General features: G+C 70.4%; 51 protein-coding genes and 1 tRNA gene (2 of these 52 cut by a window edge). 29 read left to right on the plus strand and 23 right to left on the minus strand.

The features are described 5' to 3' along the window. The 6 genes from OG407_RS19965 to OG407_RS19990 form a co-directional block, all read left to right on the plus strand. Positions 1 to 912, plus strand: partial view of an ABC transporter substrate-binding protein gene (locus OG407_RS19965; RefSeq protein ID WP_405859824.1) — the 3' portion only. Its footprint begins 138 nt before the window's first position; only the last 912 of its 1,050 coding nucleotides appear in the window; the start codon falls outside the window, past its left edge; its stop codon occupies positions 910 to 912. 111 nt (positions 913 to 1,023) lie between these two features. Continuing rightward, positions 1,024 to 1,857, plus strand: coding sequence for a siderophore-interacting protein (locus OG407_RS19970; protein WP_405859826.1), 834 nt, complete (start codon positions 1,024 to 1,026; stop codon positions 1,855 to 1,857). A 152-nt stretch (positions 1,858 to 2,009) separates the two neighbouring features. Continuing rightward, a complete protein-coding gene (gene desA / locus OG407_RS19975) occupies positions 2,010 to 3,452 on the plus strand; it encodes a lysine decarboxylase DesA (protein WP_405859828.1) in 1,443 nt (480 codons plus the stop codon). Continuing rightward, positions 3,436 to 4,719 carry a lysine N(6)-hydroxylase/L-ornithine N(5)-oxygenase family protein gene (locus OG407_RS19980; RefSeq protein ID WP_405859830.1) on the plus strand — a complete coding sequence of 428 codons (1,284 nt, stop codon included), beginning with the start codon at positions 3,436 to 3,438 and terminating at the stop codon, positions 4,717 to 4,719. The genes desA and OG407_RS19980 overlap by 17 nt, the downstream gene beginning before the upstream one ends. Then, positions 4,716 to 5,282, plus strand: a complete 567-nt coding sequence (locus tag OG407_RS19985; protein WP_405859832.1) for a GNAT family N-acetyltransferase — start codon at positions 4,716 to 4,718, stop codon at positions 5,280 to 5,282. The genes OG407_RS19980 and OG407_RS19985 overlap by 4 nt, the downstream gene beginning before the upstream one ends. Next, complete coding sequence (locus OG407_RS19990) at positions 5,279 to 7,057, plus strand: IucA/IucC family protein (RefSeq protein WP_405859834.1); 1,779 nt, start codon at positions 5,279 to 5,281, stop codon at positions 7,055 to 7,057. The genes OG407_RS19985 and OG407_RS19990 overlap by 4 nt, the downstream gene beginning before the upstream one ends. Before the next feature lie 83 nt (positions 7,058 to 7,140). On the opposite strand, the gene OG407_RS19995 is transcribed toward OG407_RS19990, so the two are convergent. Next, positions 7,141 to 8,730, minus strand: coding sequence for a beta-N-acetylhexosaminidase (locus tag OG407_RS19995; protein WP_405868507.1), 1,590 nt, complete (start codon positions 8,728 to 8,730; stop codon positions 7,141 to 7,143). A 95-nt stretch (positions 8,731 to 8,825) separates the two neighbouring features. On the opposite strand from OG407_RS19995, the gene OG407_RS20000 reads away from it, so the two are divergent. After that, positions 8,826 to 9,704: a DUF4429 domain-containing protein gene (locus OG407_RS20000; RefSeq protein WP_405859836.1), complete on the plus strand. Its 879-nt coding sequence runs from the start codon at positions 8,826 to 8,828 to the stop codon at positions 9,702 to 9,704. A 71-nt stretch (positions 9,705 to 9,775) separates the two neighbouring features. Here the strand turns inward: OG407_RS20000 and OG407_RS20005 are convergent, their stop codons facing one another. Continuing rightward, positions 9,776 to 11,353 carry a purple acid phosphatase family protein gene (locus OG407_RS20005; protein WP_405859838.1) on the minus strand — a complete coding sequence of 526 codons (1,578 nt, stop codon included), beginning with the start codon at positions 11,351 to 11,353 and terminating at the stop codon, positions 9,776 to 9,778. 165 nt (positions 11,354 to 11,518) lie between these two features. Between OG407_RS20005 and OG407_RS20010 the strand changes: the two genes are divergently transcribed. Both OG407_RS20010 and glmS read left to right on the plus strand, forming a co-directional pair. Beyond that, complete coding sequence (locus OG407_RS20010) at positions 11,519 to 11,776, plus strand: hypothetical protein (protein WP_328683182.1); 258 nt, start codon at positions 11,519 to 11,521, stop codon at positions 11,774 to 11,776. Between the two features lie 12 nt (positions 11,777 to 11,788). Beyond that, complete coding sequence (gene glmS, locus OG407_RS20015) at positions 11,789 to 13,606, plus strand: glutamine--fructose-6-phosphate transaminase (isomerizing) (protein WP_403588369.1); 1,818 nt, start codon at positions 11,789 to 11,791, stop codon at positions 13,604 to 13,606. A gap of 118 nt (positions 13,607 to 13,724) precedes the next feature. On the opposite strand, the gene OG407_RS20020 is transcribed toward glmS, so the two are convergent. Continuing rightward, positions 13,725 to 14,288 carry a GPR1/FUN34/YaaH family transporter gene (locus OG407_RS20020; protein ID WP_405859841.1) on the minus strand — a complete coding sequence of 188 codons (564 nt, stop codon included), beginning with the start codon at positions 14,286 to 14,288 and terminating at the stop codon, positions 13,725 to 13,727. A 117-nt stretch (positions 14,289 to 14,405) separates the two neighbouring features. Then, positions 14,406 to 14,933: a universal stress protein gene (locus tag OG407_RS20025; protein WP_019065779.1), complete on the minus strand. Its 528-nt coding sequence runs from the start codon at positions 14,931 to 14,933 to the stop codon at positions 14,406 to 14,408. Positions 14,934 to 15,254: 321 nt separating this feature from the next. Between OG407_RS20025 and OG407_RS20030 the strand changes: the two genes are divergently transcribed. The 5 genes from OG407_RS20030 (at position 15,255) to OG407_RS20050 (ending at position 18,690) form a co-directional block, all read left to right on the plus strand. Continuing rightward, a complete protein-coding gene (locus OG407_RS20030) occupies positions 15,255 to 15,599 on the plus strand; it encodes a hypothetical protein (protein WP_405859842.1) in 345 nt (114 codons plus the stop codon). Positions 15,600 to 15,976: 377 nt separating this feature from the next. After that, a complete protein-coding gene (locus OG407_RS20035; protein ID WP_405859844.1) occupies positions 15,977 to 17,239 on the plus strand; it encodes a helix-turn-helix domain-containing protein in 1,263 nt (420 codons plus the stop codon). A gap of 120 nt (positions 17,240 to 17,359) precedes the next feature. Then, positions 17,360 to 17,962, plus strand: coding sequence for an oligoribonuclease (gene orn / locus OG407_RS20040; RefSeq protein WP_328831269.1), 603 nt, complete (start codon positions 17,360 to 17,362; stop codon positions 17,960 to 17,962). Positions 17,963 to 18,044: 82 nt separating this feature from the next. After that, positions 18,045 to 18,117 (plus strand) — tRNA-His (locus OG407_RS20045). A gap of 69 nt (positions 18,118 to 18,186) precedes the next feature. Next, positions 18,187 to 18,690, plus strand: a complete 504-nt coding sequence (locus tag OG407_RS20050) for a GNAT family N-acetyltransferase (RefSeq protein WP_405859846.1) — start codon at positions 18,187 to 18,189, stop codon at positions 18,688 to 18,690. Here OG407_RS20050 and OG407_RS20055 read toward each other — a convergent pair. The 6 genes from OG407_RS20055 to OG407_RS20080 all read right to left on the minus strand — a co-directional run bounded on the left by OG407_RS20055 (position 18,662) and on the right by OG407_RS20080 (position 25,748). After that, a complete protein-coding gene (locus tag OG407_RS20055) occupies positions 18,662 to 19,438 on the minus strand; it encodes a serine/threonine protein kinase (RefSeq protein ID WP_405859848.1) in 777 nt (258 codons plus the stop codon). The genes OG407_RS20050 and OG407_RS20055 overlap by 29 nt on opposite strands. After that, positions 19,435 to 20,490, minus strand: coding sequence for a LacI family DNA-binding transcriptional regulator (locus OG407_RS20060; RefSeq protein WP_403588383.1), 1,056 nt, complete (start codon positions 20,488 to 20,490; stop codon positions 19,435 to 19,437). Before OG407_RS20060 ends, OG407_RS20055 begins: the two co-directional genes overlap by 4 nt. A 107-nt stretch (positions 20,491 to 20,597) precedes the next feature. After that, the gene (locus OG407_RS20065) at positions 20,598 to 22,052 is read right to left on the minus strand and encodes a GH1 family beta-glucosidase (protein ID WP_405859850.1); all 1,455 of its coding nucleotides are present in this window, start codon (positions 22,050 to 22,052) and stop codon (positions 20,598 to 20,600) included. A 168-nt stretch (positions 22,053 to 22,220) separates the two neighbouring features. Beyond that, a complete protein-coding gene (locus tag OG407_RS20070; RefSeq protein WP_365300761.1) occupies positions 22,221 to 23,141 on the minus strand; it encodes a carbohydrate ABC transporter permease in 921 nt (306 codons plus the stop codon). 14 nt (positions 23,142 to 23,155) lie between these two features. Further along, positions 23,156 to 24,148, minus strand: coding sequence for a carbohydrate ABC transporter permease (locus OG407_RS20075; protein ID WP_403588389.1), 993 nt, complete (start codon positions 24,146 to 24,148; stop codon positions 23,156 to 23,158). 280 nt (positions 24,149 to 24,428) lie between these two features. Beyond that, the gene (locus OG407_RS20080) at positions 24,429 to 25,748 is read right to left on the minus strand and encodes an ABC transporter substrate-binding protein (RefSeq protein WP_405859853.1); all 1,320 of its coding nucleotides are present in this window, start codon (positions 25,746 to 25,748) and stop codon (positions 24,429 to 24,431) included. 492 nt (positions 25,749 to 26,240) lie between these two features. Here OG407_RS20080 and OG407_RS20085 point away from each other — a divergent pair, with 492 nt between their 5' ends. The 6 genes from OG407_RS20085 to OG407_RS20110 all read left to right on the plus strand — a co-directional run bounded on the left by OG407_RS20085 (position 26,241) and on the right by OG407_RS20110 (position 33,685). Continuing rightward, on the plus strand, positions 26,241 to 27,308 hold the full coding sequence (locus tag OG407_RS20085; protein WP_405859855.1) for a LacI family DNA-binding transcriptional regulator: 1,068 nt from the start codon (positions 26,241 to 26,243) through the stop codon (positions 27,306 to 27,308). A 111-nt stretch (positions 27,309 to 27,419) separates the two neighbouring features. Further along, positions 27,420 to 28,844: a GH1 family beta-glucosidase gene (locus OG407_RS20090; RefSeq protein WP_405859857.1), complete on the plus strand. Its 1,425-nt coding sequence runs from the start codon at positions 27,420 to 27,422 to the stop codon at positions 28,842 to 28,844. A gap of 86 nt (positions 28,845 to 28,930) precedes the next feature. Continuing rightward, entirely contained in the window at positions 28,931 to 29,545 is a 615-nt protein-coding gene (locus OG407_RS20095) for a DUF5753 domain-containing protein (protein ID WP_405859859.1), read from the plus strand. Between the two features lie 216 nt (positions 29,546 to 29,761). Further along, positions 29,762 to 31,375 carry a histidine ammonia-lyase gene (gene hutH / locus OG407_RS20100; protein ID WP_405859861.1) on the plus strand — a complete coding sequence of 538 codons (1,614 nt, stop codon included), beginning with the start codon at positions 29,762 to 29,764 and terminating at the stop codon, positions 31,373 to 31,375. Between the two features lie 47 nt (positions 31,376 to 31,422). Then, on the plus strand, positions 31,423 to 32,124 hold the full coding sequence (locus tag OG407_RS20105; protein WP_405859863.1) for a hypothetical protein: 702 nt from the start codon (positions 31,423 to 31,425) through the stop codon (positions 32,122 to 32,124). A gap of 214 nt (positions 32,125 to 32,338) precedes the next feature. Beyond that, positions 32,339 to 33,685 (plus strand): sialidase family protein, encoded by a 1,347-nt coding sequence (locus OG407_RS20110; RefSeq protein WP_405859865.1) that lies wholly within the window; start codon positions 32,339 to 32,341, stop codon positions 33,683 to 33,685. A gap of 14 nt (positions 33,686 to 33,699) precedes the next feature. Here the strand turns inward: OG407_RS20110 and OG407_RS20115 are convergent, their stop codons facing one another. The 10 genes from OG407_RS20115 to OG407_RS20160 all read right to left on the minus strand — a co-directional run bounded on the left by OG407_RS20115 (position 33,700) and on the right by OG407_RS20160 (position 44,819). Continuing rightward, complete coding sequence (locus OG407_RS20115) at positions 33,700 to 34,365, minus strand: response regulator (RefSeq protein WP_405859867.1); 666 nt, start codon at positions 34,363 to 34,365, stop codon at positions 33,700 to 33,702. Further along, complete coding sequence (locus OG407_RS20120) at positions 34,362 to 35,723, minus strand: sensor histidine kinase (RefSeq protein ID WP_405859869.1); 1,362 nt, start codon at positions 35,721 to 35,723, stop codon at positions 34,362 to 34,364. The genes OG407_RS20115 and OG407_RS20120 overlap by 4 nt, the downstream gene beginning before the upstream one ends. 25 nt (positions 35,724 to 35,748) lie before the next feature. Next, positions 35,749 to 36,564 (minus strand): ABC transporter permease, encoded by an 816-nt coding sequence (locus OG407_RS20125; RefSeq protein WP_405859871.1) that lies wholly within the window; start codon positions 36,562 to 36,564, stop codon positions 35,749 to 35,751. Then, a complete protein-coding gene (locus OG407_RS20130; protein WP_405859873.1) occupies positions 36,564 to 37,484 on the minus strand; it encodes an ABC transporter ATP-binding protein in 921 nt (306 codons plus the stop codon). Before OG407_RS20130 ends, OG407_RS20125 begins: the two co-directional genes overlap by 1 nt. Positions 37,485 to 37,679: 195 nt before the next feature. Then, positions 37,680 to 38,573, minus strand: coding sequence for a carbohydrate ABC transporter permease (locus OG407_RS20135; protein WP_365310376.1), 894 nt, complete (start codon positions 38,571 to 38,573; stop codon positions 37,680 to 37,682). Beyond that, positions 38,570 to 39,550 (minus strand): carbohydrate ABC transporter permease, encoded by a 981-nt coding sequence (locus OG407_RS20140; protein WP_405859875.1) that lies wholly within the window; start codon positions 39,548 to 39,550, stop codon positions 38,570 to 38,572. Before OG407_RS20140 ends, OG407_RS20135 begins: the two co-directional genes overlap by 4 nt. Then, positions 39,547 to 40,845: an ABC transporter substrate-binding protein gene (locus tag OG407_RS20145; RefSeq protein ID WP_405859877.1), complete on the minus strand. Its 1,299-nt coding sequence runs from the start codon at positions 40,843 to 40,845 to the stop codon at positions 39,547 to 39,549. The genes OG407_RS20140 and OG407_RS20145 overlap by 4 nt, the downstream gene beginning before the upstream one ends. A gap of 286 nt (positions 40,846 to 41,131) precedes the next feature. Next, the gene (locus OG407_RS20150) at positions 41,132 to 42,607 is read right to left on the minus strand and encodes a cellulose binding domain-containing protein (protein ID WP_405859879.1); all 1,476 of its coding nucleotides are present in this window, start codon (positions 42,605 to 42,607) and stop codon (positions 41,132 to 41,134) included. Between the two features lie 107 nt (positions 42,608 to 42,714). Continuing rightward, positions 42,715 to 44,118 carry a sensor histidine kinase gene (locus OG407_RS20155; protein WP_405859881.1) on the minus strand — a complete coding sequence of 468 codons (1,404 nt, stop codon included), beginning with the start codon at positions 44,116 to 44,118 and terminating at the stop codon, positions 42,715 to 42,717. Then, a complete protein-coding gene (locus OG407_RS20160) occupies positions 44,115 to 44,819 on the minus strand; it encodes a response regulator transcription factor (RefSeq protein WP_328683100.1) in 705 nt (234 codons plus the stop codon). Before OG407_RS20160 ends, OG407_RS20155 begins: the two co-directional genes overlap by 4 nt. A 111-nt stretch (positions 44,820 to 44,930) precedes the next feature. Here OG407_RS20160 and OG407_RS20165 point away from each other — a divergent pair, with 111 nt between their 5' ends. Continuing rightward, positions 44,931 to 45,473, plus strand: a complete 543-nt coding sequence (locus OG407_RS20165) for a hypothetical protein (protein ID WP_405859884.1) — start codon at positions 44,931 to 44,933, stop codon at positions 45,471 to 45,473. Between the two features lie 51 nt (positions 45,474 to 45,524). Here the strand turns inward: OG407_RS20165 and OG407_RS20170 are convergent, their stop codons facing one another. Further along, positions 45,525 to 46,394, minus strand: coding sequence for a spermidine synthase (locus OG407_RS20170; RefSeq protein ID WP_405859886.1), 870 nt, complete (start codon positions 46,392 to 46,394; stop codon positions 45,525 to 45,527). A gap of 132 nt (positions 46,395 to 46,526) precedes the next feature. Then, on the minus strand, positions 46,527 to 46,961 hold the full coding sequence (locus tag OG407_RS20175; RefSeq protein WP_327403784.1) for a hypothetical protein: 435 nt from the start codon (positions 46,959 to 46,961) through the stop codon (positions 46,527 to 46,529). A 271-nt stretch (positions 46,962 to 47,232) separates the two neighbouring features. Between OG407_RS20175 and OG407_RS20180 the strand changes: the two genes are divergently transcribed. Beyond that, entirely contained in the window at positions 47,233 to 48,705 is a 1,473-nt protein-coding gene (locus OG407_RS20180) for a hypothetical protein (protein ID WP_405859888.1), read from the plus strand. Between the two features lie 89 nt (positions 48,706 to 48,794). Here OG407_RS20180 and OG407_RS20185 read toward each other — a convergent pair whose 3' ends face one another. Beyond that, the gene (locus OG407_RS20185) at positions 48,795 to 49,391 is read right to left on the minus strand and encodes a histidine phosphatase family protein (RefSeq protein ID WP_405859890.1); all 597 of its coding nucleotides are present in this window, start codon (positions 49,389 to 49,391) and stop codon (positions 48,795 to 48,797) included. Between the two features lie 207 nt (positions 49,392 to 49,598). On the opposite strand from OG407_RS20185, the gene OG407_RS20190 reads away from it, so the two are divergent. From OG407_RS20190 to OG407_RS20220, 7 genes are all read left to right on the plus strand, one after another. Next, on the plus strand, positions 49,599 to 50,600 hold the full coding sequence (locus tag OG407_RS20190; protein ID WP_405859892.1) for a phosphatase PAP2 family protein: 1,002 nt from the start codon (positions 49,599 to 49,601) through the stop codon (positions 50,598 to 50,600). Continuing rightward, positions 50,551 to 51,765 carry a hypothetical protein gene (locus tag OG407_RS20195; protein ID WP_405868509.1) on the plus strand — a complete coding sequence of 405 codons (1,215 nt, stop codon included), beginning with the start codon at positions 50,551 to 50,553 and terminating at the stop codon, positions 51,763 to 51,765. The genes OG407_RS20190 and OG407_RS20195 overlap by 50 nt, the downstream gene beginning before the upstream one ends. After that, positions 51,762 to 52,244 carry a hypothetical protein gene (locus OG407_RS20200; protein ID WP_405859894.1) on the plus strand — a complete coding sequence of 161 codons (483 nt, stop codon included), beginning with the start codon at positions 51,762 to 51,764 and terminating at the stop codon, positions 52,242 to 52,244. The genes OG407_RS20195 and OG407_RS20200 overlap by 4 nt, the downstream gene beginning before the upstream one ends. Continuing rightward, a complete protein-coding gene (locus tag OG407_RS20205) occupies positions 52,235 to 53,833 on the plus strand; it encodes a hypothetical protein (protein WP_405859896.1) in 1,599 nt (532 codons plus the stop codon). Before OG407_RS20200 ends, OG407_RS20205 begins: the two co-directional genes overlap by 10 nt. Then, complete coding sequence (locus tag OG407_RS20210) at positions 53,830 to 55,170, plus strand: AAA domain-containing protein (protein WP_405859898.1); 1,341 nt, start codon at positions 53,830 to 53,832, stop codon at positions 55,168 to 55,170. Before OG407_RS20205 ends, OG407_RS20210 begins: the two co-directional genes overlap by 4 nt. A 311-nt stretch (positions 55,171 to 55,481) precedes the next feature. After that, complete coding sequence (locus OG407_RS20215) at positions 55,482 to 55,853, plus strand: hypothetical protein (protein ID WP_033283808.1); 372 nt, start codon at positions 55,482 to 55,484, stop codon at positions 55,851 to 55,853. Between the two features lie 900 nt (positions 55,854 to 56,753). Then, positions 56,754 to 57,325, plus strand: the 5' portion of a protein-coding gene (locus OG407_RS20220; protein ID WP_405859900.1) for a bifunctional DNA primase/polymerase. It continues 43 nt past the right edge of the window; the window shows 572 of its 615 coding nt (coding positions 1-572); it begins with the start codon at positions 56,754 to 56,756; its stop codon lies beyond the right edge, outside the window.

Below are 57,325 nucleotides of genomic sequence, written 5' to 3' on the forward strand. Positions count from 1 at the left end.
GCCAAGTCCGGCCCCTGGACCTTCAAGGACGACCGCGGCACCACCGCGAAGACCGACAGGATCCCGGCGAACATCGTCTCGTTCATCGGCGTCGCCGCCGCGCTGCACGACTACGGCATCGAGTCCAAGGGCGTCTTCGGGCCGACCAAGCTGAAGGACGGCAAGGCCGACGTACAGGCCGGCGACCTGGACATCAGCAAGGTCACCGTCATCGGCAACGAGTGGGGCCAGTTCAACATCGAGAAGTACGCGGCCCTCTCCCCCGACGTCCTCATCACCACGATGTTCGACTCGGCCGGCACGCTCTGGTACGTCCCGGAGGAGTCGAAGAAGAAGATCCTCGCCGTGGGCGCGCCGACCGTCGGCATCTCGGTGTACGACGTCCAGCTGCCGACGCCGTTGCAGCGGATGCTGGAGCTTGCCAAGTCCCTTGGCGCGGACACGAGTTCGGCCACCATCACCGCGGCGAAGAAGCGGTTCGAGGACGCGGCTGCCCGGCTGCGCGCCGCGGCCAAGGCCAAGCCGGGCATCAAGGTTCTCGTGGGGTCCGCGAGCCAGGACATCTTCTACGTCTCCGGGTCGAACCTCTCCGTCGACCTGGAGTACTTCAAGTCCCTCGGCGTGAACTTCGTCGAGCCGTCCGCTGCAGCGCTCAAGGCGAGTGGTGGGTGGTACGAGAACCTGAGCTGGGAGAACGTCGACAAGTACGGGGCGGACGTCATCATGATGGACAACCGGACCTCGGCGGTTCAGCCCGCTGACATTACCGAGGGCACGTGGAAGAAGCTCCCCGCTGTCAAGGCTGGGCAGGTCATCGCTCGTAATCCTGAGCCGATTCTGTCGTACGACAAGTGCGCGCCGTTGCTTGAGGATCTCGCGAAGGCCATCGAGAGCGCGAAGAAGGTCAGTTGATTTAGGGGTGGTTGAGCCTTCATGGGGAGCTGCGGGCCGGATGTGGCTGGGCGCGCAGTTCCCCGCGCCCCTAGGTATGTATCCCTGACGCCAACTCAGGAGTCACCCCCTATGACTACGGCCGTTGCCGCCCCGTTCCGCTTTTTCTCACTCCACGTCGTGCGGACGGAGCGGCTTGGGCCGTCTCTGGTCCGGGTGACCTTCGCCGGAGACGATCTGGCGTACTTCTTCTCCGACGGGCGTGATCAGTCCCTGTCGCTCTTCCTCCCCCGACCCGGTCAGCTGGAGCCCGCTGTTCCGTACGAGCTCGGGGACGGGTGGTGGCAAGGCTGGCGTGAACTCCCGGACGGCGTACGGGCCGTGATGCGCTCGTACACCCTGCGCGCCCTGCGCCGCGACCCCGACGAGATCGACATCGACTTCGTGTTGCACGAACCCGCCGGGCCCGCCTCCCGTTGGGCGTCGTGTGCCTCCGCCGGTGATCGGGTCGTGTTGCTCGGGCCGGCGGTCGCGGACAATCGGGCGATTCGGTTCCGGCCGCCGGAGGATGCCGATCTGGTGGTCGTGTGGGGCGACGAAACCGCCGTACCGGCTGCCTCCGCCATTCTCGAAGCGCTGCCCGCGGGGACCCGTGCGCGGGTGTGGCTGGAAGTCCAACATGCCGGGGACATCCAGGACTTGGCGACCGACGCCGATGCCGAAGTCACCTGGCTGGTGCGTGAGAACCAGGGCGTCGAGGGGTCCCCCATGGCCCTCGGCGCCCTTCGGGATGCCCAACTCCCGCCCGCCGAGCGGCCGTACGTGTGGATCGCGGGTGAGGCCGGTCAAGTGAAGGCGCTGCGGCGGCACTTCGTGGGTGAGCGTGGGTTCGACCGGCGGCGGGTGACCTTTGTCGGGTACTGGCGGCAGGGGCTCAGCGAGGAGCAGTTGCGCGACGCCGGGTGACGGTGCGAGGGGCAGCCGGGGCGTGAGTGACGGCTGTCACGGGAGCGGTGGGTTTCGTGGACGTTAAGTTAGGTTAGGCTTACCTAAGTTGATGTTGCGGAACCCCGCCGCTCACCTGTCCCGCACGGACTTCCCCACCGGAGGACCCCCACATGCGCTCGCACCTGCTCAATGACACGACTGCGGAGCACTACCGCCGCTCCGTGACGGAAGGCGTGGAGCGGGTGGCGGCCAAACTCGCCACCACCGAACGACCGTTCACCGGCGTCACGGTCGACGCCCTCTCCCCCCTCATCGACCGGATCGACCTCGACCGCCCGCTCCACGACACCGGCGCGGTGCTGGACGAGCTGGACGAGGTCTATCTGCGTGACGCGATCTACTTCCACCACCCCCGCTACCTCGCCCACCTCAACTGCCCGGTCGTCATCCCGGCCGTGCTCGGCGAGGCGGTGCTCTCCGCCGTCAACTCCTCCCTGGACACCTGGGACCAGTCGGCCGGCGGCACGCTCATCGAGCGGAAACTGATCGACTGGACGAACGAGCGGATCGGCCTCGGGCCGCACGCCGACGGGGTGTTCACCTCCGGCGGCAGCCAGTCCAACCTCCAGGCACTGCTGCTGGCCCGCGAGGAGGCCAAGACCGACAGCCTGGCCAAACTGCGCATCTTCGCCTCCGAGGTGAGCCACTTCAGCGTGAAGAAGTCGGCGAAACTGCTCGGCCTCGGGCAGGACGCCGTCGTGTCGATCCCCGTCGGCGCCGACCAGCGCATGCAGACCGTGGCGCTCGCCCGGGAGTTGGAGCGCTGCAAGAGCGCCGGGCTGGTGCCCATGGCCGTCGTCGCCACCGCCGGCACCACCGACTTCGGCTCCATCGACCCGCTGCCCGAAGTCGCCGCCCTGTGCGAGCAGTTCGGGGTGTGGATGCACGTGGACGCGGCCTACGGCTGCGGGCTGCTCGCCTCGCTGAAGTACCGGGGCCGGATCGACGGCATCGAGCGCGCCGACTCGGTCACCGTCGACTACCACAAGTCCTTCTTCCAGCCGGTGAGTTCGTCCGCCCTGCTGGTCCGCGACGCCGACACCCTGCGCCACGCGACCTACCACGCGGAGTACCTCAACCCGCGCCGCGCGGTCCAGGAGCGCATCCCCAACCAGGTCGACAAGTCCCTCCAGACCACCCGCCGTTTCGACGCGCTCAAGCTGTGGATGACGCTGCGCGTGATGGGCGCCGACGGTGTCGGCCAACTCTTCGACGAGGTCTGCGACCTGGCCGAGGAGGGGTGGAGGGTGCTCGCCGCCGACCCGCGCTTCGACGTCGTGGTCGCGCCCTCGCTCTCCACCCTCGTCTACCGCTACATCCCGGCCGCCGTCACCGACCCGGCCGAGATCGACCGCGCCAACCTGTACGCCCGCAAGGCCCTGTTCGCCTCCGGTGACGCGGTGGTCGCGGGCACCAAGGTCGCGGGCCGCCACTACCTGAAGTTCACCCTGCTCAACCCCGAGACGACGGCCGACGACATCGCCGCCGTCCTCGACCTGATCGCCGGCCACGCCGAGCAGTACCTGGGAGAGTCCCTTGACCGCGCTTCCTGAACCCGCCACCAGGACCCACGACTTCGTGGGCATCGGGCTCGGACCCTTCAACCTCGGCCTCGCCTGCCTCACCGAGCCCATCGCCGAACTCGACGGAATCTTCCTGGACTCGAAGCCCGGCTTCGAGTGGCACGCCGGCATGTTCCTCGACGGCGCCCACCTCCAGACCCCGTTCATGTCGGACCTGGTCACCCTCGCCGACCCGACCTCTCCGTACTCCTTCCTCAACTACCTGAAGGAGAAGGGGCGTCTGTACCCCTTCTACATCCGCGAGAACTTCTACCCGCTGCGCGTCGAGTACGACGACTACTGCCGCTGGGCCGCCGACAAGCTCACCAACGTGCGCTTCGGCACGACGGTGAGCGAGGTGACGTACGAGGAACAGGGCGAGGTCTACGTCGTCCGGACCGAGGCCGGTGACGTGTACCGCGCCCGGCATCTGGTCCTCGGCACCGGTACCCCGCCGTATCTCCCGGAGGCCGTCGCGGGCCTGGGCGGGGACTTCATCCACAACTCCCGGTACGTGCACCACAAAGCGGAGTTGCAGGCCAAGGAGTCGATCACGCTGGTCGGCAGCGGGCAGTCCGCCGCCGAGATCTACTACGACCTGCTCGCCGAAATCGACGTGCACGGCTACGAGTTGAACTGGGTGACGCGCTCGCCGCGCTTCTTCCCGCTGGAGTACACGAAACTCACGCTGGAGATGACCTCCCCGGAGTACATCGACTACTTCCACGCCCTGCCGGAACAGACCCGCTACCGCCTCACGGCCGAGCAGAAGGGCCTCTTCAAGGGCATCGACGGCGACCTCGTCAACGAGATCTTCGACCTGCTCTACCAGAAGAAGGTCGGCGGTACCGTCCCCACCCGGCTGCTCACCAACTCCTCGCTGGACAGCGCCACTTACCGCGACGGCGTGTACGAACTCGGCCTCCGCCAGGAGGAGCAGGAGAAGGACTACACCCTGCGCTCCCAGGGCCTGATCCTCGCCACCGGCTACAAGTACGCCGAGCCGGAGTTTCTCAAGCCCGTCCACGAGCGGCTGCGCTACGACTCCCGGGGCAACTTCGACATCGCGCGCAACTACTCGATCGACACCACGGGCCGGGGCGTCTTCCTGCAGAACGCCGGCGTCCACGCGCACAGCATCACGTCCCCGGACCTGGGCATGGGCGCGTACCGCAACTCGTACATCATCCGTGAGCTGCTCGGCACCGAGTACTACCCGGTCGAACAGACCATCGCGTTCCAGGAGTTCGCCGTATGAGCCCCCTCACCGACACAGGCGCCTTCGCCTTCCGCCCCCTCGACCCGCTCCAGGACGCCGAGTTGCTGCACCGGTGGCTCACACATCCCAAGGCCGCCTTCTGGATGATGCAGGACGCGAGACTGGAGGACGTCGAGCGCGCGTACATGGAGATCGCGGCCGACGAGCACCAGCACGCGCTGCTCGGGCTCCAGGACGGGGTCCCCGTCTTCCTGATGGAGTACTACGACCCCCGTCACCGCGAACTGGTCGGCCTGTACGAGCCGTTGCCCGGTGACATCGGCATGCACTTCCTGACGCCGGCCACCGAGACGCCCGTGCACGGCTTCACCCGTGCGGTGATCACCGCCGTGCTGGCCCGGCTCTTCGAGGACCCGGCCGTCGAACGCGTCGTCGTGGAACCGGACGTGTCCAACACCGCCGTGCACGCATTGAACGAGGCGGTCGGGTTCGTGCCCGAGCGTGAGATCCAAAAGCCGGAGAAGAAAGCCTTGTTGAGCTTCTGCACACGGGAACGCTTCCTTGAACGGCACAGCGTCGCGGCCGGGGCGGTGTCCGCATGAGCCTCGCCGACGCCGTCGCCCATCTCTCCCCCGAGCGCTGGGAGAAGGCCAACCGCCTCCTGATCCGCAAGGCCCTCGCCGAGTTCGCGCACGAGCGGCTCATCACGCCCGAACCGGTCGAGAAAGACGGCGACCTGTACGTCGTCCGCAGTGACGACGGCCTGACCCGCTACCGGTTCACCGCCACCCGGCACGCCCTCGACCACTGGCAGGTCGACGCCGACTCCATCAGCCGTCAACGCGACGGCGCCGGACTCCCCCTCGCCGCCCTGGACTTCTTCATCGAGCTGAGGCAGGCGCTCGGACTGAGCGAGGAGATCCTGCCGGTCTACCTGGAGGAGATCTCCTCCACCCTCTCCGGCACCTGCTACAAGCTCACCAAGCCGCAGGTCCCGGTCGCCGAGCTGGTGAAGAGCGACTTCCAGGCCATCGAGACGGGGATGACCGAGGGCCACCCCTGCTTCGTCGCCAACAACGGCCGACTGGGCTTCGGCATCCACGAGTACCTCTCGTACGCCCCCGAGACCGCGAGCCCGGTCCGCCTGGTGTGGCTGGCCGCGCACCGCTCCCGGGCCGCGTTCACGGCGGGTGTGGGTATCGAGTACGAGTCGTTCATGCGGCGGGAGTTGGGCGCCGGGACCGTCGAGCGGTTCGGGCTGACCCTGGTCGACCGGGGGCTCGACCCCGACGACTACCTCCTCATCCCCGTCCACCCCTGGCAGTGGTGGAACAAGCTCAGCGTCACCTTCGCCGCCGAGATCGCCCGCGGCCACCTCGTGTGCCTCGGCGAGGGCGACGACGAGTACCTCGCCCAGCAGTCCATCCGGACCTTCTTCAACAAGTCCCACCCCGAGAAGCACTACGTGAAGACGGCCCTGTCCGTCATCAACATGGGCTTCATGCGCGGACTGTCGGCCGCCTACATGGAGGCGACCCCGGCGATCAACGACTGGCTCGCCCAACTCATCGACAACGACCCGGTGTTGAAGTCCACCGGCCTGTCGATCATCCGCGAGCAGGCGGCCGTCGGCTACCGGCACCTGGAGTACGAGGCGGCGACCGACCGCTACTCGCCGTACCGCAAGATGCTCGCCGCGCTGTGGCGCGAGAGCCCGGTCTCCTCGCTCCAGGAGGGCGAGTCCCTTGCGACGATGGCCTCGCTGGTGCACCTGGACCACGAGGGCGCGTCCTTCGCCGGCGCGCTGATCGAGCGGTCGGGGCTGGCCCCGGCGGAGTGGCTGCGGCGGTATCTGCGGGCCTACTTCACCCCGCTGCTGCACAGCTTCTACGCCTACGACCTGGTGTTCATGCCGCACGGCGAGAACGTCATCCTCGTCCTGAAGGACGGTGTCGTCGAGCGCGCGATCTACAAGGACATCGCCGAGGAGATCGCCGTCATGGACCCGGACGCGGTGCTGCCGCCGACGGTCGAGCGGCTGCGGGTCGAGGTTCCCGAGGACAGGAAACTGCTCTCGATCTTCACCGACGTCTTCGACTGCTTCTTCCGCTTCCTCGCCGCCGGCCTGGCCGCCGAGGGCGTCCTGGGGGAGGACGACTTCTGGCGTACGGTCGCGGACGTCACCCGCGAGTACCAGGCCTCGGCACCCGAACTCGCCGACAGGTTCCGGCAGTACGACATGTTCGCGCCCGAGTTCTCGCTGTCCTGCCTCAACCGTCTCCAGCTGCGCGACAACAAGCAGATGGTGGACCTGGCGGACCCGTCCGGCGCGCTCCAGCTCGTCGGCACCCTGAAGAACCCGATCGCCGGGTTCTGACACCACAGGCAGGCGGGCACCCCGGGGTACGGTCCCCCGGGGTGCCCGCCCTTTTGCCGTCACTCAGCAGCCTCTCGCGTCAACTAGTGCGCGGGCCAAGGCACTTGGGGCGACCGGTAGTAGTCGATGCCCAGCGCGTCCCAGCGCGGGGCCTGTGCCGCGAGCCGCACCTTGTACATGTCCCAGTCGTGCGTCGAGGCCGGCGACCAGCCCAGCTCGGCGACGCCCGGCAGCCTCGGGAAAGCCATGTAGTCGATGTTCGCGCCGGTCACGATGGTCTCCGACCACAGCGGCGCCTCGACGCCCCGGATCGCCGAACTCGGCACCCCGGCAAGGTAGTTGCCCGGGTCCCAGTCGTAGGACCGCTTGACCTCGACGAGGCCCGCCCAGTCCTGGCCGAGCGGGGTGTCCTCGGTGTACTTCATGTCGAGGTAGACCCGGTCGGCGGGCGAGAGGATCAGCCCGGTGCCGTTCTTCGCGGCCTCGGCGACCTGTGCCTTCTCGGCGGCGTCGGTGTCGTCGAGACCCCAGTACTGGGCGAGGGCGCCCTTCACGGGGTGGGCGCCGGTGATCTGGTGCCAGGCGATCACCGTCTTGCCGTACTTGGTGACGATCGGCTGCACCCGGTCCATGAACTTGACGTAGTCCTCGTGGCTGGTGGACTGCGCCTCGTCGCCGCCGATGTGGAGGTAGCGGCCCGGGGTGATCGCGGCCAGCTCACGGATCACGTCGTCCACGAAGCGGTAGGTGAGGTCCTTGCCGACGCACAGCGAGCTGAAGCCGACGTCCGTGCCCGTGTAGAGCGGGGGCGCGACGCCGTCGCAGTTCAGGTCGGCGTAGGAGGCGAGGGCCGCGTTCGTGTGGCCCGGCATGTCGATCTCCGGCACGACCTCAAGGTAGCGCGAGGAGGCGTAGCGGACGATCTCCTTGTAGTCGTCCTTGGTGTAGGAGCCGCCGGTGCCGCCGCCCACCTCGGTCGAGCCGCCGTAAGTCGCCAGCCGTGGCCAGGAGTTGATGGCGATGCGCCAGCCCTGGTCGTCGCTGAGGTGCAGATGCAGGGTGTTGATCTTGTAGAGCGCCAACTCGTCGATGTAGTGCTTGACTTGGGCGACGGTGAAGAAGTGCCGGGAGACGTCGAGCATCGCACCGCGGTAGGCGTAGCGCGGGGAGTCCTCGATGGTGCCGCCCGCGATCTGCCAGGGGCCGCGCTGCACCGACTTCTTCTCGACGGCGGCGGGCAGGAGCTGGCGCAGGGTCTGCACGCCGTGGAAGAGGCCTGCGGGCCTGCTCGCGGTGATGGTGACCCCCGAGACCCCGCTGACGAGCCGGTAGCCCTCGGCGCCGAACGTGCCCTTGGCCAGGCGGAGTTGGATGCCGCCCTTGCCGCGCGAGGTAATCGGCAGCCGGTAGCCGGTGGAGGGGCGCAGGATGCCCGCGAGGTACGCGCCGACCTGGCGCGACTCCCGGGTGTCGTCGACGCGGATACGGGTGCTGCTCGTGATCTTGTACGGATGCCCGGCAGGGGTGACCTTGGCGGGTGCCGGGACCACCCGGCCCAGCGGGGTGGCGGCGGTGGGCGCGGCGGAGGGTGCGGCGCCGACGACGGACACGCTCGCGGCGGCTACGAGCAGCAGCGAACCGAGGAGGCGGGTCGTTCTGTGGCGCTGTCTCACAAGGCGTCTCACGAGCGGTCCCTTCCTTTGAACTTCCTTTGAGCCCGGACAGGTACAGACCATTCTGTCGTCAGAGCGATGGAACAATCCCTCCTATGGCGGAAATCATCCAGAAGGACGGCACCTGGATCTTCGACGGCGACGCCCTGCGGCTGACTCCCGGACGGGACAAGAACGTCGGCCTGTTCCGCAGGACCCTGGGTGAACTCGTCGTCCCCCTGGGCGCGTTGGCGGGCGTCTCCTTCGAGCAGGGCCGTAAGTCGGGGCGGCTGAGACTGCGGCTGCGGGACGGCTCCGACCCGCTGCTGCACGCCACGGGCGGCCGGCTCACCGAGGGCGACGACCCCTACCAACTCCCCGTCGAGTCGGACCGGTACGGCGTCGCCGAGTACTTCGTGGACGAGGTGCGCAGCGCCCTGCTGCTCGACCAGGTACCGGCCGACCCGGTGGACGCGTATCTGCTGCCGGGCCCCGCCGTGCCGCTCTCGGTGTCCGCCGGGGACGGCACGGCGAGCTTCGACGGCGAGCGCGTACGGCTGGAGTGGAACTGGAAGACCGAGGACGCCAAGTCCGCCACCGGTGCCCGCACCCTCGCCGTCACGGACCTCGTCGGCGTGGAGTGGCGCCCGTCGGCCGGTCTTGAGAACGGCTACATCCGCTTCTCGGTGCGCCACGCGCCGACGAAGGCTCCACCCAAGTACGACCCCAACTCCGTTGAACTGTGGGGCTTCAAGAAGGACCCGCTGATGGCCCTGGTCGCCGCGGCCGTACAGGCGCGCCTCCCGCACCCGGCCGCCGAGACGGACGTACGGCCTGAACAGCCCCAGCCCGTACGGCAGTTGGCGGCCACGACCGAGGACGGGCACGACGCGCTGCTGCGGCGGTTGCGGGAACTCGGGGAGCTGCACCGGGACGGGGTGCTCACGGACGAGGAGTTCGCGATGGCCAAACAGGCGGTCCTCAAGCGGATGTGACCATCCGGGGAGGACCGCCTGCGGGATGAGTGGCGCCCTGCCTTCCGGGCACAACTCGTACTACTTCAGGGCTACTTGGCCTTGCGGGCGACCGTGAAGCGGTCGATCTCGGCGCCGGTCTCGGCGATGCCGCGGACCGTCAGGGTCGCCGTACGGCCCTTGTGGGCGGGCTGGACGTCGACGCGCAGGAACGAGTAGTTGAGGTAGCGGACGCGCGACCACGCGACCGTCTCGTTGACCTTGCCGTCCTTCGTGTTGACGAAGGCGGCGACCGAGTCGAGGTCGGCGACGTGACCCTCGTAGGAGTCCGGGGCGGAGAACGCGTACAGGCTGCGGCCGGCCGCGCCCGCCGTCACGTAGACGACACCCTCGGTCTCCGGGTACGCCGTGCCGCCGATCGGCAGCTTCTTGACGACCGCGTTCTTCTTGATGACGTCGGTGCGCTCGTACTGGTGGTTGTGGCCGTTGATGACCAGGTCCACCGTGTACTTCTCGAACAGCGGCACCCACTCGTTGCGCACTCCCCCCTCCGAGGAGTGCGCGGTGGAGGTGCAGTACGCGCAGTGGTGGAAGAAGATCACCACGAAGTCGATGTCCCTGGACGCGCGGTACTTCTTGAGCTGCGCCTCCAGCCACTTGGTCTGGGTGCCGCCGGAGATGCCGAGGTTGGCCGGAATCTCGAAGGACACGTCGTTGGCGTCCAGAGAGATGACCGCCGTGTTGCCGTAGACGAAGGAGTAGACGCCCGGCAGGTTCGCCTTGTCGGGGCCGTTGTCCGGCAGGTTCCAGCGGGCGTCCTCGCCGCCGTAGCCGTTGGGCGAGTACCAGGCCTCCATGTCGTGGTTGCCGTAGGCGGGCATCCACGGCACGGACTTGGCGACCGACTCGGTCTGCGCGAGGAACTGGTCCCAGGTGCGCGAGTCGAAACCGGCGTCGGCGGTCTGGCCCGCGCCCGCCGGGTCGGCGTAGCAGATGTCGCCGGCGTGCAGGTGGAAGGCCGGGTTCTGGCCCAGCAGGAGGCTGTTGTTGGCCAGGCCGTGGTAGCCGACGCCCTCGTCGCCGAAGGCGGTGAAGGTGAACGGCACGGCGCGGTCGGGGGCGGTGGTGAAGGTGCCCAGGGTGCCGAGCAGGTGGGCCTCGGCCGGGTCGAAGCCCGCGTGGCCGACGCCGTAGTAGTAGGTCTTGCCCGGACGCAGGTGGGTCAGCTTGGCGTGCAGGTAGTACTGGGTGTGGTCGCCGCTCGCGCCGACGCCCGCCGGGGTGTAGAGCGAGCGCACCTCGGCCTCGATCTTGTGGGAGAGGTCCCAGGGGTGCGCGCCGATCCGGACGAACGGCTTCCTGACGTTGGTCGGGACCTGCCAGGAGACCGTCACCTCCGTGCTCGGGTCGTTGCCGAAGGCGAGGTGCCGGCCGAACGGGGAGACGAGGGCCCCGTTCACCGACTCGGTCGCCGGGGTGGTCTTGGTGGTGGCGGCCTGGGTGGGGACGGCCGCCTGGGCGATGCCGCCCGGTACGAACACGCCACCCGCGACGGCGCCGAGCGTGACGGCACCGCCTCTGATCATCGTGCGCCGCGAGAATTTCGAGCGCAGGTACTCGTGCTGCTCCGCCATGCTCATGCGTTCAGCGAGCTCCGCGGGTACGCCCATACGAGGAATGTCCATGGCGTCTGAAACTCGTCGACATGGGCAACGGTGCGCAAGACACAGGATGGACAGCTTACGAACAGAGCCCCATAAGACTTTCAACAGCCCGTTGCCCGATATCGGGCAGGATTCTTGCAAACCGCCCTTCGGTACCCCAGGATCAACCGGGTGCACGACGAACTCGTTGATCATCTGACGCGCTCCACGACCCTCAACCGGGGCGAGGCACTGCGGGTGATCCAGGACGTGCTCGCGTACTTCGACGAGACGACCGAGGACTACGTCCGTCGCCGCCACCGCGAACTCCAGGGCCAGGGCCTGGTGAACGCGACGATCTTCGACCGGATCGAGGCGGACCTGAAATACCGGGCGGTCGCACCGCCGGAGCTCACGCTCAGGCAGTTGCGCCGCATCGTCTACGGCTAGGAATGCTTATACATGTGCGGAATCGTCGGATACATCGGCAAGCGTGACGTTGCTCCCCTTCTGCTGGAGGGCCTGCAGCGGCTGGAGTACCGCGGCTACGACTCGGCGGGCATCGTCGTGACGACCCCCAGGACGGCCGGCCTGAAGATGGTCAAGGCCAAGGGCCGGGTCCGTGACCTGGAGGCCAAGGTCCCGGCACGCTTCAAGGGCACCACCGGCATCGCCCACACCCGCTGGGCCACGCACGGCGCCCCCTCCGACGTGAACGCCCACCCGCACCTGTCCGCCGACAGCAAGGTCGCCGTCGTCCACAACGGCATCATCGACAACGCGTCGGACCTCCGGAAGAAGCTCGAAGCGGACGGCGTCGAGTTCCTCTCCGAGACGGACACCGAGGTCCTCACCCACCTCATCGCCCGCTCGCAGCAGGAGAAGCTGGAGGACAAGGTCCGCGACGCCCTCCGGGTGATCGAGGGGACGTACGGCATCGCCGTCCTGCACGCCGACTTCCCCGACCGCATCGTGGTGGCTCGAAACGGCTCCCCGGTGGTCCTCGGGATCGGCGAGAAGGAGATGTTCGTCGCCTCGGACATCGCCGCGCTGGTGACGCACACGCGCCAGATCGTGACGCTGGACGACGGCGAGATGGCCACCCTCAAGGCCGACGACTTCCGGACATACACGACCGAGGGCACCCGCACCACGTCCGAGCCCACCACGGTCGAGTGGGAGGCCGCCTCCTACGACATGGGCGGCCACGACACCTACATGCACAAGGAGATCTTCGAGCAGGCCGACGCCGTGGACCGCGTGCTGCGCGGCCGCATCGACGACCGCTTCTCCACCGTGCACCTCGGCGGCCTGAACCTGGACGCCCGCGAGGCCCGGCAGATCCGCCGCGTGAAGATCCTCGGCTGCGGCACCTCGTACCACGCGGGCATGATCGGCGCCCAGATGATCGAGGAGCTGGCCCGCATCCCCGCGGACGCCGAGCCGGCTTCGGAGTTCCGCTACCGCAACGCCGTCGTGGACCCCGACACCCTGTACATCGCGGTCTCGCAGTCCGGTGAGACGTACGACGTCCTGGCGGCGGTCCAGGAGCTGAAGCGCAAGGGCGCCCGGGTGCTGGGCGTGGTGAACGTCGTCGGCTCGGCGATCGCCCGCGAGGCGGACGGCGGCATGTACGTGCACGCGGGCCCCGAGGTCTGCGTCGTCTCGACCAAGTGCTTCACCAACACCACAGTCGCGTTCGCCCTGTTGGCCCTGCACCTCGGCCGCACCCGCGACCTCTCCGTCCGCGACGGCAAGCGCATCATCGAGGGCCTGCGCAAGCTGCCGGCCCAGATCTCCGAGATCCTCGACCGCGAGGACGAGATCAAGAAGCTCGCGGCCGAGTACGCCGAGGCCCGCTCGATGCTCTTCATCGGCCGGGTCCGCGGCTACCCGGTGGCCCGCGAGGCCTCCCTGAAGCTCAAGGAGGTCTCGTACATCCACGCCGAGGCCTACCCCGCCTCGGAGTTGAAGCACGGCCCCCTCGCCCTGATCGAGCCCGCCCTCCCCACGGTGGCGATCGTCCCCAACGACGACCTCCTGGAGAAGAACCGCGCCGCCCTGGAGGAGATCAAGGCCCGCAGCGGCCGCATCCTGGCGGTGGCCCACCAGCACCAGGAGAAGGCCGACCAGACGATCGTGGTCCCGAAGAACGAGGACGAACTGGATCCCATCCTGATGGGGATTCCCCTTCAACTCCTCGCCTATCACACGGCGTTGGCACTCGGCCGCGACATCGACAAGCCGAGGAACCTCGCGAAGTCGGTCACGGTGGAGTAGGCGCCCCAAAGGGGCGCGGGGAACTGCGCGACCAGCCCCCACGCACCCGAAGCGGCCGACGAACAGGGAGGCCCCCCACGTGTTGCCTCACACACGCGGGGGGCCTCCCTGTTACCGGTCAGCTGGTGGCCGTCACGCCCCGACCAGCCGCCCGCCGAGGAAGCACCGTAGGCCAGTGCGCAAGCGCCGCCGTCGCCGAGTACCAGGCAACAGCCCCCGCAGCGACACCGAACCACCCCCCGACCTTCCCCAGCCCGTCGTTCCCGGCGAACTGAGCGATCGCGAGCAGCACGAGGGAGACGAAGAACAACCCGTATGTCCCTTGGGTGAGTTGATCCCCGCCCGCGAGAGTCACGGAGAGGGCGACGAGGGCGAACAGGACCAGGAACAACCCCGCCGCGTTGTCCGACACGGAGTTGCCCGCGCTGACGGCCCAGGTGAACCAGAGCGCGCCGAACGCGGTGAACGCCGTACCGGCTGCCGTGTCGCCCTCGCGGAACGCGAGCAGTCCGACGACGAAGAGGGCAACTCCGCCCACGTAGTGGGCCAGTGACACGGCGTCAGCTGTTGAGACCCCGTTGATGACATTCGTGTACCCGAGCCCGAAGGCCAACAGGGTGATTCCCAGGGCGAGTCGGCCGACGATCGAGGTGGTGCTTCCCGCAGAGACGTCATTGTCCACGGCGGGCTCCCTTCATGCATGTGCGTTGGTGCGGTGTGACCGATATATGCCCTTCACAAGGACACAAACACCTCTGCACAACAGGGAATTCAGGAGCGGTCCGGCCGGGCCACGGAGCTACGGGATGACGACGACGGGCCGCTGAGCCCGCTTGGCGAGCCGCCCCGCGACGGACCCGAAGATGCGTCCGACGATGCCGTGGGTCGAGCCGACGACGATCGCGTCGGCCTCGTACTCCCGCCCCACCTCTTCGAGTTCATGGCAGATGTCGCCACCCCGCTCGACGAGGATCCAGGGCACTTCCGCCAAGTACTCGGCGCACGCCAGCTCCAGACCCAGCACCTCGGTGCGGTGGTCCGGCACATCGACGAAGACCGGTGGCTCGCAGCCCGCCCACACCGTGGTGGGCAGCCGGTTGGCGACATGCACGATGACCAGGCCCGAGCCCGAGCGATGGGCCATGCCGATCGCGTAGGCGAGGGCACGCTCACTGGACGTGGAGCCGTCGAAGCCGACGACCACTCCGTGCTTGAAGGCTGGATCGCAGGAATGACGTGGCTGTTCCGCCGCCAGGGGCTCGGCCGCCGTGGGATCGGCGACGGGGCGCTTGCGGTCCGCTGGTTCGAAAGATTCGTGACCGGCCATGGGTGTCTCGGCTTTTTGATCCTCTTGGGAGGGGACAACAGGGTGCGGCGGAGCTGTGTCCGGGAATCATCTTCCCAACCCCATACCCCCAAGGGTACGGCGGCACTCCTCCTTAGCCCATATCCCGCACATGCTCCGGCGGAGTTCCCCGGAGCATGCACGAGGGGGCGCCCGTAACGCAATGGTTGCTGCCCCGTACAGGCGGTTTGCACAGGATTCACTTATCCGCAGGCGCCCGTGTCCCTCCATGGACTGCCCTACAGTGACCGACGCATCGAACACGCGTTGAACCCGGCGAGCCGCCGCCCCAGGGAGCACGCCATGTCCGGACACCGCACGACCTCCGAGGCACACCCCAGCCACGACACCGCCACCGACGTGGTCCGCTGGGCGGTCTTCAGCTGCGTCCTCGTCCCCCTCGTCCTCCTCTGGTACGGCACCTCGTTCGCCGGCGCCACCGGTACGGCCCTGGGTCTCGCGGCCGTCACCGCCGCCTGCCGGGTGCTGCTGCGCCGCTCCGAACTGGGCGAGGCCCGGCTGCTGCCCGAGGAGCAGGCACCGCCACTGGCCGAAGAACACTCCTCGCACCGCGGCCATCGTCACCGGGCCACCGCGGGGGCGCACAGGGGCGGGCGGCATGCCGGGGGAAGTGCACCGGTCGACTGACCGGTTTCCGCGCACGCGCCCGACGCTTTTCAGCCAACTTCCGGCCACCGCGCATCTGTTGTCCGAACCACCCCCCAACCCCCGTTCCACCTGCACCGAAAGGGTCTGGGGGGCCTTGCGCACCCTACGGGGATTGGCCACTACGACGAGGCGCACTTCCCTGCACGGCCCACGAGTGCAACGCTTCGTGATCGAATGCTTCACGCCAAGTTGCCATGTCGACAATATGCCGGTTGCCGAACTGGTCACCCCGGCACCACTGGACACAGTAGATTCGATCTTGACGTCTTACGGCGGGGGACTCGTGCAGGACCGAGGGGAAACGTGCAGGAGCGACACAACCGAGGAGCCGCGACCACCGAGGGGGGCTTAGCAGTATGAGCCACGACTCCACTGCCGCGCCGGAAGCCGCGGCCCGGAAACTTTCCGGGCGACGCCGCAAGGAGATCGTCGCGGTGCTGCTGTTCAGCGGCGGCCCCATCTTCGAGAGTTCCATACCGCTGTCGGTGTTCGGAATCGACCGGCAGGACGCCGGAGTTCCGCGCTACCGCCTTCTTGTGTGCGGTGGCGAAGAAGGGCCGCTGCGCACGACCGGCGGACTGGAACTCACCACACCGCACGGCCTGGAGGCGATCTCACGGGCAGGCACCGTCGTCGTGCCGGCCTGGCGGTCGATCACCTCGCCGCCGCCGGAGGAGGCACTCGACGCGATCCGCCGCGCGCACGAAGAAGGCGCCCGCATCGTCGGCCTGTGCACCGGCGCCTTCGTGCTGGCCGCGGCGGGCCTGCTGGACGGCCGTCCCGCGACCACCCACTGGATGTACGCGCCGACGCTGGCCAAGCGCTATCCGTCGGTGCACGTCGATCCGAGGGAACTCTTCGTCGACGACGGGGACGTGCTGACGTCCGCCGGTACGGCGGCCGGAATCGATCTCTGTCTCCACATCGTGCGGACGGACCACGGCAACGAGGCGGCCGGCGCGCTCGCCCGGCGCCTGGTGGTCCCCCCGCGCCGAAGCGGCGGTCAGGAGCGCTACCTCGACCGGTCTTTACCAGAGGAGATCGGCGCCGACCCGCTCGCGGAGGTCGTCGCCTGGGCGCTGGAGCACCTCCACGAACAGTTCGACGTGGAGACGCTGGCGGCACGCGCGTACATGAGCAGGCGTACGTTCGACCGCCGCTTCCGCTCGCTCACCGGGAGCGCTCCCCTGCAGTGGCTGATCACGCAGCGGGTGCTCCAGGCGCAGCGTCTGCTGGAGACGTCGGACTACTCGGTGGACGAGGTCGCGGGCCGTTGCGGCTTCCGCTCGCCGGTGGCTCTGCGCGGCCATTTCCGGCGCCAGTTGGGCTCGTCGCCCGCCGCCTACCGGGCCGCGTACCGCGCCCGCAGGCCCCAGGGCGACAAGCAGGTGGACAGCGACGGCGCCCCCGGCCAGCCCGGCGGTCCGCCGTCCCTGGGTCCGGCCGGGCTGCCGCCCGCGCTGCACCCGGACGGCCCGGTCCCGATGCAGAGCCGTCGTACGGCGGCCAGCGCGCTGTCGGCGACGGCGTCCGCGTCGGCCTCCGTCGCGGAGAACGGCCGTGAGGCGTACGCCACAAGCCGGGCCGCGAGTCTGCCCGGCCAGCGGAGCGCGACGTAGCAACCGCACGCCCCCGGAGGTCTCTCGCAGGAGGTCTCCGGGGGTTTCCGCATGTACCGGCGGCACAAGGTCAGCGCACGGTCGGCTCAGCCGGGCGGCACGCACCTTAAGGTTAGACACATGAACGATCGCATGGTGTGGATCGACTGCGAGATGACCGGCCTCTCGCTGTCAGACGACGCTCTCATCGAGGTGGCCGCCCTCGTCACCGACTCCGAGCTGAACGTGCTCGGCGAAGGGGTGGACATCGTCATCCGCCCGCCGGACCAGGCGCTGGAGACGATGCCGGACGTAGTACGCCAGATGCACACCGCATCCGGCCTGCTCGACGAGTTGGCCGGCGGTACGACGCTGGCCGACGCCGAGGAGCTGGTCCTGGCGTACATCCGGGAGCACGTCAAGGAGCCGGGCAAGGCCCCGCTGTGCGGCAACTCGGTCGGCACCGACCGCGGTTTCCTGCTCCGTGACATGCCGACCCTGGAGGAGTACCTCCACTACCGCATCGTGGACGTGTCCTCGGTGAAGGAGCTGGCCCGCCGCTGGTACCCGCGGGCGTACTTCAACAGCCCCGAGAAGAAGGGCAATCACCGCGCCCTCGCCGACATCCGCGAGTCCATCGCCGAGCTGCGCTACTACCGCGAGGCGATCTTCGTCCCGCAGCCCGGCCCCGACTCGGAAACCGCCCGCACGATCGCCGCGAAGCACGTCCTGCCCACCCCGTAAAAGGCGGGCGCGAGCACCCCTTCGGACCCTGTACACTTTTGCTCGGCCGGTCGGAAACTTACAGAGTGAACGACCGGGCATGGTGGGTGTAGCTCAGCTGGTAGAGCACCTGGTTGTGGTCCAGGAAGTCGCGGGTTCAAGTCCCGTCACTCACCCTGAGTAATCAGCCGGTGGCCTCGGAAACGGGGTCACCGGCTGATTCGTTTTCCAGGAGCCTGCCTGCCATGGACATCGAACTGATCAGCACCGCCCGCCTGGATCTCGTCCCGCTGAGCACGGCCCACGCGGCGGACATGGCCACGGTCCTCTCCTCCCCCGCTCTCCACACCTACATCGGCGGCGAACCCCTCTCCCCCGACGCCCTGCGGACCCGTTACGACCGCCTCGCCGCCGGCTCCCCCGACCCGGCCACCGTCTGGTGCAACTGGGTACTGCGCCTGCGGGTGGAGAACCGCCTGGTGGGCACGGTCCAGGCAACGGTCACGGCGGCGGGTTCGGTCGCGGAGATCGCCTGGGTGGTCGGGACACCCTGGCAGGGCCGAGGCCTGGCGAGCGAGGCGGCGCAGGGGCTGGTGTCGTGGCTCGGAGAGCAGGCGGTCTCCACGGTCGTGGCGCACATCCACCCGGACCACCGGGCATCCGCGGCGGTCGCCACGGCGGCGGGCCTGACGCCGACCGACGAGTGGCAGGACGGCGAGGTCAGGTGGCGGCGCGCCACGCGTCCGTGAACTCCCGTACGCCCGCGAACCGTTCGGCGGGATCGGCGCGGGTAGCCCGTTCCAGTACGGCGAGTTGACCCGCGGTACCCCGCCAGGCGCGCTCGCCGTCCCCCGCGTCGAGGAGGAGGCGGGCGGTGCGGCCGAGGGCGTAGACCGTCGTGCGGATGTCGATGCGGGCGCCGTGGTGCCACTCCTCCGGAGCCATGAAGCGGGCCGAGCCCGGGAGCCGGTCGCCCTGGAGGACGAAGGGGCCGGGGCGGTACTCGTCGAGGTCGATGAGGTGGAGGACGTCGGCGCCGAAGTCGTAGAGGAACGCGCCGTCGTAGAGATCGACCGCCACCATCCCCGCGGCCTCCACGGCGAGATGCGCGTCCAGGACGCGGTCGACCGCGCGGAGGACGGAGGCGAGGGGCAGGGCGCGGAAGCGGGCGCGGGCGGGGCCGTAGAGGGACTCTCCGTGCTGCCAGGGCATGACGACCGCCGTACGGCCGCTGTCCGCCACGGCGATCCGGTGCAGCTGCGGGACGATCGCCGGGTGCCGTACGGCTCGGTGGAAGGTCCAGGCGCCGTCAAGTGAGGTCTGGGCGGCGGGAGTTGTCGCCTCCTTCACTAACCAGCGTTCCCCGTCCGGGAGTTGGACGCCGTAGGAGACGCACCCGGAGTCCTGTTCGCGGAAGGCGCGGAACACCTCGCCCACCGTGCGGAGGTAGGGCTCGACGGCGGGCAACTCGCGCGGCCAGTCGGCGTCGCCGGTCACGACGACGCCCGCGTCACCAACTCCGTTGCCAGTACGGCGTGTTGTCGCTCCGGGCTCCGGGGCGTCGCCGGGCGGCGGGCCGCGATCTCGGCGAGGAGGAGGTCGATCATCGCGCGGCCCATCTCCTCGATCGGCTGGCGGACGCTGGTGAGGGGCGGGTCCATGTGGCGGGCTATGGCCGAGTCGTCGTAGCCGACGAGGGCGACGTCGTCCGGAACGCGCAGGCCCTCCTCGCGGAGCACCTGGCGGGCGCCCGCCGCCATGACGTCCGAGCCGGCGAAGACCGCGTCGACGTCGGGGCGGCGGGCGAGCAGTTCCTTCATCGCGCGCCGGCCGCCCTCCTCGGTGAAGTCGCCCGGCTGGATGAGGTGTTCGTCCACCTCGTGGCCCGCGTCGAGCAGTGCCTCGCGGTAGCCGTCGACGCGGCGTTGGGCGCCGTAGACGTCGAGGAGGCCGGTGATGTGGGCGATGTGGGTGCGGCCACGGGACAGGAGGTGTTCCACGGCCGAGCGGGCGCCGCCGTAGTTGTCGGAGTCGACCGAGGTCAGGGGCTCGGCGGCCGAGCGGGGGCCGCTGATCACCGCCGGGATCTCCAGCGCGGCCAGCAGGTCCGGCAGCGGGTCGTCCGCGTGGACCGAGACGAGCAGCACGCCGTCCACGCGGTGCGCCGCCAGGTACTGGGCGAGGCGCTGTCGCTCCCGGTCGCTGCCCGCGAAGATGAGCAGCAACTGCATCTCCGTGTCGGACAGTTGGGTGCCGACACCCTTGAGCATGTCCGAGAAGTACGGTTCCGCGAAGAAGCGGGTCTCCGGTTCGGGGACGACGAGGGCGATCGCGTCCGTGCGGTTGGCGGCCAGCGCCCGGGCCGCCGTGTTCGGGACGTAGTCGAGCTCCGCGACCGCCGCCTCGACGGCGGCGCGGGTCGCGTCGCTGACCCTGGGCGAGCCGTTGATCACCCGGGAGACCGTGCCGCGGCCCACACCGGCACGGGCGGCGACCTCCTCCAGGGTCGGCCGCCTGCCGCCCCGGTTCCGCCCACCGCTGACCGCCATGGTCGCCGCCTTCCGTTCGCAGCTTTCAGGCCAGGAATGTAACAGTCGAGGCCGGACGCCCCGCCCTCCATCGTCCCTCGTCGACCGGGGTCAGCGCCCGCCGGGCCTCACCCGTCCTCGCCGGCCGTCGGCAGCGCGTTGCCCCGGATCACCCCGGCGTACCAGTGGGCGCTCGCCTTGGGGATGCGGCGCTGGGTGGAGTAGTCGACGTAGACGGCGCCGAAGCGCTTCGAATAGCCGTAGGACCATTCGAAGTTGTCGAGCAGCGACCACAGGAAGTAGCCGCGGACGTCGGCTCCGTCGGCGACGGCCCGGCGGACGGCGTCGAGGTGGGCGTGCAGGTAGGCGATCCGCTGCGGGTCGTTCACCACGCCCTCGGGGGAGACGTAGTCGTCGAACGCGGCGCCGTTCTCCGTGACCATCAGCGGCAGCCCGGGGTGGGAGGCGGCCAGGTCGGTCAGGAGGGTGTGCAGGCCGCTGGGGTCGATCGCCCAGTTCATCGCCGTGAGGTGGTCGTTGGCGAGGTGGAAGTCCACGTTCTCGGAACCGGTCCACGGTGTGTGGTCGCTCGCGCCGTGGCCGTCGTTCTTGGTGGCGCCGTCGCCGGAGCCGGCCGAGACGACGGTCGGCGCGTAGTAGTTGACGCCGAGCACGTCGATGGGCCGGGAGATCTCGGCCAGGTCGCCGTCGCGCACCAGCTCCGCCCAGTCGACGAGGTGCGCGGTGTCGGCGCGCAGGTCCTCGGGGTAGGCGCCGTCGAGGAGGGGGCCGGTGAAGATCCGGTTGCCGACCGCGTCGATACGGCGGGCGGCCTCCGCGTCCTCGGGGCTGCCGGTGAGCGGGCGCACCTGGTGCAGGTTGAGGGTGATGGAGGTCTGCGCGGTGGCCGGCAGGACCTCGCGCAGCGCCCCGACCGCCAGGCCGTGACCCAGGTTGAGGTGGTGCGCGGCGCGCAGGGTGGCCGTCGGGTCGGTGCGGCCGGGGGCGTGCACGCCGGAGCCGTAGCCCAGGAACGCGCTGCACCAGGGCTCGTTGAGGGTGGTCCACAGGCCGACGCGGTCGCCCAGGGCCCGGCCCATGATCTCGGCGTAGTCGGCGAAGCGGTGCGCGGTGTCGCGCTGCGGCCAGCCGCCCGCGTCCTCCAGCTCCTGCGGCAGGTCCCAGTGGTAGAGGGTGGCGACGGGGGTGATGCCGGCCGCCAGGAGTTCGTCGGCGAGCCGGCGGTAGAAGTCGAGGCCGCGCTCCACGGCGGGCCCGCGGCCGGTGGGCTGGACCCGGGACCAGGAGATGGAGAACCGGTACGCCTTCAGGCCGAGGTCCTTCATCAGCGCCACGTCGTCGCGGTACCGGTGGTAGTGGTCGGCGGCGATGTCACCGGTGTCGCCGTTGCGCACCTTCCCGGGCGTGTGGCTGAAGGTGTCCCAGATGGAGGGGGTCCGGCCGTCCTCCGCGGCGGCGCCCTCCACCTGGTAGGCGGCGGTGGCGGCACCCCAGACGAAGCCCGCGGGGAAGGAGGTGGCGGAGGCCGGCTCGGCCTTGGTTTCCTGTCGTACGGCAGTCATGTGAGCGCTCCCGAAGTGGAGTGAGTAAAAGCCGGACGGTGGTCCGGCGGTGCGGGGGGAAGCGGACGGGGCACGACGACGGGCGCCCGGCCGGGTACGGCCCGCGTGCGGAGCGGGCCGTACGGGACGGTGAACGAGGCTTGCGCGAACGGAGGTTGACGGCCCGCGTCAGCCCTTGACGGCGCCCGCCATGATGCCTCCGATGATCTGCTTGCCGAAGATCACGAACACCAGCAGCAGCGGCAGGGTGCTGATCAGCGCCCCGGCCATGACGATGCTCTGGTCGGGGGTGTAGGAGGCGCTGAGCTGGCCGAGCGCCACCTGGATGGTGGGGTTGTCCTGGTTCAGGGCGAGGAAGGGCCAGAAGAAGTCGTTCCACGCCTGCACGAAGGTGAGCATCCCGAGCACCATCATCGCGGGGCGGGCGGCGGGCAGGACCACGTTCCACACGATGCGGATGTTGGTCGCGCCGTCCACCTTGGCCGCTTCGATGAGTTCGTAGGGCAGTGCCTCCAGCAGGTACTGCCGCATGAAGAAGACACCGAAGGCGCCGACGAGGGTCGGGAAGATCACCGACTCCAGTTTTCCGCCCCAGCCGATGTCCGCCATCATCATGAACAGCGGTACGACGCTGAGTTGGGGCGGGATCGTCAGGGTCGCGATGACCGCCGTCATCAGGGCGCCGCGACCGCGGAAGCGCATCTTGGCGAAGGCGTAGCCGGCGAGGGTGCAGAAGAACAGCGTGGCCGCGGTGATGGAGCCGGCCACGACGACGGTGTTGACGATGGCCTTCCCCAGGTGGGCCTGTTCCCAGGCGGACTGGAGGTTGCTCCACAGCCGGCCGCCCGGCAGCAGCGGCGGCGGGCTGTCGAGGACCCGCTGCTGGTCGTGCGAGGCGGCCACCAGCGTCCAGTACAGCGGGAAGACCGAGCCCAGGCCGACGATGATCAGGGCCGCGTAGGTGAACGGGCCGCCCTTGAGCTGCTGGCCGGCGCCGATCTTGAAACGTCGGCGGCCCGTGCCCGGGGTGACGGGGAGGGGCGCCGGATCGAGGTCCGGCGCGGTGGGGGTGGGACTGGTCGTGGTCATCGATATCGCTCCCGTCACGCCGCGCTCCTGCGCAGGACCCGGCCGACGATCAGGTTGATCAGGGCAATGAGCAGCAGCAGGACGAGCATGGCCCAGGCGACGGCCGCGGCCGGGCCCAAGTGCCCCAGTTTCCAGCCGTAGTTGAAGAGATAGATGCTGAGCGTCTCGTACTGGTGCTCGCTGCCTCCGGTGGAGCCGAGCGTGCCGCCCTGGAGCAGCAGCGGCTCACCGAACAGCTGCATGGAACCGATGGTCGAGATGACGATGGTGAACAGGATCGTCGGCCGCAGCGAGGGGATGGTCACCTTGCGGAACTGCTGCCAGCGCGTCGCCCCGTCGATCGAGGCCGCCTCGTACAGGTCCGTGGGCACGGCCTGCATGGCCGCCAGGTAGATCAGGGTGTTGTAGCCGGTCCAGCGCCAGATCACGATGGCCGAGATGGCGAACTTGGACGACCACTCCCCGTTGCCCCAGTCGGTGTTGCCGACACCGACGAAGTGCAGCACCCAGTTGAGCAGCCCGCCGTCGGCCCGGAAGACCAGGGCGAAGACGAGGGCCGCGGTGGCCACCGAGGTGGCGTACGGGGTGAGGATCACGGTTCGCCAGAACGTGCTGGCGCGCAGCTTGTAGTTGAGCAGGTGGGCCAGGCCCAGGGCCATCAGGAGCTGCGGGACGGTCGAAATGACGCCGATGACAAAGGTGTTGGTGACCGCGGTCCAGAACTCGGAGTCCTGGAGGATCTTGGCGAAGTTGTCCCAGCCGACCCACTGGGACTGGCTCAGGCTCGTCATCTCCACCCGGTGCATGGCTATCCAGCCCGTGTACAGCATCGGGTAGAGGCCGAAGGCACCGAAGATGAGGAAGAAGGGGGCGATGTACGCGTACGGCGACGCCTTGTCGTCGAGGCGCCACAGGCGGGTACGCCACACGCTGGGTTCGTTCGGTACGGCGCCGACCCCGCCGGGTGGCGGGGTGGGGGCACCCCGTGTGGGGGTTGTGGTTGCCACGGAGGGAGTCCTTCCCTGGATCTCGGCCGGGGGTACGGGCAGGAGGCGGGCGCGGGGCCGGGCATCCGGCCCGGGGCACGTCGTCGTCCTCGGGTCGCCGGTCCGGCGGACACGGTGCGGCGGCGTCCGGTGAGTGTGCGCCGAACACCGCGGAAAAGACCGGCACTTGACGACCGGGGCCGGTGGTGACGGCCCCGCGCCTACGGCGGGAGCCGCCGCGCGGCCCCACGCACGGAGCGCGGTGCGGGCGCCCGCCGGGCCGCCCGCACCGCGGCCTGTGTCAGCCGATCACCTTGTCGATCGAGTCGGTCGCGGCCTTCCACGCCTTGGCGGGCTTGGTGCCCCGCTCCTCCATGTTGTTGATCTGCGTGGAGATCGTGTCCTTGATCGTGCCGTCCTTCGCGCCGAGCACGGCCTCGGGGATGGCCTTCGCCTCGTCGGCGTAGATCTGGCCGATCGGGGCGTTGTTGAAGTACGGCAGCGTCGCGTTCTTCACGCTGGCGAGGTCGTAGGCGCCCTTGTTCGACGGGAAGACGCCGATCGCCTTGAACACGGCGGCCTGCTGTGCGGGAGCGGTCAGCCACTTGACCAGGTCGGTGGCTGCCTTGACGTTCTTGCCGCTCTTGGGCACGGCCAGGAAGGAGCCGCCCCAGTTGCCCGCGCTGGTGCCGGGCGCACGGGCGATGTCCCACTTGCCCTTGTAGGCGTCACCGGAGTTGATGGAGATCTGGCCGGCCATCCAGGCGGGGCACGCCACGGTGGCGACGGTGCCCTTGCGCAGCGCCGCCGTCCAGGCGTCGGTGAACTGGGGCAGGCCCTCGGTCAGCTTCTTGGACGCGGCCTCCGCGGCCAGGTTCCAGCCCTGCTGCACGGCCGGGCTGTTCTTGTAGATCGCCTTGCCGGAAGCGTCGTAGTACTGCTCCGCGGAGGAGCTGACGACCGCGTTGTACATGGCGCTCGCGGAGTCCATGAAGTAAGTGCCCTTGGGCGCCTTCGCCTTGAACTTCTCGCCGAGCTTGAGGTAGTCCTCCCAGCCGCCCGCGACGGCCTTGGCGACCGAGTCACGGTCGCTCGGCAGGCCCGCCGCCTTGAAGAGGTCCGAGCGGTAGCACAGGGACATCGGGCCGATGTCGGTGCCGGCGCCGATGACCGAACCGTCCGACGCGGTGGCCTGCTTCTCCTTCCAGGAGACCCAGTCGCTCACGTTGATCGACTTGCTCAGGTCGGTGAACTTGGCCGCCTGGGTGTCGACGACCTCCTTGATCCGGCCGACCTCGATGCCCTGGACGTCCGCGAGGCCGCTGCCCGTGTTCAGCTGCTGAAGCAGCTTCGGGTAGTAGTCCGCCTCGTTGGCGGTGACGTTCTCCTTGACCGTGATCTTCGGGTGCAGCTTGTGGTATTGGGCGAACAGTCCGGCTTCCTTGTAACCGAACTGCCCGTAGTCGGCCACCGTGAGAGTGATGTTCCCGTTCGAGTCCTTGGCGTCCGAGGAGCCGTCGCTACTGCAGCCGGTCAGCAGCAGGGCGGAGGCCGTCAGGACCGTCGTGGTCAGGGCCGCTGCTCTGCGGCCGTGGCCGCCGCCGGTACGGGTGATGCGCATTCCACTACTCCTTGTTCCAGTGGGGAACGGGGTCTCAGGAATCGGACCGCCGAGGCTCGACGATCCGGACCTGCCCTCTCGTTTCGAGCAGCGGCCAGCCCACAGCACGGGACGTGCGGTGAAAAGGTGCTGGTCAACGGTGTGCCATGCGAGATAGAGGGACGGGCCGTTGGTGGTTTCGTCCACACGGAAGGAAGCCCCCGAGGTTCCGTGGGACCGCTCCCACGCGGCATGCCGGAAGACTCCTTCGTGCCGGGCCGGGTGTCAAGACTTGAAAACGGCGTTGTTGCGCAAGCGTGTTCCGCACGTCACGTGAATGTGTCGCTCCACAAGGCGTCACCGGCCGGACACGGACCGGTCCCGCACAGGATTCACGCAGGTGATCCAAGGGTCCGTCCCGTGGGCGCGGCGCCCGCGTCCTCCGTCCGGGCCGTCGCCCGATTTTCTGGGCAAGAATGAGGCAAGTCCCCACTGATCGCCGGAAGGTGAACGATGAGCCCTGCCGAGCAGCCGCCCCCGCGCGCGGACGTCCGGCGCCCGACGCTCAACGCCGTGGCCGCGCTCGCCGGCGTCGGCCGCGGCACGGTCTCCCGGGTCATCAACGGCTCCCCCAAGGTGAGCGCCCACGCCCGCGCGGCCGTGGAGCGGGCGATCGACGAACTCGGCTACGTCCCCAACCCCGCCGCCCGCTCCCTGGCCACCCGCCGTACCGACTCGGTCGCCGTGGTCGTCCCCGAGGGCGAGGACCGGCTCTTCTCCGAGCCCTACTTCTCAGGGATCATCCGCGGTGTTTCGGCCCAGCTCGCCATCGCGCAGATGCAGTTGCTGCTGGTACTGACACCGGACGAGAAGGAGTACGCACGGCTGGCCACCTACCTGTCGGCACACCGGGTGGACGGCGTGCTCATCCTCGCGGTCCACAGCGGCGACACGCTGCCCGACCGGCTGCACGAACTCGCCGTGCCGACCGTGCTCGCCGGCCGGCGCGGCCACGGGGAGCCGCTGGGGCACGTCCGCGCGGACAACAACGGCGGCGCCAGGATCGCGGTCGAGCACCTGCTGGCCAAGGGCCGCCGGACCATCGCCACCATCACGGGCCCCCTGGACATGGACGCCGCCCAGGCCCGACTCGACGGCTACCGCGAGGCGTTGGAGGAGGCGGGCCGCACCGTCGACGAGGACCTGATCGCGTACGGCGACTTCCGCGAGGAGGGCGGACGCGCGGCCATGCGGGAGCTGCTGCGCCGGCGCCCCGGCCTCGACGCCGTCTTCGCCGCGTCCGACGTGATGGCGTCCGGTGCCGTGCTGGAACTACGCGCGTCCGGCCTGCGGGTGCCTGACGACGTGGCCGTCGTCGGCTTCGACGACTCGATCGTGGCCCGGCACATCGATCCCCCGCTGACCAGCGTCCGCCAGCCGCTGGAGGAGATGGGCCGCACCATGGCGAGCCTCCTGCTGGACGAGATCGCCCGCCGCGGGGGCGGTCACCACCAAGGGGCCGACGGCGATCACCGCCAAGTGGTCCTGCCGACACGGCTGGTGGTGCGGGAGTCGGCCTGAGCGGTTTCACCCGCGGACCTGAGCGGTGTCTCGGCAGGGTCGGAACACCCTTTGTACATGGGAGCGCTCCCATGCATAATGGGCGCCACCCGACCCCATGGGAGCGATTCCATGCCCGACCTGACGACCCCGCCCTTCCCTCCCGCCTTCCTGTGGGGAGCCGCGACCTCCGCCTACCAGATCGAGGGGGCGGTGCGCGAGGGCGGCCGTACGCCCTCGATCTGGGACACGTTCAGTCATACGCCGGGCCGTACGGCGGGCGGTGACCACGCCGACATCGCCGTCGACCACTACCACCGCTACCGCGACGACGTGGCGCTGATGGCGGACCTGGGCCTGACGGCGTACCGCTTCTCGGTCTCCTGGCCACGGGTGCAGCCGACCGGCCGGGGCCCGGCGGTCCAGGTGGGCCTGGACTTCTACCGCCGCCTGGTCGACGAGCTGCTCGCGCACGGCATCAAGCCCGCGCTGACCCTCTACCACTGGGATCTGCCGCAGGAGCTGGAGGACGCGGGCGGCTGGCCGGAGCGCGACACGGCGTACCGGTTCGCCGAGTACGCGCAGATCGTGGGCGAGGCGCTGGGCGACCGCGTGGAGCAGTGGACCACGCTCAACGAGCCCTGGTGCAGCGCGTTCCTGGGCTACGGCTCGGGGGTGCACGCGCCGGGCCGTACGGACGCGGGCGCGTCGCTCCGGGCGGCCCATCACCTCAACCTGGCGCACGGGCTGGCCACTTCGGCGCTGCGCGCGTCGATGCCGGCGGGGAACTCCGTGGCGGTGAGCCTCAACTCGGCGGTGGTCAGGCCGGCTTCACTGTCCCCGGCGGACATGGCGGCGACCCGGAAGATCGACGACCTGGCCAACGGGGTGTTCCACGGGCCGATGCTGCACGGCTCGTATCCGCAGTCCCTCTTCGAGGCGACGCGATCGATCACGGACTGGTCGTACGTCCGGGACGGCGACCTGACGCTCATTCACCAGCCCCTGGACGCACTGGGGTTGAACTACTACACACCCGCGCTGGTGGAGGCGACGGAGGCGGCCCCGGCGGGTCCGCGGGCCGACGGCCACGGCCTGAGCGCGTACTCCCCCTGGCCGGGCGCGGACGACGTGGCGTTCCTCCAGACTCCCGGCGAGCGCACGGAGATGGGCTGGACGATCGACCCGACGGGCCTCTACGACCTGATCATGCGCTACACGAGGGAGGCCCCGGGCCTGGCCCTGTATGTGACCGAGAACGGCGCGGCCTACGACGACAAGCCGGACCCCGAGGGCAACGTCCACGACCCGGAGCGGATCGCCTACCTCCACGGCCACCTGTCGGCGGTGCGGCGCGCGATCGCGGAGGGCGCGGACGTACGCGGCTACTACCTGTGGTCCCTGATGGACAACTTCGAGTGGGCGTACGGCTACGGGAAGCGCTTCGGCGCGGTGTACGTGGACTACGCGACGCTGGCGCGCACGCCGAAGTCGAGCGCCCGGTGGTACGGCGAGGCGGCCCGCACGGGCACGCTCCCCTCGGCGGAGGGCGCCTGACCCACGGGGGAACCGGGGGCCGGGGGCGGGGCGCGGCATGCCATGGGGGGTGTGCCGCGCCCCGGCGGGGCATGGTGGCTCGGAGCTTGCCCGGGGGTGCCGGCCACCGGGTCGGCCGGTCGGTGAACGAGGCGATGGTCTCGGAGTCGGTGAGTTCGGGTTCCCTGTTCAGCACCAGTTCGGCGCCTTCATCGAGCGAGGGGGCCGTCTCGGCCGTACTCGAAGCCACCGAGGGCGACCCCCAACGCACCGACCGATACGCCCAGTTCCGCATGGCGAGGCAACGCGTACTGACCGGCCCGCACCCCCTCACGTATCTCGCCGTCATCCATGAAGCCGCGCTCCACACCCGAGTGGGCGGCCCGGCGGTCATGCGCAGGCAACTACTGCGGCTGATGCAAGTCTCCCGACTGCCCAACGCGACCGTGCAGGTGTACCCGTTCGAAGCGGGCATCTACTCCGCACACACCCAGGCGTTCGTCATCTACGGCGGTGCGACCCCCGAACTGGACACGGTCTACCTGGAACAGCCGACGGAGTCCCTCTTCCTACGGGATGGAGAGCAACTCGACGAGTACGCCAAGATGTTCGAGCGGCTCTCGGAGCTGGCGCCGGCGCCGGTCGACCCGGAATCGGCGCCGGAGTCGCACGAGTCCCGCGACTCGCTGAGCCTGGTCCAGCACGTCATGTACGCCCTTTGAGAGGACCAGCAACGACCGGCACGCACATCCACCTCCGCGAGAGCGACCACCCCCATCACATAGCCACGCTCCCGCCCCGCGCCCTCACGAACCTCCTGCACGCCGTGAAATCCGGGTACCTCACGCGTCCATGAGACCGCCCTTGCCACGCGCTAAATAGAGTGATTCATTCGAACCGCAAGTGAATGGATACACATCAAGCGCGAGGAGATGCCCGTGACCGTCACCCTGGGCCGGGAGCCGATCACCATCGAGCAGTTCGTCGCGGTCGCCCGCCACGGCGCACAGGTCGAGTTCGACGCGGCGTACGTCGACCGGGTGCGCAAGTCGCGGGCGCTGGTGGAGCGCTTCCTGGCCGAGAACCGCTTGGTCTACGGCGTCACCACCGGCTTCGGCGACAACGTCACGGAGGTCATCGACCCGGCGGACGCGGAGCGGTTGCAGCGGAACATCGTGCGGTCGCACGCCGTGTCGGTCGGGGAGCCGTTGCCCGTCGAGGTGGTCCGGGGCATCGCGTTGATGGAGTTGGTCGGGCTCGGGGAGGGGTTCTCCGGTATCCGGTTCGAGACGCTGGAACTGATCCGGCGGATGCTCAACGCCGGGGTCACGCCGCACGTCCCCGGCGAGGGTTCCGTCGGTTACCTGGCCCCCGAGGCACACATGGCGCTCGTACTGCTGGGCGAGGGCCGGGCCTGGTACGGCGGCGAACTCCTGCCCGGCGCCGAGGCGTTGGCCCGGATCGGGGAGCAGCCGGCCCAACTCGCTTGCAAGGAAGGGCTGTCGCTCACCAACGGAACCCACTCGGTCACCGCGATAGCCGTCCTCGCAGCCCACGACGCCGACCTCGCGGCAACCACCGCCGATATCGCCGCGAGCCTCTCCGTACAGGCGCTCAAGGGCACCGTCCGCGCCTACGACGCCCGGATCCAGGAGCGGAAGCGGCACCCCGAGCAGGCCGCCGTAGCGGAGAATCTGCGACGGCTGACCGGATCCAGCGCCATCAGCGCCGAGTTCATCGATCACCGGCTTCAGGACGCGCTCTCCCTGCGTGCCGTTCCGCAGATGCACGGCGGTGCGAAGCGGGCGCTGGCGCAGGCGCGGGAGGTCATCGTCGAGGAACTCCACTCCGTGGGCGACAACCCGGTCATCCACCCCGAGGGCGAGGACGGGGTCGCGCTCAGCGGGGCGAACTGCGACAGCACGTACGTCGGCATCCAGGCCGACACCATGGTCAACGCGATGACGGTCCTCGCCAAGGTCTCCGAACGCCGTACCGACCGCATGGTCAACAGCAACTTCAGCGAGCTGCCCGCCTTCCTGGTCCGGCAGCAACCAGGCCTCAACAGCGGCTACATGATCGCCCAGTACACGGCCGCCGCCCTGACCATGGAACTGCGCGGCCTGGCGGTGCCCGCGTCCGCGGACAACGTCACCACCTCCGCCAACCAGGAGGACGCGGTCAGCAACGCGTACCTCGCCGCCCTGAAGGCCTACCGCGCAACCCGCAAGCTCGCCTACGTCATAGCCATCGAGCTGATGTGCGCCGCACAGGCCCTCGACCTCCTCGCACCTCTCTCCCTCACCGGCCGCGGAGGCGCTGCGGGCGAGGATCAGGGAGACCGTGCCGACCGTCGACGAGGACCGCGTCTTCCACACCGACATCGAGCACATCGCCGAACTCGTGCGGAACGGGGATGTGTTGAGGGCCGTAGAGGGTGTCGTGGGGGCGCTGCACCGCTGAGGCCGGGCCGAAGGGGCCGAGAAACTTGCCGCCATTCACAGCCACCCCTCAGACCCCGTCCAGCGACCTCTCAGCCCCGAGGCGTCTGATCTTCCTGTACGGGGTGATCCGATCCCGGCGCGGACGGGAGGACGTCGTGTTTTTGATCGTGTTGGTGCTGCTGGCCCTGATCGTCGGCGGGGCCGTCGCCTTCGGTAAGCGGCAGGCGGGCGGCGGGAGTTCGCGGTTCGGATACGGTGCCGGGCCCGGGGCGGCGCAGCAGGCCTACGACGCCGACGCGGGCGCCGAAGCCACCCGCTGGGTGGAGCGGCTCGGCGGGAGTCTGTCGACGCTGGACGCCGGCGGGAACGCCGCCGCCCGGCAGGCCCTCGCCGACGCCACCGAGCGGCTCCGTGCCGCGGAGGGCCAACTCGCCGTCGCCTACTCGCCGATGCGGTACGGGCTGGTGACGCAGACCGCCGTCGAGGGGCTGCATCACATCCGGACCGCCCGTGGCGCGCTGGGACTCGACCCGGGGCCGGAGTTGCCCGCGCAGGGGGCCGGCGGTCAGGTCACGGTCGGCGGGCAGACGTACACCGCGTCCGCGCGGCCCGGCACGGGCACGCCGTACTACTACCCCGGCGGGGTCGTCAACGGCCGCTCCATGGCCGGGGGTTGGTACAGCACGCCCTGGTGGAAGACCGCGCTCTTCGCGGGTGCCGCCGGGGTCGGTGGCATGTTGCTCGCGGACGCGCTGTTCGACGGCTTCCACCATCACGGGCCGCACGGCGGGATGTTCGGCGGTGAGCCGGGCGGACCCGGCGGGTTCGGGGGCTTCGGCGGGCCGGGGGGCTTCTGAACGGGATCGCCACTGGCCGCAGGCAGGCACCTCAACCACCCTTGGTTCTCAACACAGTTGGTCAGTGGTACCGCGGTCCCACCCGGCGGAACCGATTGTGTCCGGCGGTCCCACGGACACGGCCATGGGCGTTCCTAGCCTGGTGCGGGAATCCGGCACCACCGGTGACCGTCACCGACCGGACCCGACCCATGAGCATTGAGGATCGATCCCCATGGTGCTGTTCAGAAGTCCGTCCGCGAGATTGAGCACGGCGGCACTCTCCGCGTTGTTCCTGCTCTGCGAGGGGTCCGCCGCCGTGGCCGCGCCGAGCGCCGTCGGCCATAGCTCGGTTCACGAAGTCGACGTCACCAACCTGCCCGCCACCAAAGAGGGGCAGCCGACGGTCGCCGTCAATCCGAGGAACCCGGACAACCTCGTCTTCGTCTCGACGATCTTCCCGCCGTCGCCGGGCCTGGAACCGGTCGACGGCGGGTGCTTCCTCGCCTACTCGAACGACAGGGGGGACACGTGGACCCGGGTGGCGTGGCCGCTGGGCACCGCGGCGCCCAAGTGCGGTGAGCCGAGCGTGCAGTTCGACGCGAAGGGGACCGTATATGTGGACAACAACCAGGTCAGCTCCGGCCTGGACGCGAACCTGGTGAACCACAACCAGGTCGCGAAGTCGACGGACGGCGGCCGGACCTGGACCGACCCGGTGTCCACGCCGTTGCTCCTCGGCGGTGCCCCGAAGATGCGGGTGGACGCCGCGACGGGCAAGGTCTACGCGGTCGCCGGGGCGGCCTGGGAGTACCCGAGTGCGGTCTCCGTCAGCGCTGATGGCGGAAAGACCTTCAGCACCGACTCGCGGGTGATCCCCGGCCCGATGCCCTGCATCGAGGTGGCACCTGGCATCCCGCTCGTGTGCGGCTACCCGGGGCGTGAGATCGCCGTGTACGGCGGGATCCTCGTGTCCGCCTCCCAGGAGGCGGGCAAGCCGGTGAACTTCCACGTCAGCCGCGACGACGGCAGGACGTGGACGAACACCACCGTCAAGAACGGCCAGGGAGCGCCGGTCGCGGCGGGCACCGGTTCCCTGGTGCCGACGCCGGGTCTGGGCGCGGCTGCCGATCCCGTCCCGTGGGTGGCGGCCGACCCCTCCCACCGCGGCCGGTTCGCCGTCATGGTGCCGCGGGACTCCAGCACCCTGGACGTCTACGTCACCCCGGACGCCGGCAGGACCTGGGCCGGCCCGGCGACGATCGACACCCCGAACGCCCAGCGGCCGGCGATCGACTTCGGCGCCGACGGCGACCTGGGTGTCATGTGGCGGACCACCACGGGCGACGCGTTCTCGGTCGTCTCGTTCGACCACGGACGCTCGTTCAGCGACCCGGTGCAGGTCAACCACGTGACCGAGCCGGTCGGGGAGATGGGCCCGCCCGGTGACCGCTGGTCGGGGATCACCCTCGCCGGCGGCTACGCGTACGTCACCTGGGCCGACGGGCGGAACGGCTCCTCCCTCGACTCCGTCATCAGCCGGGTGCCGCTGAAGCTGTACAGGAAGCGCCCCCTCCGATAACCCCACCCACGCCCTCAGGGCCGGGGCGTGACCAGTCCCGCGTCGTAGGCGATGATCACTGCCTGGATACGGTCGCGGGCACCGATCTTGGCCATGACCCGGCCGACGTGTTTCTTGACGGTTGACTCGGTGAGCACGAGGTGTGCGGCGATCTCGGCGTTGGTCCAGCCCGTGCCGACGGCGACGAGCACCTCGTACTCGCGTTCACTGAGCGCGCTGATCCGTGGGTCCGTGCGCGGCTCGGCCTCGGGCGCCAGGACATCGTGCGCGTGGGCGTCGAGCAGGCGGCGGGTGAGACGGGATGACACGACGGCGTCGCCGGTCGCCACCGCCTGGATCCCGGCGAGGAGTTCCGCCGGCTCGACGTCCTTGAGCAGGAAGCCGCTGGCCCCGGCGCGCAGGCCGGCGTAGGCGTACTCGTCGAGGTCGAAGGTGGTCAGGATGAGCACGCGGGTGCGGCCGCCCGCCGCCACGATCCGCCGGGTCGCCTCGATGCCGTCGAGACCCGGCATCCGCACATCCATCAGGACCACGTCGGGGCGCAGCTCGGCCGCCATACGGACGGCCTGCGCGCCGTTGCCGGCCTCGCCGACGACACTCACGCCGGGCGAGCCGTCGAGCAGCATCCGGAAGCCCATGCGGGGCAGCGGCTGGTCGTCGGCGATCAACACGGTGGTCATGGCGCGGGCTCTCCGAACGTGGCCGGGGCGGACAGGTCCAACAGGACTTCTACGATCCAGCCCCGGCCGTCGGCGCGCGGTCCGAGGGTGACGGTGCCACCGTAGAGCGCGGCTCGTTGGCGGATGCCGACCAGGCCGTGCCCGGCGTCCTTGCGGGGAGCCGTGGACCGTTCGCGCCCCGGTGAACCGGTGTCGGTGACCCGCACGCGGAGCCGGCTGTCCTCGACCGTGAGCGTGACCTCCGCCGTGGCGCCGGGGCCGACGTGTTTGAGGGTGTTGGTCAGGGCTTCCTGCACCACCCGGAACACCGTGAGCTGCACTCCCCGGCCCAGCGCGTCGACCGGGCCGACGGTGCGGTAGGCCACCGGCAGGCCGGCCGCGCGCACCCGGTCGAACAGGGTGTCCAGGTCCGAGACACCCGGTTGCGGGGACCGCGAGGTGTCCTCCCGCTCCGGGGACTCGCGCAACACCCCCAGCACGCGCCGGAGTTCGTCCATCGCCTGCCGGCCGGTGTCGCCGATGAGATGAAGCGCCTGCTCGGTCCTCGCGGGATCGCGGGTGGTGAGCACGGCGGCGCCGTCGGCGAGGTTCACCATGACCGACAGGTTGTGGCCGACGATGTCGTGCATCTCGCGGGCGATCCGGGAGCGCTCGGCCGCCGCGGTCAGCCGGACCCGCTGGTCCCGCTCGACCTCCAGCCGCGCCGCCCGGTCCCGCAGCGCGGACAGGTAGAGCCGGCTGATCCGGAGGGTCAGTCCCAGGGCCACGGCCCCGACGCCGGTGCCGACGGACAGGATCAGGAAGGCCACCGGACCGGCCACCGGGACCACGGTCACCACGATCAGCACCCACCCCGCCACGGTCACCGGCAGCGCCCGGCAGATCGCTCGCGGCGCAGCGTGCAGAGCCAGGTCGAACAGGGCGATCAGCAGTACGGCGGCGGCCGCGGGCCCCAGGCCCAGCGACCACATGACCGGGCAGACGAGGAGGCAGACACCGTAGACCGCGGCGGGATGGCGGCGGCGCCACCACAGTGGGACGACGAGCACGGCCGCGACGGCCAGCACCACACCGACGGGCAGGCCGGCCCCCACCGGGCGCGACACGGGGTGACCGGGGCTGTGCACGAGCAGGTCCGGCGGCGCGGCCGCGGCGAGCAGGACGACCACGGTGGTGTCGAGGAGCCACGGACGTCGCCGGTCCGCCGCCCGCAGCCGGCCCAGCACCCGCAGCAGCCGCCGCATCAAGGGGTGCGCCCAGACGGCGTCCGACCCGGGGCCGACGCCGACGCCTCGCGGCCCGGGCGGGGGCGCGGTCGCCCCTGCCCGGGCCGACCGTGCCGTCGTCCTGTCGTCCATCGGCTCCATCCTCGCGGACGCGACCTCAGACGTCACTGCGACGCAGCCGGTGGGCGGCCCCGGCCAGCAGCAGTACGGCCCACACCAGCAGCGCCGTCACCCCTGCTCCGGGGCTGACCAGGGAGTCGCTCGACTCGTGCAGGGTCATCACCGACTGGCCGGCGTTGCTGGGCAGGTAGCGGCTGACGGTGTCCCCCAGGGAACTGGGCAGCAGCCCGGTCAGGCCGGGCAGGACGAGCACCGCACCGGCCAGGATCGCGATCCCCCCGGCGTTGTTGCGCACGAGCAGGCCGACCGTCACGCCGTACACACCGACCAGGCCCAGATACACTCCCGCGCCCAGCAGGCAGCGGAAGACCCCGGCGTCCCCGAGGGACAGGGCGATCCGCTCACCGTGCAGGGCGGCGCTCCCGAGCAGGAAGGAGACCAGGGCGCCGAGGGTGGTCGTGACGAACGCGATCGGGCCGTAGACCGCGCACTTCGCCCACAGGACGGGCAGCCGGCCCGGCACGGCGGCGAACGTCGAGCGGACCATCCCCGTGCCGTACTCACCGGCCGAGAGCAGGACGCCGAGCGCGCCGACGGCCAGGGCCGCGAGGTTGGTGCCGGCCAGTGCCAGGGTCAGCGCGGCACCGGATGCCGCGTCCTTGCCGCCCAGCGGGCCGCTCGGGCTGTAGAGAGCGGCGGCGATCACCCCGATCATCACCAGGAACAGCACGGCCACCCCCAGCGTGATCCAACTGGAGCGCAGCGACCAGAACTTGGACCACTCGGAGCGGATCACCCGTCGGCCGGTCACGCGGTACACCGGTGGGGTGGCGGTGAGGGTGCTCACGGTCATCAGGCGGCCCTCCGTGTGTCGCTGCTGTGGTACTCCACCGCGTCCTGGGTGAGGTTCATGAACGCTTCTTCCAACGACACCGACTCGGTGACCAGTTCGTACAGCGGTACCCGGTGCTCGGCGGCGAGTTGCCCGATCCGCCGTGTGTCCAGGCCGGAGACGACCAGGCGCTCGGCGCCCGTCGAGGTGACGGTGACGCCGGGTGCGGCCAGCAGCGATCGCAGCCGGGCGGGCTCGCCGGTGGCCACTCGCACGCCCTTGTCCTCCGACTGCTCCACCAACGCGTCGACGGTCGTCTCGGCCAGCAGCCGGCCCCGGCCGACGACCACGAGACGGTCGGCGGTCTGCGCCATCTCGCTCATCAGATGCGAGGACAGCATCACCGTGCGGCCCTCGGCGGCCAGCCCGCGCAGCAACTCCCGTACCCAGCGCACGCCTTCGGGGTCGAGCCCGTTGACCGGCTCGTCCAGCATCACGACCGCGGGGTCACCGAGGAGCGCGGCGGCGATGCCCAGCCGCTGCCCCATCCCCAGGGAGAACGCCCCGACCCGCTTGTGCGCCACGTCGTGCAGACCCGCCAGGTCGATGACCTCCTCCACCCGTCGACGCGGCACACCATGGGTGTACGCCAACGCCATGAGGTGGTTGAACGCGGAGCGACCCGGATGCACGGCCTTCGCTTCCAGCAACACCCCCAACTCCTGCAAGGGGGCGCGGTGTTGGGCATAGGGCTTGCCGTTGACCAGGGCCGTGCCGCTGGTCGGCGCGTCCAGACCCACGATCATGCGCATGGTGGTGGACTTGCCCGCCCCGTTGGGCCCCAGGAACCCGGTGACCTGTCCGGGCGGGGCGGTGAAACTCAGGTCGTCCACCGCCGTCCTGTCCCCGTACCGCTTGGTCAGCCCACGAACTTCGATCACTGTGCCGCTCCCCGCTTCCGCCCGGCCCGGCGTCCGGCCGGGTCACTGCTTCGAGGCTAGGAGCGGCCGCACAGGGCACCGTGGGCCCGCGGGTGACAAACCCCGCTGGTCACTGGTACCGGGGTACCAGTGAGCGGGGTGAAGGGGGTGACCGTACGCGGTGCTTCGCCTCCGAAGGGCTCGACAGCCGGTGGGTCAGCCCTTGTTGGCGCCCAGTGTGAGCCCGCTGACGAACTGCCGCTGGAGCGCGAAGTACACGATCAGCGTGGGGATCGCGGTGAGCAGGGCGCCGGCCGCGACCAGGTTGGGGTCGGTGAAGTACTGGCCGGAGAGGTTGTTCAGGGCGGAGGTGATCGGCATGTTCTCGCCGGTCGAGATCAGCACGATCGCCCAGAAGAAGTCGTTGTAGATCCAGATGGAGAGCAGGGTGGCCAGGGCGGCCATCGCCGGCTTGCACAGGGGCAGCACGATCTGCCAGTACATCCGCCACACCGACGCGCCGTCGACCAGCGCCGCCTCGGTCAGCTCGTGCGGCAGCATCCGCATGTAGTTGCTCAACACGAAGGCGCAGAAGCCCGATTGGAACGCCACGTGGATGAGGACCAGGCCGAGCGCGGAGTCGTAGAGCTTGCCGCTCATCGTGATGCCGGGCAGGTCGATCAGCAGGTAGAGGCGGTACAGCGGGGTGATGATGACCTGCTGGGGCAGCAGGTTGCCGGCCGTGAAGACCAGCAGCAGGAAGATGTTGAGCCGGAAGTCGAAGCGGCTGACGTAGAACGCGACCATCGACGCCAGCAGCAGCGTGAGCAGCACGGCCGGGACCGCGATGATCAGGGTGTTGACGAAGTAGTGCGTCATGTCGGACTGCTCGAACGCGTTCTTGAAGTTGTCGAGGTTCAGCGTGTCCGGCCAGGAGACGTACCCCTTGTTGCTGGTCTCGGAGTACGGGCGCAGGGCCGCGTAGACCGCCCACAGCAGCGGGGCGAGCCAGGCCAGCGAGGTGACGACGAGGAACACGTGCAGCAGGACCCGGGCCGGGCGCAGCGGGGTGCGCTGCTTCACGCCGAGCGCGGCGGTGGGGGTGGTCATGCGCGCCGCTCCTTCCGGAAGGTCGCGATCAGGTACGGAATGATGACCACGAGGGAGATGACCAGCAGGACGACGGCGATCGCCGACCCGTAACCGATCCGGCTGGACTCGCCGATGATGTTGTTGGTGATCAGGATCGACAGCAACTCGGTGCCCTGGGCGCCCTTGTTGAAGACGTAGACCAGGTCGAAGGCGCGCAGCGACTCGATGATCGTGACGACCAGGACGACCGTGTTGGTGGGCCGCAGCGTCGGGAAGATGACGTTCTTGAACGTCTGCCACTCGTTCGCGCCGTCCAGCGCGGAGGCCTCCCGCAGGGACGGGTCCACGCCCTTCAGGCCGGCCAGGTACAGGATCATCATGTAGCCCGCGTGCCGCCAGGACGCGGCGATCAGGACGGCCCACAGGTTGAGCTTGGGGTCGCCGATCCAGTCGATGTAGTGGCCGGGCTTGTTGGCCCCGATGAGGCTGTTGATCAGGCCGGTGTCGGGGTTGTAGATGAGCTGCCAGACGAAGCCGGTGACCGCCAGCGACATCACGACCGGCAGGAAGAACGCGGTCTGGTAGACGCGGCTGAACCGGATCTTCTTGTCCAGCTGGACGGCCAGGAACAGGCCGAAGGGGGTCGGCAGCAGGATGAGCACGACGAACCAGATGATGTTGTGCTCAAGTGCGGGCCAGAACTGCGGGTTGTCGTTGAACAGCTCCTTGAAGTTGGCCAGGCCGACCCACTTGATCGTGCCGAAGCCGATGCCGTCCCAGCTGGTGAAGGCCAGGAGGATCGAGGCGAGGGCGGTGACCCAGACAAGGGCCACGTGCAGGACCGTCGGCACGCCCGCCATGAAGGCGAGCGTGATGCGGTCACGGCGGGTCAGCAGGCGCTTGGCGCCCTGCGGGACCCGCTTCTTCTCGGGCGCGGGACCCGGAGGCGGAACGGCGTCCGCCTCCGGGCTCGTCGTAGTCGTCTCGGAGATCATGAGGAGGCGAAGATCGTCTTCTTCTGGCGCTCGATCGAGGTCAGCAGACTGTCGACGCCCTTGGGGTTCTGGAGGAACTTCTGCAGCCCGGGCTGCATCACCGTCGAGGTGAAGTCCGGACGGGAGTCGCGGTCCATGAACTGGGTGAGGCTCTTGGCGGCGCCGATCATGTCGAACGCCTTCTTCTGCAGCGGCGAGTACGCGGAGGTGTCGGCCTTGCTGGAGGCGGCCACCACGCTCGGGTCGGTCTTGAGGTACAGCTGCTCGGCCGCCGGGCTGCCCAGGTACTCCAGGAGCTTGACGACACCGTCGTGGTTCTTCGGGGCCTTGCTGACCATGTAGCCGTCGGTGGGCGCCTCGACGGTGTCCTGGCCGTACGCGGAGTTGATCTCCGGGAAGGCGAAGAAGTCGAGGTCGTCGAGGTCGGCCTTGACGGTGAACTGCTGGGCCACGAAGGAGCCCAGGAGGTACATGCCGGACTTCTTCGACACGATGCCCTGCGCCGCGTCCTGCCAGGTGCGGCCCATGAAGCCCTCCTGGTGGTACGGGAGGAGCTCGGCCCAGTGGTCGAAGACCGCCTTGACCTTGGGGTCGGTCCACGCCTCCTTGCCCGCCATCAGGGACTTGTGGAAGTCGTAGCCGTTGAGGCGGAAGTTGATCTGGTCGAAGGTGCCCATCGCCGGCCACTGGTCCTTGTCGCCGAAGGCGATCGGGACCAGGCCGTCGCTCTTCATCTTCTTGCAGAGGGCGACCAGTTCGTCCCAGGTGGTGGGGACGGTGTAGCCCTTCGCCGTGAAGACGCTCTTGCGGTAGAAGACCGCCCAGGGGTACGTGGTCATCGGCACGAAGTAGTACTTGCCGTCCTCGCCCTTGCTGAGCTGCTTCATCGCGTCGGGGAAGTTGTCACCGATCTTCGCCCAGACGTCGTCGATGGACGTGGCGAGCTTCTTGGCCGCGAAGAACTGCATGCGGTACCCGGCGAACCAGTTGAACACGTCGTCCGGCGTGCCCTGGAGGTAGGAGTTGATCTGCTCCTGGAAGGTGTTGTGGTCCTTCGTGTTGACCTTGACGGTGATGCCGGACGTCTTCTTGAAGTCCGCGTAGACGCTCGCGAACGCCTTCTTCGGCACCGCGTCGGACGCGTTGGAGCCGACGGTGACGGTCTTCGGGTCGGACGAGCTGCCACTGCCGCCACAGGCGCTCAGCAGGGGTATGCCGGCGCCGAGCACGGCAGCGCCGCCTATACCGCGCAGGACGGAGCGGCGACTGGCGGCGGGGAGGGAGAAGTCGGGCATGAACGGCTCCTGACGGACAGGGTTCGGCCGGAATGCGCCACGGCCCAAGGTCTTCGTAACCGACCAGAAACCAACGCGACCAAACACGGTGGCGTAATAACAGTCCTATGTCTGGTCATGCGTCAACACCCGCCGCCTTCATTTGTCGAAACGTAATCGACACTCGCGAGCAAAAGGAGCGAACGTGCGGCCGAGTGGCCACACGTCCGCTCCGGGGAGGCTGGGGTCAGGGGTCCGCGAGGGGCCCCTGGGGCACGTGGGGCGCCCGCGGGACACCCATGGGCGCCTACTGGAAGGCGGAGAAGGCCTTGGTGAAGGCGGACGGGGCCTGGACGACCGAGCTGCACGTCGCGTCCGCGCTGGGCTTGGCACCGCCGGCGCACTGCTTGTCACGGGTCGCGGACCACATCGAGAGGCCGCCCAGACCCTTCGCCTTCGCGAATGCCGCCAACCCGTTCGCGTCCTCGACCGTGAAGACCTCCGATGACACGTCGTTGACGCCGATCATCGGGGTAACTGCAACCGCTTTCCATGCAGCACTGTCCGAGAGCCCGAGAACACTCTTGACTTGGGCTTGTGTAGCAGTAGCCGCTTGCTGTGAGTACGTTCCCATATTTCCGCTGTACGCCGGTCCGTAATCCATCGCCATGATGTTGACCGTGTTGATCTTGGCGCCGTTGGACTTGGCATTGGACAACAAGTTCACCCCGTCCTGGGTCAGCCCCTCGGGCATCACGGGGAGCGTGTAGGAGACGTCCAGGTTCGGGTGCTGCTGCTGGAGCTTGGCTATCGCCTGGGCGCGGATCGTGTTGGCCGCCGCGTTCGGCAGCGCGCCGCCCTCGACGTCGAAGTCGACCTTGGTGAGGCCGTACGCGTCCACGACCTTGCCGTACGCCGTCGCCAGCGCGCTCGCCGAACCGCACGTCGTCGCCAGCTCGGAGCCGGACGCGCCGCCGAAGGAGACCCGGACGTCACCGCCCTTGGCGCGCAGCGCGCCGATCTGCGCGGCCACGCCGTCGCTGCCGAGGTCCGAGACCCCGCCCCACTTCGGGGTGCAGCCGCCGCCGTCGGTGATGAAGGCGAGGTTGTAGTTCTTCACGCCGGTCGCGGTGACGTTGGCGAGCAGGTCGAAGGCGGGGTAGAGGGAGGTGTCGACGTAGGGGGCGAAGCCCGCGCCGGCCGTCGTGCCGGTGGTCGTGGTCGGGGAGGCGGTGGGGGTGGGGGTCGCGGTGGGCTTGGGGGTGACCGTGGCCGTGGGCTTGGAGGTCGGGGAGGCGGTCGGCCTGGGCGTCGGCGACGAGGTCGTCGGGCGGCCCGTCGGCTCGGGGGTCGCGGTGCCGTCCGCCGAGCACTGGGCGTTGTCGATGAGACAACTGGTCGGCTGGCCGGTGCCGTTGACCACGAAGCCGACCGTGACCGACTCGCCGGCCGCGAGCCCGTCCGTGTCCCACTTCGGCGGCTTCACCGTGACGCGCTGCCCGCTCACGCTGGACTCGGCGTTCCACAGCGAGCTGAGCTTCGATCCTGACGGCAGGTCGAACTCCAGCGTCCAGTCCTTCTTCGTGGCACCGGTGGTGTTCGTGACGACGTACTGCGCGGTGTACCCCGTCGACCATTCGCTGGTCCTGGTGTAGGCCGCGCCGACGCTCGCCGCCTGGGCGATGCCGGTCAGCATGATCGCGCCGCCACCGACGACCGCGGCGGCGACCGCTCCGCCGATCACCTTGTTCCTGTTGCTGATCCTGCGCCGGTGCGTGCTCATCGCGTGCCTGCTTTCGCCGTACGAGGGTGGGGTGCGGCAGCACGCTAGCGATCCGGAACCGGGCAAAACGCCTGATCCGGACGGGGGTTGGCGATCTTAGGGTGCGCTTAAGGGAGAGATCGGGAACGGTTAAAGGTCGAGACCAATTTCCCGCGCCGACGCCGTCGTACGGCTCCCCGATGCCCGTTGCGCTCCGGCTCCCGCCCGTCCAGCTGGATCCAGATCCGCACCTCGGTGCCGCCGAGCATCGAGGAGCCGATGCGGACGTCCCCGCCCGTCGACTCGGCGAGCCTGCGCACGATGTCCAGGCCGAGCCCGGTCGACCCGGCGCTGCCGGAGCCGCGCCCGCGGGCCATCGCCGCCTCGGGGTCGCGGATGCCGGAGCCCGCGTCGGAGACGAGCACGATCACCGCGTCCTCGCTGTTGTGCACGTCGACCGCGAAGGCCGTGCCCTCGGAGGTGTGCCGGAACACGTTGCCGAGCAGCGCGTCGAGGGCGGCGACCAGGTCGGCCCGGGCCACGGGTATCCGCACCGGCCGCTCCACCCCGGCCACCCGCACCTTGCGCCCCTCGTCCTCGGCGAGCGCGGACCAGAACCGCATCCGCTCGCGCACTACCTCGGCCGCGTCGCACCCGGCACCGGGCCCGGCCGCCCCGGTCTGCGGCTTGGCCTCGCGCGCGGTCCGGATGATCGTGTCGACCTCCCGCTCCAACTGCGCGACGGCGGTCCGCGTCTGCTCGGCGGCGGGCCCGTCCCCGAGCGAGGCCGCGTTCAGCCGCAGCACGGTGAGGGGCGTACGCAGCCGGTGCGACAGGTCGGCCGCCAACTCCCGCTCGTTCGCCAGCAGTTGTACGACCTGGTCGGCCATGGAGTTGAACGCGACCGCCGCGAGCCGCAGTTCGGTCGGCCCCTCCTCGGGCACCCGTGCCCCCAGCTTCCCCTCCCCCAGTTCGTGCGCGCCCTCGACCAGGCGCTGCGCGGGCTGCACCATCCGTACGCCCAGCCGGTCGGCGACCGCGACGGAACCGACGATCAGCGCGAGGCCGACCGCGGCGAGCACCGCCCAGGCCGTGCCCACACCGTTGCTGACCTCGGACTCCGGGACGTAGACCTCGACGACGGATATCTCGCCGGAGCTGAGCGCGACCGGCTGGAGCAGGACGGAGCCGCCGGGCACCTCGGTGGTGGAGGCGCGGCCCAGCTTCCGTACGGTCGCGATGTCCTTGCCGGCGGCACGCTGGAGACCGATGTCGAGGGCGGCCTTCCCCTCCCCCGCCGGTATGTGGACAGCCATCCCGGAGTCCGCACCGGCCGAGGCGACGACCTTCTCCAACTGGTCCCGGTCCGTGGTGATCGACAGCGCGGGGGCGACGGCGGCGGCCTCCCGCTCGGCGTTCGAGAAGGCGCGGTCGCGGGCCATCTCCTTGATGACCAGGCCGAGCGGCACCGCGAAGGCGACGACGACCATCGCCGCGATCGCCAGACAGACCCTGACCAGCGCCCACCTCATCGCGGTGACTCCGCTCCCGGTGGCTCCAGCTTCACGCCGACACCCCGCAGGGTGTGCAGATAGCGCGGCTGAGCCGCCGTCTCCCCCAACTTCCTTCGCAGCCAGGACAGATGGACGTCGATGGTCTGGTCGTCGCCGTACGACTGCTGCCACACCTCGGCGAGGAGTTCCTTGCGCGGTACGACGACACCGGGGCGCCCCGCGAGGAAGGCGAGGAGGTCGAACTCGCGCCGGGTGAGGTCGAGTCGGACCCCGTCCAGCTCGGCCTGGCGACGCAGCGGGTCGACGGTGAGGCCGCCGACGCGGATCACCGTGGACGGGGGCGCCTCGCCGGTGGCGGCACGGGAGCGCCGTAGAACAGCGGACATGCGGGCGGACAGGTGGTCGACCGAGAAGGGCTTGGTGAGGTAGTCGTCCGCGCCCGCGTTGAGCAGCCGGACGATCTCGCTCTCGTCGTCCCGAGCCGTGGCGATGATCACGGGGACATCCGTGATCCCGCGCAGCATCTTCAGCGCCTCGGACCCGTCCAGGTCGGGCAGTCCGAGGTCCAGGATGACCACGTCGAAACGGAAATGGGCGACCTCGCGCAGCGCCTCAAGTGCCGTACCGACACTGCGCACCGTGTGCGCGGCATCGGTCAGATGCCGGATGAGGGCGGAGCGCACGAACTGGTCGTCCTCGACCACGAGCACACTTGCCATGCGCCGCACCGTAGCCCATGCGGGCGACCCGCATCCGGGCCTGTGGACAACTCCCGCCTGTGGACAACCGGTGGGAGATCGACGGGACACCTGTGGGGCGTGTGAGGCAGTATGGCGGCGATGCCCAGAGGACTCGTCAACGGATTCGTGCACGTGCTGGCTTGGACGCTCGCCACCGGCGCGGCCGTCACGCTGTCCTGGTGGGGCGTCCACACGGTCATGACCGGCACGGCCTACGACCCACCGCGCGCCCTGCCCATCACGGCGGCCGGCCCGAGCGCGCAGGCGGCTCAGCCACCGTCCTCGGCACCGGTTCGGGCCGAGTCCTCGCCGAGCCCGACGAGCACCCCGACGCCGACCCGCACCCCCGTCCCGACCCCCACGAAGACGACGCCGGCGAGCCCGTCCCCCTCTCCCTCCACCACGGGCCAGGTCAAGAGCTACGCCACGGACGGCGGGCGGGTGGTGCTCGAACTCGACACCTCCCCGGCCTATGTGGCGCTCGTGTCGGCGACACCGGGTACGGGCTGGGCGATGCAGGTGTGGAAGACGGACTCGTGGCTGCGGGTGGAGTTCACCAAGGGCACGGGCAAGGTGTCGGTGATCTGCACGTGGCACGACGGGGCGCCGCGGGTGGACGTCGGTAACTACTGAGTTGTTCCTGGTGCGTTGCTTCGGGTGTGTTGCTTCGGGTGTGTGCTTCGGCTAGCGGAACACGGACGGGGGCGGTGCCGGTGAGGCGACCGCTGCCGCGTCCGTCACGGGTACGGCGCCGCCGGTGAAGTCGGTGAGTTCGCGGCCGTGTTGGAGTCGGCCCGGGTGCGGGTCGGAGGCGGCGCGGCGGGTCAACTCGGCGAGCGGCAGCGGGTGGTCGGAGGCGACGAGCACCGCGTTGCCGAACCGTTTGCCGCGCAGCACGGTCGGGTCGGCGATCAGCGCGCGTTCCGCGAACCGGGCGGCCACGGTGGCGATTTGACCGCGGAGGTGGGCGAGAGGGGGCCCGTCGGCGAGGTTGGCGGCGTAGAACCCACCGGGCTTGAGCGCCCGGCGCACCTCGTCGAGGAACTCGGTCGAGGTGAGGTGGGCGGGCGTACGGGCTCCGCTGAACACATCCGCCACGACGAGATCGGCCCACCCCTCGGGCACCTTCGCGAGCCCCGCGCGGGCGTCGGCCGACCGGACCCGGATCCGCGCGTTCGGGTCCAACGGCAGCTCCCGCCGGACCAGTTGGACCAGCGCCGCGTCGAACTCGACGACCTGCTGGGTGGATCGGGGCCGGGTCGCGGCGACATACCGGGCGAGCGTGAGGGCACCGCCACCGAGGTGCACGACGTGGACGGGCTTCCCGGCCGGCGCGACGAGGTCGATGACGTGCCCGAGCCGCCGCTGGTACTCGAAGGACAGATACGCCGGGTCGTCGAGATCGACGTACGACTGCGGCGCCCCGTCGATCAGCAACGTCCAGGCACGCGCGCGTTCCCGATCGGGTATGAGCTCGGCGAGCCCACCGTCGACGGGTTCGACGACGGCTTCGGCGGTACCGGCACCGCGCCGGGGTGTCCTGGACTTTCCCATTGAGCCATTATCGGCGAGCGAAGGTAGTCCGGCGCGGCATCCGCGCCCCAAAGGGGCGCGAGGAACTGCGCGACCAGCCCCCACCGGCCCGCGGGCCGATCACCGCCCGCCCAGCGGAGCGCCCCGCGGAGCTCACCGACAGCCGTCCGCCGCCTCGATCAACCGAGCCGCCTCACCCAGCGCGGCCCGCAGAACCTCCGGGTCGGTCGCCAGGTCGGCGTCCCCCGGCGGCAGGAGCCAGTCCGAGCCCTCGACGGGCGGCTCGGGGTCAGGGGCGAGCCGCAGCCCCCGGCCGTTGGTCTCCGTACACGTGCTGCCCGGCAGGTCCCACGCCGCCGCCGTGCCCGGCGGTACCAGGAAGCCGAGCGTGTCGTCGCCGTCGTCGTGCAGGACGGGGCCGACCCCGTCGCACGCGCCACGCCGCAGGATGTCGACCGCCTCCAGGCCCTGCCGCGTCGGCACCGTCACCAGGTCACAGGCCGAGTCCACGAACGGTGGCGCACTGCACTCCGCGCTCGGCATTCGAGGATCGACGCTCTGCCTGGTCTCCATCCCGGTCTCCACCACGGAACCCCTCCTTGGACGAGCGGGTCGGGAGTCGGGTGGCTCCCGGGTCCATGGAGTTCAACGCGTTGAAGCGTCAACGGCTACGGCACAAGTCAGCCGCAAAGGATGGCAGTTCATGGCAGATCCCGGATGAGATATCCGGTTTGTAGCCAAACCCTGTGTGGCGGACCGTGCACAGCAGGTACGTTCTTGCCCGCTGGAAACAGGGCGTCACTCAACAAGTCACCCTGAATCCGGCATGGTTCGACGGTTCGCACGAGAGGACCCGGCCATGGCGTCGTCAATGGTGACCCCGTCCCCGTTCCCCCGACCACCGAGACCCAATCTCGCCTTCCGGCGGCTGCGCGGACAGCGCTCACCGGCGGAGTTCGCCGCGGCCGTACGCCGGTCCGCGCGGGAGATCGGCGAGCGGGTCAGCTGCGACGCGCGCTACGTGGGCCGCGTCGAGGCCGGTGAGATCCGTTGCCCCAACTACGCGTACGAACGGGTGTTCCTGCACATGTTCCCCGGCCGCACGCTCGCCGACCTCGGCTTCGCGCCCCGCTCGTCCGTACGCGGACGCGGGGCGCGCATTGCCGAGGACACGCCCCCCGCACACCTCACGAGCCCGGCCCTCACCGCGGATGAGTCGGCCAGGACGGGTGAGACGCGGGACGTGTACGAGCCGTATGACACGCAGGACCCGTACGACACGCACGAGAACCACGAGAACCGCGAGGAGAGCGACGTGCTGCGTCGCGCATTCATGAGGGGCGGCACCGTCACGGTGGCCGCCGGCACGCTGGGCCCCCTGGGGCTCACCCTGGACGCCGTGGCAACGGAACGTTCCGTCCGCCGCCCCGGTACGAGCGAGGCGGGCGCCCTGGAAGAGGCTGTCCGCAGAATCCGGCTGCTCGACGACCGGCACGGCGCCGACGGCCTCTACCGGCGCGCGGCGGCCCCGCTGCGCGCCGCCTACGCCCTGCTCGACGCGGGCACCACCCGGCAGTCGGTCGCCGAGAGACTGCACTCCGGAGCGGGTGAACTCGCCATCTCGGTCGGCTGGTTGGCCCACGACTCCGGCCGCTTCGACGACGCCCGCTCGCACTACGCGGAGGCGCTCGCGACCGCCCGGATGACCGACGACCCCGGCCTTGAGGCACACGCCTTCTGCAATACGGCCTTCCTCGCGCGGGACGCCGGCCGGCCGCGGGAGGCGGTGCGCGCCGCGCAGGCCGCGCAGCGCGTCGGACGCCCGCTGGGTTCCGCCCGCCTGATGTCGTTGCTCGCGCTGCGCGAGGCGGGCGGCTGGGCGGGGCTCGCCGACCGCACCGGCTGCGAACAGGCGCTGGCCCGGGCGCAGGCGCTCTTCGCGCGGGGGCACTCGGATGCCGACCCGGAGTGGATGAGCTTCTACGGAGAGGCCGAGTTGGAGGGGCTTGAGGCGCAGTGCTGGTCCACCCTGGGCGACTGGCCTCGCGCGGCCCGTCACGCACGGCGGGCGGCGCATCTTCAGGATCCGCATTTCACTCGGAACATCGCCCTGTACATGGCCGAGCTGGCGGATGACCTGGCGCGCGGCGGGCGTCCCGACGAGGCGGCGACCGCGGGGATGCGGGTGCTTGATCTCTTGGACCTGGTGCAGTCGTCGCGGATTCAGACGATGTTGGCGGGGACGGCGCGGGTGCTGTTGCCTCATCGGCGGGCTTCGGGGGTGTCTACGTTTCTGGACAGGCACTCGGGGTTGCCTCGTACTGCGGCGTGATTCCTCCGGGGAAGCGTTGTCGTGAATCTGCCGGCCGGTGGGGGCTGGGCGCGCGGTTCCCCGCGCCCCTAAAGGAAGGGCGCTAATGCCTACGCCGCTAGATGGCCCACGTCGTTCCAGCTCTCGATCGCGGGGTCTCCGTAGGCCCAGCCGAGCACTGACAGGGACGTCGGATTGAGCCGTATCCGGGCCGCGAAGTCGATCGGCAGGCCGAGCCAGCGTGCGCCGATCGAGCGGAGGACGTGGCCGTGGGCGAAGACGAGGACGTCGCGGTCCTCGGAGCGGGCCCAGGTGACGACCTCGTCCGCGCGGGCGGTGATCTCGGCGAGGGTCTCCCCTTCGGGGACGCCGTCGCGCCAGATCAGCCAGTCGGGGCGTACGGAACGGATCTCCTCCGGGGTCAGGCCCTCGTAGGCGCCGTAGTCCCACTCCATGAGGGTGTCCCAGGGGGTCGCGCGGTCGCCGAAGCCGGCTAGTTCGCAGGTCTCACGCGCGCGTGCCAGTGGGCTGGTGCGGACCTCCACGCCGGGGAGGCCGTCGAAGGGGGGCCGGTGCAGTCGCTCGCCGAGCACCTTGGCGCCGCGTCGGCCCTCTTCGAGGAGGGGGACGTCGGTCCTGCCGGTGTGCTTCCCGGACAGCGACCATTCCGTCTGTCCGTGCCGGGCCAGCAGGATGCGCGGTGCCATGAGCGACCTTTCCGGGAGAAACGAGAGGCGGGTCACTCCATCATCGCGCACCCTTGAGAAGGGCAACCCGGGGGGCGATCTCTGCGTCTTTGAGGTCCGGGGGCGCCCGAAACAGGGCGCTCACATACGCCGTAAAGTGTTCCGACCGGGCCATCGGGAAGCCGGACCACGGGGCAGCGCACAGAACAGAAGGGGGAGGGCGATCGGATGCCGCAGACCGAGACACCAGGCATCGAGGCGGACCGGCGAAGCCGGCTGCGCTGGTGGACCGAGCTGCCGCTGATCCTCATGGTGTACGCCTCGTACTCGGCGGGCCGGCTGCTCGCCCGGGGTGACACGACGAGTGCCGTGGACCACGGTCTGACGATCCTGCGGATCGAGAAGGTCCTGCACATCAACGCCGAGCACCCGCTCAACCGCCTCTTCACGCGCGAGTCCTGGCTCGGCATCCCGGCGGACTTCTGGTACGCGTCGCTGCACTACCTGATCACGCCCGCGATCCTCATCTGGCTGTTCAGGTCGCGCTCCCAGGTCTACCGCGCGGCCCGCACCTGGCTGATGACGTCCACGTTCATCGGCCTGATCGGCTTCACCCTGCTCCCGACCTGCCCGCCCCGGCTGCTCTCCCCGGACTACGGCTTCGTCGACACGATGGCCAAGTACAGCTCGTACGGCTGGTGGGGCGGCGACGCGAGCGCGCCGCGCGGCCTCGGCGGCATGACGAACCAGTACGCGGCGATGCCGAGCCTGCACTGCGGCTGGGCGCTGTGGTGCGGTGTGATGCTCTGGCGCTACGGCGGGACCCGGCTGACCAAGGTCGTCGGGGTCGCCTATCCGCTGCTGACGGCGATCGTCGTCATGGGCACGGCGAACCACTACCTCCTCGACGCGGTCGCGGGTGTGGTCGTGATGGGGCTCGGGTTCCTGCTGGCGCCGCAGGTGATGAAGGCGGCGGACCGGCTCAGGGCGCGGTTCGAGGGGCGCGGATCGCTGGTCGCGGCCCGCTCGCGTGACACCGCTGGGGATGCTTCCCGCAATGCGTCCCGTGACGCCTCTCGTGGCTCAGAAACCTCAATTGTCAGTGGCGGATGCCAGACTTCGCCGGGTGAGCGAATTCCACGGCAGCGCGAGTCACAGCTCGGTACCGGAGCCGAGCCGGGTGCCTCCCCCACGGACGCGGGGGACGGCGCTCCGGCACCGGCTCGCTGAGCTGCGGGGCCCGGACGTCCCGGCCAAGGCGCTGGACGCGCGCGCCCTCGCGGCGCTGGCCGCGAACCCGGGCTGCAAGCGGCGGGCGATCCTGGACGGCGCGGGGGTGAACAAGGCGGTGCTGGCCGACGCGCTCGGCTCGCCGTCGTCCTTCGGGCAGTCCCAGTTCGCCTTCATGCGGGGCAACGCGTTCGAGGCCCGGGTCAAGGCGGACGGCGGCGCGGAGCTGCTGCGGCTGGTGCACGAGAAGCTGGACCCGGGGGCCGAGCCGCCGACCCGCGCGCGGGTGCCCAAGCTGGCGGCGATCGGCCCCGAGGGGCGCGCGGCCCGTACGGCGCTGGCGCTGCGCGAGGCCACCGAGGCCGCCGCCTGGACGCTGCTCGACCACCCGATGCTCGCCCTCGACGTGGCGGGGTCGCCCGCGTTCCTGGAGCCGGACGCGGTCGTCGTGCACCCGGACGGCAGTTGGACGGTCGTGGAGATCAAGTCCTTCCCGATGCTGGACGGTTCGGCGGACCCGGCGAAGGTGGGCGCGGCGGCCCGCCAGTCGGCGGTGTACGTGCTGGCGCTGGAGGAGGTCGCGGCCAAGCTGGATCCCGCTCCCCGGGTCCGCCACCGCATCCTCCTGGTCTGCCCGAAGGACTTCTCGAACCTGCCCACCGCGTCCGCCGTCGACGTCCGCAAGCAACGCGCGGTCACGGGACGCCAGTTGGCGCGCCTCACCCGCATCGAGGACATCGCCGACACCCTCCCCGAGGGCACCTGCTTCGCCCCCGACCGCCCCGCCGCCGAGCTGACCGCCGCCGTCGAGTCGGTCCCCGCGGCCTACGCCCCCGAGTGCCTGGCCGCCTGCGAGCTGGCCTTCCACTGCCGCGACCACTCCCGCACCTCCGGCGCGGTCACCACCCTCGGCCGCTCCCTCCGCGCCGACCTCGGCGACCTGACCACGGTCGACGAGGTCCTGGCGGCGGCCCACGGCGAGTCCGGCGACCCGGACGACCCGACGGTGGCGGCGCTGCGGAGGGCGGCGGAGCTGAGGGCCGAGGCCCTGGAGAACGCGGCGGCACTGAGGGACGCGGCTGCGCTGCGCGGGCAAGTACCGGGAAGCACGGCCGAGTTGCCGATGGAGGCGCTGGGGAGTGCGACGGGTGGTGGGGTGCGGTGACTGTGATCCTGTTCGGCACGGTCGCCGACCCGGCGCGACCCGCGATGACGGCACGTCTGTACGCCGCCGTCGCCGACCCGGCGCGACCCGCGACGACCGCAATCCCACGCGGCACCCTCGCCGCCGCGGCGCGACGCATGATGGCCGCGGGCCCGTGCGCCGTCGCCACCGCCACCGCCACCGCGACACGACACCCGATGACCGCGAACCTGGACGCCGCCGTCGCCGACCCGGCGCGACCCGCGACGGCCGCGCTCCCGTGGGCCGGCGGCGCCGCCATCACGCGACACGGGGTGACCGCGAACCCTTACGCCACCGTCGCCACTTCCTCGCGACCCGCGACGGCCGCGACCCCGGACGCCCCCGTCGCCCCGGCACCGCACCGCCGGCCGACACCTCGCGCCCCGCACACCCCACCCACCCCGCACCACCGGACCCCGCTCCCGGTCGCCCACCCCAAGGGGACCCCGTGTCGCTGATGTCAACTCTCGCCCGGCTGGAGGCAGTTCAGACCGGCCGCGCCCAGCCCGCCGCCACCGTCCTGCACCGGTACCTCTCCGCGCGCCCCCTCGTCCTCGTGCCGCTCACCACCGCCGGTGAGGCCGGGGCGCCCCTCGGTGCGCTCGTCGGTACGGACCGGGACGCGCCGCGGCTGTTCGTCGTACCGCAGCCGCGGGACCGGGACCTCAGGTTCACGTTTCTCGCCGAACTGGCGGACGTGGTCCTGCCGTACATCGACACGTTCGCGGACGACGTGGAGGCCGCCGAGCGGAACGAGACCGATCCGGAGACCGGGAAGCGGGTCAAGGTCGAGGTCGAACTGTGCGCGGACGCACCGCAGTTGATCGTGCCGAGCCGCGCGGGCATCGAGTTGGTACGGCTGCTGGGCCGTTCGATGCGCTTCCGGCGTACGGCCGAGCAGGACCCGGAGACGCCACATCCCGCGCCCCCGCGCGTGCCGTTGCTCGGCCGGTGGCTGACCCACTACGGGGAGCGGGCCCGCGTGCCCGGTTCCTCACTGCTCCTCGCGCTCACCGAGGTGCTCGGCCGGCACTGGGCCACGGGCCAGTCCAGCCTGGAGGACCAGCACTTGGCCGCGCTGCTCGCCTGGATCGACCCGCCGGACGGTGTCTCCGGCGCCGAGGCCGCGCTCGACGCGGAGCTACGGCGGGACGCGCGGGGCCAGTTGGCGTGCCCGCCGGCCGGCCCGGCCACGGACCCGGCGTTCGACAACAAGCTGCTCGCCCCCGCCATCGAGCGCTACGACCGCGCTCGTACCGCCCTGGCCGCCGCCGAGGACGGCCTGGAGGCCGACGACCGGCTCGGTGAACTCACCGCCGCCGAGCGGGAGATCAGGTCCCTCGTCGAGAGCATCACCCGCCCCACCTGGGACGCGGTGTGGCACGGGCTCGACCTGCTGCGGGCGCTGCCGGAGGGCGCGCACGCCGTCGACCGGTGGACCCGGGACCGCTGGTCGTTCACCGGCCACCGGGACCGGATCGTCGCTGGTGAGCCCCCGCAGCCGCGCCGCGACGACGCGGTCACCGCGGCCAACAAGCTGGCCACGCGCGAGCGCGAACAGGCCCGGCTGGATGCCCAGGAGGCCCTGGACGACCCGCTGGTGATGGCCGGGCGGCGGCTCGCCGGGGAGGCGTTCGCGGGCGAGGTCATCGATGTCGTCATGGCGTACAGCGAGGGCAAGAGCCCCCGCCCGCGCCCGCTGGTGACCGTGCGCACGGACGACCGGCCGCACCTCGGGGAGCGGATGAAGGTGTTCCGGTCGCTGGGTGGGAAGCCGCAGTCGGCGGAGTTCGTGGACCGCGAGGAGGAGGGCGCCCTCGTCGTCCTCCGGGTCGTCGACAAGATGGGACGCGGCAAGGAGCCGGAGACCGGTTCGCTGCCGGAGAAGGGCGACCGGATCTGCTTCACGCTGTTCGAGCACGAGCAGCGGGGCGGCGCGAAGCTGCCCGACCAGGAGGAGACGCCGTGGACGCACGGCGGCCCGCCGGGTGAGGAGAGCGCCGTGCAGGAGGCCGCCGACCCGGTGACCGAGGAGGACGTCCTGTGAGCGCCGACACCGTCTTCGACCCCGGTGCCGAGGCCGGCCGCGCGACCGACGCGATCCTCCGCGACACCCTGCACGGCACCGCGCGCGGTGTCGTCGTCGACTCCCCGCCGGGCGCCGGCAAGTCCACGCTCGTCGTCCGCGCCGCGCTCGAACTGGCCGACGCCGGGCGCCCGTTGATGGTGATCGCGCAGACCAACGCGCAGGTCGACGACCTCGTCCTCCGGCTCGCCGAGAAGAACGGCGAGCTGCCGGTCGGCCGCCTCCACAGCAGCGACGCCGACCCGTACGACAAGGCACTGGACGACCTGCCGAACGTACGGAAGTCGGCCAAGGCGGGCGAGCTGGCCGGGCTCCCGGTCGTCATCTCCACGGCGGCGAAGTGGGCGCACGTCAAGGTGGACGAGCCGTGGCGGCACGCGATCGTCGACGAGGCGTACCAGATGCGCTCGGACTCGCTGCTGGCCGTCGCCGGGCTGTTCGAGCGGGCGCTGTTCGTGGGCGACCCGGGCCAGTTGGACCCGTTCGCGATCGTCGGAGCGGAGCAGTGGGCGGGCCTGTCGTACGACCCCTCGTCCTCGGCGGTGACGACCCTGCTCGCCCACAACCCCGAACTGCCGCAGCACCGCCTGCCGGTGTCGTGGCGGCTCCCGGCATCGGCGGCCCCTCTGGTCTCGGACGCGTTCTACCCGTACACCCGCTTCCGCAGCGGCACGGGCCACGGCGACCGGCGGCTCAACTTCGGTGTCCCGTCGGACGGTTCGGGCCCGGACCGGGTGATCGACGAGGCCGCGGAGTCGGGCTGGGGCCTGCTGGAACTGCCGGCCCGCCACACCCCTCGTACGGACCCGGAGGCGGTGCGGGCGGTGGCGACGGTCGTACGACGCCTGCTGGACCGGGGCGGCGCGGCCACGTCGGAGCGCTCACCCGACCCCACTCCCCTGACCGCCGACCGCATCGCGGTGGGCACCGCGCACCGGGACCAGGCGGCGGCGATCCGGGCGGCGCTGGGCGAGTTGGGCGTCACGGACGTGACGGTGGACACGGCGAACCGGCTCCAGGGCCGGGAGTTCGACGTCACGGTGGTCCTCCACCCCCTCTCCGGCCGCCCCGACGCCACGGCCTTCCACCTGGAGACGGGCCGGCTGTGCGTCCTGGCCTCCCGACACCGGCACGCGTGCATCGTGGTCTGCCGGGCGGGGGTCAGTGAGTTGCTGGACGACCACCCGTCTACGGAGCCGGTGCAGCTGGGGGTGACGGTGAAGTTCCCCGACGGGTGGGAGGCTAACCACGCGGTGCTGGCGCATCTCGCGGAACACCGGGTGGTGTGGAGACCGTGACCGGGTCGCCGGTCTGAACGCCGGGGGTCCTGGCGGGCGGAACCGGTGCTGCGACGCCGGCCGGGTGGGAGACGAATCACACCGTGCAGGCACACCTGTCCGAACACCGGGTGGCGCGAGACCTTGACCTGCGACTCCTCGCGGTTCGGTCCGGGGGTGATGAATACCGGGGCGGGCGGCTGGGCATCCAATCATGCGGTGCGGGATCGGTGCCTCGGGAGTATGCCCGGGGCCCCTTGCGCCGCCGGGGGACAATGGACGGTGGTCCGCTCATGAGGCGGGTCATCCACGACGTACGAGGAGGAGAAGACATGGCGGAGCACACGCCGCGTCGCAACGAATCGCGGCTACGCCCCGCACCCCTGCTCTTCGAGCCCGCACAGGCGGCCGAGGACCCGGAGCACTTCTTCGACCTGGAGTCGATGGACGATCCCCGCGCGCTGCTGGCCCGCGCGACGGAACTGACCCACGCGTTCCGCGCCGCGACCGACCGCGCGGTGGAGTTCCAGGCGATCGCGGCGGCCCAACTCGCCGACCCACGCCGCTTCGACCGGCTGACCCCGGCGGACATCGCCGAGCGCGCCGAGTGGACCGAGGACTACGCCAAGAAGATGGTCGAGTTCGGCCGGGACCTGCTGCGCGGCACGGAGGGCAGGGACAGCGGGGGCGCCGACCCGGTGTGACCTTGGGGGGCGGGGCTGGGGCGCCGGGAGTTCGGGGGCCGGAGGCCGGAGGCTGGGGGCCGGGAGTTCGGGGGCCGGAGGCTAGGGGCTAGGGGCCGGGAGTTCGGAGGCCGGAGGCCAGAGGCTGGGGGCCGGGAGTTCGGGGGCCGGAGGCTAGGGGCTAGGGGCCGGGAGTTCGGAGGCCGGAGGCCAGAGGCTGGGGGCCGGGAGTTCGGGGGCCGGAGGCTAGGGGCTAGGGGCCGGGAGTTCGGAGGCCGGAGGCCGGAGGCTGGGGGCCGGGAGTTCGGGGGCCGGAGGCTAGGGGCTAGGGGCCGGGAGTTCGGAGGCCGGAGGCCAGAGGCTGGGGGCCGGGAGTTCGGGGGCCGGAGGCTAGGGGCTAGGGGCCGGGAGTCTAGAGACCGGGGGCCGGAGGCTCGTGGGACTGGAACCCGGGGATCGGAAGTTTTCGGGCCGGGGGCCAAGGACTCGGGGGATGGGAGTTCGGGGCCGTCGCCACCGTGATTCCCCCAGGGCCCGGAGGCTCCCGGGACGGGAGCCCGGGGATCGGGAGCCCGGGGCCGGAGGGCCAAGGGATCTGGGTCAACAACTCCTGCGGTGCCCGCAGCTCCTCGCGACGACCCGCAAATCCCGCGACGCCCCACGCCTTCGGCCGCACCCAAAACCCCGGCGGCGGCGCCAACTCCCGCAGCGCGCGCCAACCCCCGCCCCACCCATAACCCCCACCGCGCCCCACAATCCCCTCAGCACCCCCAACCCCCACGACTCCCCCCACCCCACCCGCCCCCAGAAAGAACTTCTGGCATATGCCGGTCGGGCAAGATACTCCCTCCCGCCCCCTCCTGTCCCGATTTCCGGCAACCCTCAGAGAGCGGACGCTCACGGCCGGTAGACCTGGGGGACATGAGCCGCACACAGGACGAGCCCTTCGCCGACCGCTTCGACATCTCGGGTGTCACCTCGGACGGTGCCGCCTGGCTTGCCTCGGCAGGAACGTATCCGCGTAGCACTCTCGCCCTCTGGAGGGAGCGGCCGGACGCCCCGGTCGTCCTGCCCTGCGGGTCCGCCTTCGATGTGGTGAGCGCCCCGGTGGTCTTCGGGCGGCGCATGGTCGACCGCCTGTGGGACGAGGGGCCGGGTTCGGGGCCCGTAGCGACGTATCGGGGGCGGATGCTCCTGTTCGCCGGCCCGGGTACCGCTCAGCGGCTGCCGTCGCTGATGGGGTGGGAGGAGTGGGGCGCACACCCCGGGGAGCACAGCCGTACGGGGTCCGTCCCGCCCTTGCTGTGTCACGGCAGGGGCGACGCGGTGACCGTCCCGGCGCTGGCCGGCGGGGCGGCGCCGGCCCCGTTCGACTCGCGCTGGCTGGTCGCTCCGGACACCCGTCGGCCCTGGCTTCCCGGCGCCGAAATCCTGCTCTGGGCGGCCGTGCGGGCGGCCCGCGCGACCGTGCGGATATCGATTTTTCCTCCCCC

Source organism: Streptomyces sp. NBC_01515 (assembly GCF_045040345.1).
GTDB lineage: Bacteria > Actinomycetota > Actinomycetes > Streptomycetales > Streptomycetaceae > Streptomyces.

What these genes read in the sequence shown, in the direction of transcription:
- OG407_RS19970 (WP_405859826.1), top strand. Translation starts at nt 1,024, where the DNA reads ATGACTACGGCCGTTGCCGCCCCGTTCCGCTTTTTCTCACTCCACGTC.
- desA (WP_405859828.1), top strand. Translation starts at nt 2,010, where the DNA reads ATGCGCTCGCACCTGCTCAATGACACGACTGCGGAGCACTACCGCCGC.
- OG407_RS19985 (WP_405859832.1), top strand. Translation starts at nt 4,716, where the DNA reads ATGAGCCCCCTCACCGACACAGGCGCCTTCGCCTTCCGCCCCCTCGAC.
- OG407_RS19990 (WP_405859834.1), top strand. Translation starts at nt 5,279, where the DNA reads ATGAGCCTCGCCGACGCCGTCGCCCATCTCTCCCCCGAGCGCTGGGAG.
- OG407_RS20000 (WP_405859836.1), top strand. Translation starts at nt 8,826, where the DNA reads ATGGCGGAAATCATCCAGAAGGACGGCACCTGGATCTTCGACGGCGAC.
- OG407_RS20005 (WP_405859838.1), bottom strand. Translation starts at nt 11,353, where the DNA reads ATGGGCGTACCCGCGGAGCTCGCTGAACGCATGAGCATGGCGGAGCAG.
- glmS (WP_403588369.1), top strand. Translation starts at nt 11,789, where the DNA reads ATGTGCGGAATCGTCGGATACATCGGCAAGCGTGACGTTGCTCCCCTT.
- OG407_RS20025 (WP_019065779.1), bottom strand. Translation starts at nt 14,933, where the DNA reads ATGGCCGGTCACGAATCTTTCGAACCAGCGGACCGCAAGCGCCCCGTC.
- OG407_RS20030 (WP_405859842.1), top strand. Translation starts at nt 15,255, where the DNA reads ATGTCCGGACACCGCACGACCTCCGAGGCACACCCCAGCCACGACACC.
- OG407_RS20035 (WP_405859844.1), top strand. Translation starts at nt 15,977, where the DNA reads ATGAGCCACGACTCCACTGCCGCGCCGGAAGCCGCGGCCCGGAAACTT.
- orn (WP_328831269.1), top strand. Translation starts at nt 17,360, where the DNA reads ATGAACGATCGCATGGTGTGGATCGACTGCGAGATGACCGGCCTCTCG.
- OG407_RS20050 (WP_405859846.1), top strand. Translation starts at nt 18,187, where the DNA reads ATGGACATCGAACTGATCAGCACCGCCCGCCTGGATCTCGTCCCGCTG.
- OG407_RS20060 (WP_403588383.1), bottom strand. Translation starts at nt 20,490, where the DNA reads ATGGCGGTCAGCGGTGGGCGGAACCGGGGCGGCAGGCGGCCGACCCTG.
- OG407_RS20065 (WP_405859850.1), bottom strand. Translation starts at nt 22,052, where the DNA reads ATGACTGCCGTACGACAGGAAACCAAGGCCGAGCCGGCCTCCGCCACC.
- OG407_RS20070 (WP_365300761.1), bottom strand. Translation starts at nt 23,141, where the DNA reads ATGACCACGACCAGTCCCACCCCCACCGCGCCGGACCTCGATCCGGCG.
- OG407_RS20080 (WP_405859853.1), bottom strand. Translation starts at nt 25,748, where the DNA reads ATGCGCATCACCCGTACCGGCGGCGGCCACGGCCGCAGAGCAGCGGCC.
- OG407_RS20085 (WP_405859855.1), top strand. Translation starts at nt 26,241, where the DNA reads ATGAGCCCTGCCGAGCAGCCGCCCCCGCGCGCGGACGTCCGGCGCCCG.
- OG407_RS20090 (WP_405859857.1), top strand. Translation starts at nt 27,420, where the DNA reads ATGCCCGACCTGACGACCCCGCCCTTCCCTCCCGCCTTCCTGTGGGGA.
- OG407_RS20110 (WP_405859865.1), top strand. Translation starts at nt 32,339, where the DNA reads ATGGTGCTGTTCAGAAGTCCGTCCGCGAGATTGAGCACGGCGGCACTC.
- OG407_RS20115 (WP_405859867.1), bottom strand. Translation starts at nt 34,365, where the DNA reads ATGACCACCGTGTTGATCGCCGACGACCAGCCGCTGCCCCGCATGGGC.
- OG407_RS20120 (WP_405859869.1), bottom strand. Translation starts at nt 35,723, where the DNA reads ATGGACGACAGGACGACGGCACGGTCGGCCCGGGCAGGGGCGACCGCG.
- OG407_RS20125 (WP_405859871.1), bottom strand. Translation starts at nt 36,564, where the DNA reads ATGACCGTGAGCACCCTCACCGCCACCCCACCGGTGTACCGCGTGACC.
- OG407_RS20135 (WP_365310376.1), bottom strand. Translation starts at nt 38,573, where the DNA reads ATGACCACCCCCACCGCCGCGCTCGGCGTGAAGCAGCGCACCCCGCTG.
- OG407_RS20140 (WP_405859875.1), bottom strand. Translation starts at nt 39,550, where the DNA reads ATGATCTCCGAGACGACTACGACGAGCCCGGAGGCGGACGCCGTTCCG.
- OG407_RS20145 (WP_405859877.1), bottom strand. Translation starts at nt 40,845, where the DNA reads ATGCCCGACTTCTCCCTCCCCGCCGCCAGTCGCCGCTCCGTCCTGCGC.
- OG407_RS20150 (WP_405859879.1), bottom strand. Translation starts at nt 42,607, where the DNA reads ATGAGCACGCACCGGCGCAGGATCAGCAACAGGAACAAGGTGATCGGC.
- OG407_RS20155 (WP_405859881.1), bottom strand. Translation starts at nt 44,118, where the DNA reads ATGAGGTGGGCGCTGGTCAGGGTCTGTCTGGCGATCGCGGCGATGGTC.
- OG407_RS20160 (WP_328683100.1), bottom strand. Translation starts at nt 44,819, where the DNA reads ATGGCAAGTGTGCTCGTGGTCGAGGACGACCAGTTCGTGCGCTCCGCC.
- OG407_RS20165 (WP_405859884.1), top strand. Translation starts at nt 44,931, where the DNA reads ATGGCGGCGATGCCCAGAGGACTCGTCAACGGATTCGTGCACGTGCTG.
- OG407_RS20170 (WP_405859886.1), bottom strand. Translation starts at nt 46,394, where the DNA reads ATGGGAAAGTCCAGGACACCCCGGCGCGGTGCCGGTACCGCCGAAGCC.
- OG407_RS20180 (WP_405859888.1), top strand. Translation starts at nt 47,233, where the DNA reads ATGGCGTCGTCAATGGTGACCCCGTCCCCGTTCCCCCGACCACCGAGA.
- OG407_RS20185 (WP_405859890.1), bottom strand. Translation starts at nt 49,391, where the DNA reads ATGGCACCGCGCATCCTGCTGGCCCGGCACGGACAGACGGAATGGTCG.
- OG407_RS20190 (WP_405859892.1), top strand. Translation starts at nt 49,599, where the DNA reads ATGCCGCAGACCGAGACACCAGGCATCGAGGCGGACCGGCGAAGCCGG.
- OG407_RS20215 (WP_033283808.1), top strand. Translation starts at nt 55,482, where the DNA reads ATGGCGGAGCACACGCCGCGTCGCAACGAATCGCGGCTACGCCCCGCA.